This window comes from Mesorhizobium sp. WSM4841 (assembly GCF_055811515.1).
Genome location: NZ_JBVVQC010000005.1, coordinates 56,968 through 113,856, shown reverse-complemented (window position 1 = coordinate 113,856; position 56,889 = coordinate 56,968). Strand labels below are relative to the sequence as shown.

Here is a 56,889-nt window from a genome sequence, read left to right as displayed (position 1 = left end):
GATGCGGCGCTCTAATTGACATCCCTCGTTAGCCAGGTCTTCAGCATAACGGCAGCCTCTGTGCGATTCCGTACCCCAAGCTCACGCAGAACCGCAGCGGCATGAATTTTCGTCGTCGCTTCGGCGATTTCCAGATCGCGCGCAATTTCCTTATTCGAGTACCCTTCCGCCATCAGCTTGAGGACCTCCTTTTGCCTCGAGGTTAGCCTGCCAAGATTGCCACTGGTGGTACGTCGGGGTGGGATATGCTCGGATGGAGTAGGTACGTGAGTTGCTTGCGCGGCACCCGGGCGCGACAGAAGTGCAGGCACGTAGATGCGGCCCGAGAGGATTTCGTTGACGGCCATAACGACCTCCTCGTCTCTTTGCGACTTTACGATATAGCCGTGAAGTCCGATCGAGAGAGCCGTGAGTATCTCCGAGCGTGAATCGTTCCCGGAAACAATCGCAAATCGCGTATCCGGATAAGCCGACAGAATGCCGCTGAGCACTTCCTGATTGAACAATCCCGGCATGTTCAAGTCCAGCATCGCAAGATCAACGGACGCCTGTTCCGCCAACAGACTGAGTACGGCATCGAAACACGACGCCTCAAATATTTCCACACCTGGAATGCCTGCGGTCAGTGCCAATCGCAAGCCACGACGATACAAGCCGTGATCGTCGGCGATAACGATTCGATACATTGAACTACCCCAACCAAACCTAGACGGATGGAACGGTCATAGGCCTTAAAGTCGTGGCCAATCACTCGTCGATTCATCCAGTCAACGCCGCGGTGCCCCAACACCGCATGCGTCAGATTGTTAATATAATCCTAAATAACAGGTAAGGCTCCTCTTTTTTTTGACCCTGTGAACGAGAGCCGCTGACTTCGTCGCATGTGTCAAACGGCTTGCAAAACTGCCCCCCGGTCGGCGTCCAATTTTGACCCCCTTATGGCGATGGCCAGATGCGACTTCCCGGTTCCGGTGTGCCGCCGATCAGCCCGCGCATCGAGCCGAACACGGCGGAACGTAGATCGAGCGAGCGCCCTTGCGTTGGCTTCATGGTCTGCGATCTTTCGTGCGAAATTGCGGCGCGAACTTGTTGGTCCTGTCGATGATCGCTAACCCTCTCGCCTTTGCGGGAAGCGGCTGCTTCCGTTAGCTACCGAAACATCACGATTTGCTTACGTATATGTGCCTTTTGATTAAAATGTAGCAAAATCGTGACGCAGGACCGAGAATTCCGGGATTGGCTTTGCAAGGCTGGGATAGCGAGGCGGGAAAAGCTGATATCGCCAATCATGAGGCAATATTCCCAGTCATGCGACAGATGAGAGGCTTGTGATCACTCCTTCCGTTGCATCATGTCTTCAAGCCTATGGCGACGAGTGTTTTTCGATTGCCCATCGAGAATTTTAATGAATTTGAGATACACTTAATTGGTACGCAATTGTCGGACACCGGGACCGGCAAGTCAGGAAGGGGGTCTGTCGTGAGCGAAGAGATCAGTGTCGCCGAAGCCTACAGCAAAGGCCGCACCATCTTCATGGGGCTGGAGTTGCTCATCGCGCCCGGTGCGCTCGTTCCCCGGCCGGAGACGGAGTTGCTCGGCACGACCGCACTTGATGTTCTGAGTCAAATGAACCTGCCGGCGCCGCGCGTTATCGACATGTGCTGCGGGGCCGGCAATCTGGCCTGCGCCATCGCGCATTACGCCCCCACCGCGCTTGTCTGGGCGAGCGATCTCACCGATGGATGCGTCGAAGTCGCGCGCCGCAACGTCGCCCATCACGTCATGGCGGATCGCGTGTCGGTGCTTCAGGGCGATTTGTTCAGCGCTTTCTCGGGCTTGAAGCTAGATGGCACGATGGACGTGATCATCTGCAACCCGCCTTACATTTCGGAAAAGCGGCTCGAGGGCGACCGCGCGCATCTGACCGAACTCGAGCCGCGGGAAGCGTTTGCGGCCGGTCCCTACGGCCTGAGCATCCATATGCGGGTGATCAAGGACGCGCCACGTTACTTGCGGCGCGGAGGCATCCTGCTCTTTGAGGTAGGGCTCGGCCAGGACCGGCAGGTCATCAGTCTGCTGGGGCGTTCCAAGGCGTACGAAACTATCCGCGCGATCACGAACGAAGCCGGCGAGGGCAGGGTGGTTATGGGACATACCACGCCGCAAGCGTGAGCATGCCGAGACTGCGGCAGGCTCTGTTGCGCTGTCGGCGGCGTAGAACAACGCTAATGCATGTCGCGCAAAAGTGTGCAGCGGTTTTGCGATAACGACATGCATAAAACAACAACCTAAAGCGTGTCGCGTGAGGCCCGGTCAAACGCGACGCGCTTTAGGCAAGATGTCGGCAATCAGTTTTGCTTGCGGAGAATATATTGCGCAATTCCTTGGATGGAATCGAGGTTCTCCGGCAGGAGTTCGCTGTCTTCGACGGTGATGCCGAAGCTCTCCTCGATGAAGCCGATAACCTCGAGTACCCCTGCCGAGTCGACGATGCCTTGGTCGAGAAGGGACGTGTGGCTCTCCAGAGCATCCGCGTCGGCTATGTAGAAATTCGACGCCAGGAAAGCGCGGATCTGATCCTTGCAGGTTTCGGCTCTATCCTTGGTAGACAACATTGAATTCTCCTGAGCGCGGCGGATCTGCTCGACCGCACCATCGCCGCCAGCCGAAATCTTTTCATCGATCATTCTGATGAAGCCGCGATCTTCGCCAAACGGCCGCGCTTGCTTCCGTTGGCTGTCATATCGCGGCGCAGCCGATCGCGCCTGGCGTACCGCCAGCGCCGCCGCTATTGGCTTAATTCGTCGCGTTCGCGGCTCTGGGCGATATCACGCAGCGAGGGGGCAAAAAGATCAGTGGTTTGCGCTTACCCGGCTCTCTGATCAGCTTTTTGGCCTTTTCTTGGTTTATTCGGTGCTTTTGTGGGCCCGCTGGTGTCTGAGTCTTCGGCGGAGACAAAGCAGTATGCAAAGATATGTCCCCGGTTCTCGTCGGTTACGCGAATCCAATCCTTTTCCCACGTTCGGAGAGTAACATGTCGATCTGTCGACATGGCGGCGGCTCTGAAGGGGCTCGGCGCGTTGATGATACGCGCCGCGATCACATCATCGCCCTCCATTTGTTCGACGAGGTATGTCTGCATAAATGCCTCCCCAGGCCCGCTGCAACTTTAATGTCGGTCAAAGCCTTCGGTTGCAGCGTAGCAAAGAGATTTTTGACAAACGTGACGAACCGACGAGCCCGCTGCTCGGCCGTTCCGAGAACGGCGGAGGTGGCCCAAGCTCGGGGTCGGGCATTGACGGAAGGCCGCTTACGGATCGCTTACATCTCGGGATCTTGCCGCCGCGCTTGATGAGAAAAGGAAACCTGCGTCAAGGTGTACGGGCGAGGGCTAGTGCTGGATCGACCAAGCGCCGCGCAGGTCGTTGGCCTGGGCGGTCCTGAGGCCGCAAGCAGTCAGGGCACCTTTGGTCGCCGTTACGAGCGCGGCATTGTCCTTGGCGGTTGTGCCGTCGGCCAGAGTAAAATTGTTCTCGAACCCGACGCGGGCATGGCCGCCCAGCAGCGCACCGGCCGTAACGCAAGCGGTTTCTTCCCGACCGAAGGCGCAGACCATCCAGTGCGCGAAGCGCGGACGGTCATGCGCAAGGAAGGGAAGCAGGTCGGCCGGTCGCGAAACCTGTCCCGGCGTGTAGCGGCCGAGCACATAGAGCACCGGGATGTCGTCGAAAGGCACCAGCCCGCGCTGCTGCATGGCGGCTAGGGCCGACGCCTCTTCGGGCGCGTAGAGGATCATCTGAGGGGCGATCCGCTCGCTCTTCAGCCACCACAGGAACTCCGCGAAAGCGGTCTCATGGGCAGCGTCCGGCACCAGTTCGCGCAGCGCCAGCGAAACCGCCTCAGGGCGGGTAGCGCGAACAATCGCCATCTGCTCGGCCGGCTGGTATCGGCCGACCGCTTCGCTGGTGATCTGGATGATCAGCCGCTCGCCCACCGCATCGCGTATCGCTTTCGTCGTCTCGCGATAAGCGTGCGCGTCGAGCAAATGGCCGCCGTCGCGATCGCGGACATGCGTGTGGATCATAGCGGCGCCCGCCTCGAGGCAGGCGGCGGCGGTCCGGGCCAGTTCCTGGGGGCCGATCGGCAGGGCAGGGTGGTCTTGCTTGCCACGCCGTCCACCATTCGGCGCAACGGCGATCGCAGTTGGTGCGATAAGTCCGGGGCCGGTCACGTCCCTGTCGATGGTCATAGGTGCAGTCCAATCGTTTCAGTATTGCGCACTATGTAACATGTGTTGCATGATGGTTTGCTCCAAATCGCGCCGTCGTCAATCGAGGAAAGCATGACACACATCCTGCATCGTCAGATCCATGCGACCCTGCCCGTCGCGGCTGGCGGCAACGGTATCGAACTCTTCGACCGCGATGGCCGCGCCTATATCGACGCGTCAGGCGGCGCGGCGGTTTCCTGCCTCGGTCACGGCCATCCCGACGTTACGGCCGCGCTCCACGCACAGGCCGACAAGCTCGCCTATGCCCACACCAGCTTCTTCACCAACGAGCCGGCCGAGACATTGGCCGACCAGCTCGTCGCTGGCGCGCCGCAAGGTATTAGCCACGCATATTTTGTGTCCGGCGGCTCCGAAGCGGTGGAGGCGGCGCTCAAGATGGCACGGCAGTTTTTCGTCGAAACTGGCAAGCCCGAGCGGCGAAACGTCATCGCCCGCCGACAGAGCTATCACGGCAACACGCTCGGCGCTCTCGCTGCCGGGGGTAATGAGTGGCGCCGCGCCCAATTCCGCCCGTTGCTGATCGACACGCATCATATCGACCCATGCTATGCCTACCGCTATCAGCAATCCGGTGAGAGCGAGGAGACCTACGGGCTGCGCGCCGCCCAGGCGCTCGAGGATAAAATTCTCGAACTCGGTCCGGACACCGTCATGGCCTTCGTCGCGGAACCTGTCGTCGGCGCGACAGCAGGAGCGGTGCCTGCCGTTCCTGGCTATTTCGGGCGCATCCGGGAAATCTGTGACCGCTACGGTGTGCTCCTCATCCTCGACGAGGTGATGTGCGGCATGGGCCGCACCGGCACGCTGCACGCCTGCGAGCAGGACGGTGTCGCGCCCGACCTGATGACAATCGCCAAAGGCCTCGGCGGAGGCTACCAGCCTATTGGTGCGGTGTTGCTTTCGCGCCGCATCTTCGACGCGTTCGCCCAAGGCTCCGGCTTTTTCCAGCACGGCCACACCTACATATGCCATCCGATGGCCTGCGCAGCAGCGCTTGCCGTCCAGGAGGTGATCGCTCGCGACGATCTGCTCGCCAATGTTCGGGCGATGGGCGCACATCTTTCGCGGCGACTGGGCGAACGGTTCGGCAACCATGCCCATATCGGCGACATTCGCGGGCGTGGCCTTTTCATGGGACTTGAGCTGGTCGAAGACCGTTCGTCGAAAGAGCCGTTCGATCCGGACCGCAAACTAAATGCGCGCGTAAAGCGCGAGGCGATGATGCGCGGACTGCTGGTCTATCCCGCGGGAGGCACGATCGACGGCGTCCGCGGCGATCACGTGCTGCTTGCGCCGCCCTTCATCATAGACGCCGCAGCAATCGATGCGGTTGTTGAACGGCTCGGCGACGCGATAGACGCTGCAGTGGCATAGCGCCAGCGCTCTTCATTCCGGCAGATAGGCACCGAACGCCTGTAACTCCAGTTCCGTCTCCCTGACACGAGCCGCGGCGGCCGGCCCGCTGCGCGCCAGCATCGTTGCAGCCAGCGCTTCAACGATGGCCATAGCCGCGGCTACCGACGGGAAGAAGGACGGGCTGTCGGTAGAGAATCGCAATGTAACGTCGGCATGCCGCGCGATCGGAGCGGCCACGCTGTCGACAATCGCGACAATCGGAACGCCGTGTCGTTGCGCAGCCTCCATCACCGGCCCGAGTTCACGCGAATAGGGCGAAAAGCCGATCGCGACGACCGCTTCCCTCTTTCCAAGCGCTGCGAGTTCCGCCTCAATCGCACCGCCGTCGCCGCCGAGCAGCGTGACGTCGCGCCGAAACATCCGGCAGAGATAGACGAGCGCGTGGGCGGGCGCGCGGCAGCTTCGGAACCCGGCGACGCGTATGCGCTGTGCCTTCTCCAGTATCGCGCAAGCCCTTGCTATTTCTTCGCTGCCGTTGACCGCTTCGGCCGCCGCCAGATTGGCAACCGTCGTCCTTAGCGATTCCGCGAAAATCGCCTCGGACCCGCGCTTGACAAGCGCATCGGCCCTTGCCGCGAAAGGCGCCTTGCCTGAGCGCAGCCGGTCCTCGAACGGCTTGCGCAGCGCCGCCCAATCCCCGAAGCCCAGCCGCCGCGCCAATCGCACGAAGGTCGTCGGTGTCACCTCTGATCGCGCGGCCAGAACCCGCATGGAAACCAGCGCCACCTCGTCGGGATGATCGACCAGGAATCGCGCCGCCTTGCGCAGTTCCGAGCTCAATTCGGGGAGTTCGGTCAATATGCGCGCCAGAAGCGCGTCGAAACCCATCTCCCGCGTAATCATTGTAACAAGCATTTCCCTTGATTGATAAAGCGCAACAATCGTAGCATGCATCGACGTGCCTTGACACTAAAACACCGGACGGCCGCGACGGCACGCAAAGTACCAAGGGAGAACCAGATGAAACATGCCCGGACTGCACGCCACGGAGCGCAGATCGCTGCCTTGTCGGCGGCGCTGCTGTTTTCGGCCAGCGCAATGGCGCAGCAGAATTTCGTTACCATCGGGACCGGTGGCGTCACCGGCGTCTATTATGCCGCCGGCGGTGCTATCTGTCGCCTACTCAACAAAGATCGCAAGACACACGGCATCCGCTGCTCGGTCGAATCGACCGGCGGATCGACATTCAACGTGAACACGATCAAGGAAGGCGAACTCGACTTCGGCATGGCCCAGTCCGACGTCCAGTACAACGCCTACAAGGGGCTGGAATCATTCAAGGATGGTGGCGCCCATACCGACCTGCGCGCGGTTTTCTCGATCCATCCGGAGCCGTTCACGGTCCTGGCGCATCCGAATGCCGGCGTGACGAAATTCGAGGACTTCAAGGGCAAACGTTTCAACGTCGGCAATCCCGGTTCCGGGACACGCGCTTCCATGGAACGTCTGCTCGGTGCGATGGGCTGGACGTTGGCCGACTTTTCGCTCGCATCGGAGTTGAAGGCTGACGAGCACGGCCCGGCGCTCTGCGACGGCAAGATCGACGGGTTCTTCTACGGCGTCGGCCATCCCTCGGCGAACATCCAGGATCCGACGACCACCTGCGCCGCCAAGCTGGTGCCGTTGACTGGAGAAGTCGTGGACAAGCTCGTCGCCGAGAATCCTTACTACGCCAAGGCGATCATCCCAGGCGGCCTTTACGCAAACAATCCCGACGATACCGGGACTTTCGGCGTGCTCGCCACGCTGGTGACTTCGGCCAAGGTTCCCGATGAGAGCGTCTATCAATTGACCAAGGCGGTGTTCGAGAATTTCGACGAGTTCAAGTCGCTGCATCCGGCCTTCGCTAAGCTCGACCCGGCCAAGATGGTGTCGGAAGGGAATTCCGCGCCGCTGCATCCGGGCGCTGAAAAATACTTCAAGGAGAAGGGCTGGCTGAAGTAGGCTTCGTGACCTGACGACTGTCCGGCGGGTTCAGCGGACCCGCCGGGGCCATCCGCAACAGGAGGCGTCATTGAGCGAAGTGAAAGAACAACCGGCCGGCGTCGATCTCGAAGAGCTCGAACAGCTCGTCGCGGAGGCCGATACGGGTGGCCGGCGTCCGAGCGGAACAGTCGCTCGAATCCTGCTCTGGGTTGCAGTTGCCTGGTCGCTTTTCCAGCTCTGGTACGCTTCGCCTTTGCCGTTCGTGTTCGGCTTCGGCATCCTCAATGATACGGAAGCGCGCGCCATCCATCTCGGCTTCGCGCTGTTTTTGACGTTCCTCGCCTATCCGGCGCTGAGATCCTCTCCCCGCGATCGTGTGCCGCTACTCGACTGGGTGCTGGCCGTGGTCGGCGGGTTTGCCGGCGCCTACCTCTTTCTCTTTTACGTCCAGCTTTCCGGACGGCCGGGCCAGCCGACCACGCTCGATCTCGTTACCGGCACCGTTGGCATCCTGTTGCTTCTCGAGGCGACGCGCCGCGCGCTCGGCCTTCCGATGGTGGTCGTGGCATGTGTCTTCATCTTCTACACCTTTGCCGGCCAGTACATGCCGGACGTGATTCAGCATCGCGGCGCATCGCTCAACAAGTTTCTCAACCATCAATGGCTGACCACCGAAGGCGTCTTCGGGATTGCACTTGGTGTGTCGACGAGCTTCGTCTTTCTCTTCGTCCTATTCGGTACGCTTCTGGAAAAGGCAGGCGCCGGCAACTGGATGATGCAAATCTCCATCGCGCTGCTCGGCCATCTGCGCGGCGGCCCGGCGAAAGTCGCGGTGGTCTCATCGGCTCTCAACGGCGTCGTGTCAGGCTCGTCTGTCTCCAACGTGGTTTCAGGCGGCATCTTCACCATCCCGCTGATGAAGCGCACCGGCCTTTCCGGCGTCAAGGCGGGCGCCATCGAGGCTTCAGCCTCGATCAACGGCCAGATCATGCCGCCGGTCATGGGCGCGGCTGCGTTCCTGATGGTCGAATATGTCGGCATTCCCTATTCGGAGATCGTCAAGCACGCGCTGCTGCCGGCGGTCTTCTCCTATATCGCGCTGCTCTACATGGTTCATCTCGAAGCGATAAAGATGGGCCTGAAGACGATCCCGCAGCGTCCGACGCCGGCAAGGGAACGGATGCTGCGGATGGGGCTGGGACTGTCGGGCAGCGTTCTTGCCGTCTGTATCGTTTATTACGGCATCGTTGCTATCCAGGCTCTCTTCGGTGGAACCGCGCCGCCGGTGCTCGCGATCGCCGGCGTCGCTCTCTACGTCGCCTCGGTCTGGTATTCCTCGCGCTATCCGGACCTCGCACTTGACGATCCGAACGCGCCAATCCTGGAACTGCCGCGCGCCTGGGACGTCACGCGGACCGGGCTCGATTTCCTCATCCCGATCGCGGTGCTTCTGTGGTGCCTGATGGTCGAGCAGTTGTCGCCAGGCCTCTCGGCGTTCTGGGCGACCCTGTCGATCCTCGGTATCGTCGCCACCCGCAAGCCGCTGATGGCGGTATTCCGTAACGAAAACCTCGCCGCCTCAATATGGGCTGCCTGGGATGACCTGATCGACGGGCTGGCGCTCGGCGCCCGCAACATGATCGGCATCGGTATCGCCACGGCCACTGCCGGCATCGTCGTCGGCACGATCACGCTGACCGGTCTCGGCCTGATGATGACGGAACTCGTCGAGTTCATCTCCGGCGGCAACGTCATCCTGATGCTGATCCTCATCGCCGCGACCAGCCTTGTGCTCGGCATGGGTATTCCGACCACCGCAAACTACATCCTCGTGGCGACGCTGATGGCGCCGGTCGTGGTCGATCTCGGGGCGCAGGCCGGACTGCCAATCCCGCTGATCGCGGTCCACCTGTTCGTCTTCTACTTCGGCATCATGGCCGACATCACCCCGCCCGTCGGGCTGGCGGCCTTTGCGGCGGCGGCGATTTCCAAGGAAGATCCGATCGCCACCGGCTTCCAGGGCGCGCTTTATTCGCTGCGTACGGCGATCCTGCCCTTCGTCTTCATCTTCAATCCGTCGATCCTGTTGATCGGAGTCGACACCTGGCCGCAGACGATCTGGGTGGCAACGGTGTCGTTGATCGCCATCCTGCTGTTTTCGGCGGCGACCATGAACTGGTTCGTGACGAAAAGCCGTCTCTGGGAAAGTGCGGCCCTGCTTGTCATCTGCTTCACGCTGTTTCGGCCGGACTGGTGGCTCAATCAGGTGTCGCCGCCTTACGAGGAATTGCCGGCGAGCGAGTTCCTGCCGGCGGTGGCGAGCACGCCGGCCGATGGCCGCATCAATTTCGTCGTCGAGGGTGTCGACCTTATGGGCGAAGATGTACGCAAAACGGTCAACGTGCCGCTCGGCGAGCCGGGCGAACCGCTGGAGCGGCTGCGCGGCATCGGCCTTACCATCACGCAAGCGGGCGACGCGCTGATGATCAGCAATGTCGATTTCGGATCCTACGCCAAACGCATTGGGCTGGATGTCGGATATGACGTGGTGGCCGTGCTCAGAAAGGCCGACCAGCCCTCGAGCCTCATTCCGATCGGCCTGGCGCTTGCTGCGGCCACCGGCGTCGCCGGGCTGCAGTTTGCGCGGGCGCGCAAGCAGGCGGACAGGAAGGAAACCGGGCCGGCGCGCTGAGCCTGGGAACGGTTGATAACAGCTGGTGGCAGGCGCTGGGCAAACCCTCAGTCGGCGGTCAGCACGACCTTGAGGCTCTGCGAGCGGTCGGCGGCTAGCCGAAACGCATCGCAGGCCGAGGAGAGGGGGCGTTCGGCGGTCACCAGCTTCAGGACATCTATATCCCCGCCGACGATGAGATCGACCGCCTGGTTGAATTCCGCGCCGAAACGAAACGTGCCGTTCAGATTGATTTCCTTGGCCATCACCGCATTGGCCGCCACCGGGATCTGACCACCCGGAAGATTGCCGACCTGAACGACCGTGCCGCCGCGCCGGACGCTGGTGATCGCCGCCGCGAGGCCCGCTGCGGTGCCTGAAATCTCGAACGCGACATCAATCGCCTTGTCGGCCGCGAGCGCCTTGAGTTCGTCGCCGCCGCCGGACAGGTCGATCGTCCTGTTTGCTCCAAGTTTGCTGGCGAAGGCGAGCGGCGCCTCGGCTATGTCGGCGACGGTGAGCTCGCCACATCCCTTGAGCCTGGCGGCGAGCATGGTCAGGAGCCCGATGGGGCCGGCGCCGAACAGGATGACGTTGCGGCCGGCAATGTCGCCGGCCCGCGCCACTGCGTGCAGGCTGACGGCGAGCGGTTCGGCGAGTGCCGCCGCCTGGTAGGCGACATCAGGCGGAACCTTGACGCATTGCGCGGGCGTGGCATCGAACACGCTGGCAAAACCGCCTTGCATGTGCGGCGTTTTCGACGCCGAGCCCATGAAATAGATGTTCTCGCAGAGATTGGCGCGGCCCTCCGCGCATCGCGCGCATTGTCCGCACCAGCGCGATGGGTTGACCGCCACGCGATCACCGACGGCAAGTCCTGGCGCGTCCGCGTTGATTTCGACGATCTCTCCGGCGACCTCGTGGCCGAGCACGAGCGGCGACGTAACGACAAAATCGCCTGTCCGCGCATGGCGGAAATAATGCAGGTCGGAACCGCAGATGCCGCCTGCGCCGAAACGCACGCGCACCATTCCCGGCGCGAGGGGGCCGAGCGGATGCTCGACGACGCGCAGATCCTCGGGGCCGAACAGCGTCGCGGCGACTGCACTGTCGATCATCGGATCAGGCCCATTTGCGTCGGAAGCCACAGCGTGATGGCGGGGACGAAGGTGATCAGGATCAGCGCGACGATCAATGGCACGAGCCAGGGCAGGATCGCCATGGTCGTACGCTCGACCGACAGCTTGGCGACCCGCGACAGGACGAACAGCACCATGCCGAGCGGCGGATGGAGGAGACCAATCATCAGGTTAAGCGTCATGATCAGACCGAAATGCACCGGGTTGATGCCGTACACGGCGGCCACCGGCAACAGGATGGGCACAAGAATGGTGATCGCCGCAATCGTATCGAGGAAGCAGCCGACCACCAGCATCAGGACGTTCACCAGGATGAGGAAGACCCACATGTTGTCGGTGAGGGCGAAGATGAAGGTCGAGAACAGCTGTGCCGCCTGGCTGACGGTGAGCAGCCAGGCGAATATCGAGGCGGCGGTGACGATGAAGAGTACGGAGGCCGTCGTCTCGATGGTGTCGAAGCTCGCCTTTGCGAGTGTGCGCAGCGTCATCGTGCGGTAGCGCACCAGCCCGAGGAAAAGCGACCAGATCACGGCGGCCATCGCCGCCTCGGTCGGCGTGAACCAGCCCATCGTCATCCCGCCAATCAGGATGATCGGCGTCATCAGTGCCATGACCGCGGAGAAGTCGAAATACCAGTCGACCGCAATCAGCAACAGCAGCGCGATGCCGACCGCGACATTGATAGACAGGCCAAGCTGCACCAGCAGATAACAGGCGAGCGGGAAGGCCGCCACCACCAGCACCTCGCCCGCCGCTTCGGCGAGCCGCCGAAGCTCGAACGGCGTGTCGGAACCCCAGCCGCGCCGATAGGCGAAGATGGCGACCGTCACCATCATCAGCACGGTCATGACCACGCCCGGTAGGATGCCGGCCATGAACAGCGCGCCGATCGAGACATTCGCCATCATGCCGTAAATGACGAAGGGCAGCGACGGCGGGAAAATCGGCCCGAGCGTCGCCGAGGCAGCGGTGACCCCGACCGCGGCGTCGATCGGATAGCCGTGGTCCTTCATCGCCTTGATCTCGATGGTGCCGATGCCGGCGGCGTCGGCGAGCGCGGTGCCCGACATGCCGGAGAAGATCACCGATCCGATGATGTTGACCTGCGCCAGGCCGCCCTTCATCCAGCCGACGAGCGCAAGGGCGAAGGCATAGATGCGGCCAGTGACGCCGGCGATGTTCATGAGGTTGCCGGCGAGGATGAAGAAGGGCACGGCGAGCAGCGGAAAGCTCTCCACCCCGGCAATCATGCGCTGGGCTGCGATGATGTCGGGCGCGACGCCATAGATGACGAGGTAGAGCACCGAGGCTGCTGCCATCGACACGGCGACCGGCACGCCAATCAGCATCAGGACAAGAAAGCCTCCGACCAATAGCAGCATCGCTCAGTCCCCCACCGTTTCGAACGCACCGGGGCGCTCGAGCACCGAATAGCCACGCCTGTAGTTGCCAATGAAGACCTGGATCGAGCGCGCGAACATCAGCGCGAAGCCCGCCAGGACGGCGTAGAAGAACCAGCGGCGCGGCAAGTTGACGGTGACCATGCGCTCGTGCGCGATGATCGAGACGTAGCGCCACATCAGCCAGGTCCCGTAGGCGAAGAAGACGACACGGATGACGTCGACGCTAAGCGCGAGCCAGCGGCCGACGCGCTCCGGCAGGTAATGGTAGAGCACATCGACATGGATGTGGCGCGAGATGCGCACGCACATAGCGGCGCCGAGAAAGACGACGACGACGAGCGCGTTGATGGCGATCTCCTCGGTCCAGGCAAGGCTGTTGTTCAGCGCATAACGGGTGAAGAACTGCAGGAAGACACAGACGACCATCCCCCAGAACACGGCGAGCGTGATCCAGTCCTCGATGCCGTGGTGCGACAGATCAATGTGTACCGGCACCTCCTCGAATGCGTGGGCGATCTCTTCGACGGTGATCTCGGTATGGTGTTCCTCGGCCATTGGCGCGGGCTCCCGAAGCTGATGGGTCGTCAAGGATTGGAAAGGCCGTCCGGCGCAACATGGGGACCGGACGGACGGGCAGGTTAAAGCGGCGAATCCGGTTGCCGCTCTATCCCCTTGTCTGAGCACCTGATTTTCCCGATACTCTACTTGATCGCGCGGATCGCTTCCCAATCGGCCTTGTTGTAGCCGAACTCCTCGAACGTGACCTTCTCAAGCACATTCTTCTCAAAATCGGCACGGTCGATGTCGGTCACGGTGATGCCGCGATCCTTGAACACCTGCACCAATTCCTTTTCGCGCGCGACGATCTTGGCCGTGGCACGGGCGGCCGCCTCCTGCATCACCTCGGTGAAGATCTTCTTGTCCTCGTCGGAAAGCGAGGCCCAGCGCGACTGTGATACGATCGTGTTGAGGTGATCGACGATGTGTCCGGTGAGCACGATGTGCTTCTGCACCTCGTAGAATTTCTTCGCCTCGATGGTGGTCAGCGGGTTCTCCTGAGCCTCGACGGTGCCGTTCTGCAGGGCCAGATACACCTCGGCGAAGGCGATCGGTGCGGTGTTGGCGCCGCACGCGCGCGGCATGGCGAGATAGGCCGGAACGTCGGGGACGCGCATCTTCAGACCTTGCATATCGGCACATTTGGCGATCGGCCGGTTTGAGGTGGTCTGCCGCGTGCCATAATAGGTGGTGGCCGTTATGTGATGGCCTGACTTTTCCTCGTAACCCTTGGTCAACGCCTTGTAGACGTCGCTTTTGGTGTATTTCAGCAGATGGTCGGCGTCGCGGAAGGTATACGGGAAATAGGTGACGCCGATCGGCGGATATTCGCGCGCCGCAAAGCTCGACCCGGAAATGATGATATCGACCGTGCCGAGCGTCAGGCCCTGGTTTATATCCGCTTCCTTACCGAGCTGCGAGGCCGGATAGACGTCGACGGTGTAGCGGCCCTGGGTGCGCTTCTTAATCTCCTCCGCTGCCCACACGGACTCGGTATGGAAGGGCTCCGACGTCTCATACACGTGGGCCCATTTCAGAGCTGTCTGCGCCGAGGCCGAAGCCAAAGGCATAGCGATTGCTGCGATCGCACCGAGTAGAATTCCGTATTTTCTCAGCATTGTGTTCCTCCCTGAGGTTGGATTTGACTGCTCCGACCGGATCTCCTCCCGGTCGGCTGCTACACCTTTTAGTTTGAGCATCGGTTTTTCCCAAAACCGGTTCCCACTTTTGGGTCCGATGCTCTATTCCGCGACCTCCTTGGCTGCGGATTTCTCACCGAAATTGCGTGAGAATCTCAATTGCGACTGACGCAGATGTTCCTGCATGGCGGCTTTAGCCCGTTCAGGGTCGCGCGCCGCGATCGCGTCGCGCACCGCGCGATGCTCCTCCGCGGCGACCCGCCAGGAATCCCTGTTCTCGAAATAGCTCGACAGGCGTTCGAAATATGGGTTCATGCGCTGGTCGAAAAGCTCGCCGATGCAGCGCACCAGGACGGCGTTTCCGAGAATGCCCGCCACCATCGTATGGAACTCGCGGTCGAGTGCGATCGTCATCTTGGTCGGGTGAGGTATGTCCTCCATGCGGCGCAGCACGTCGTCCATATGTTCGATATCGATCGGTCGAATATGGAGGGCGGCTTCGGCGGCGATCGCCCCTTCAATGAACTCGCGTGCCCGCAACAGCTCGAACGGGCCTTCATCCATCTCTGCCGTCAAAACGTCGGCCCGCGGCGGTTCGGTGACGTAGATGCCGGAACCGACGCGAATGCGTATGCGCCCCTCGACCTCGAGCGCGATCAGCGCTTCACGGACGGTCGGGCGGGAGATGCCCAGCTGATCGGCCAGTTCGCGCTCGGTCGGCAGGCGATCGCCGACTGCGAATTCGCCCGCGTCGATCAGCTGCCTGAGCTGGTCGGCGATCTGTCGGTAAAGTCGACGCGGTTCAACGGCCTGGATCGGCATTGTTACCCAGTTCCACCTCACCGGAATCATCTGGCTGATCCCGGATCGGTAAATTGGTCTGACCTATTGATCAAAAGTGCCGGGAAAAAAGCAAAGAGTCAAGGAGCAGCCCTTGGAACTCATTCTCTGTCATTTTCTTGGAAGCAAGGATCGGCGATTTGGCTGGGCGGCAACTCTTGACCTTCCAGCAACTGGAAAGCTTATGCCCATGGTTTCGAGGCGATAGCTGAAGCCGCCGCAGATGATCCGGAGAGGCAATGCCAGACTAGGTCAGTGGAGAGAAAACCGACAGGAGTTCTGCAGTGTTCGTACAGCCCGTCGACTACTTCCTCGCATTCTGGTTCGTTCTTGCTGGCCTGAGCACGGCCTACGTGTCGTGGGATCAGTTCCGCAACAATCCCGAACCCGTGGTGATGAAATGGGGCTTCATCCTGGTCACGCTCTATATGGGACCGCTGGGGCTGCTGATTTACGTGCTGGCCGACAAGGAGCCGCGGCCAGGCGAACACGAGGCGTTCACTAAGCCGCTCTGGAAGCAAGGCGTCGGCTCGACGATCCACTGCGTCGCCGGAGACGCCACCGGCATCATCCTCGCGGCGGCAATCACCGCCGCTCTCGGGCTGCCGATGTGGATCGATCTCATCGTGGAGTATGTTGCCGGGTTCGCCTTCGGCCTGTTCATCTTCCAGTCGCTGTTCATGAAATCGATGATGGGCGGCACCTATTGGGAGAATGTCCGCAAGAGCTTCATGCCGGAATTCATCAGCATGAATTTCATGATGGCGGGCATGGCGCCGGTCATGAGCTTTCTGATGATGGGCAGCGACATGCGGGCCATGGAGCCGACCGAGCTTCTGTTCTGGGGCGTCATGTCGTTCGGCGTGATCGTTGGCTTCATCACCGCATATCCTGCCAACGTATGGATGGTGGCCCGTGGCCTGAAGCACGGGCTGATGACCGAACGCGAACCGGAATTCGACAAGGCGAGGGAAGGCGGGCGCGAGCACGCATATGGCGGCGCGGAAGCCGGAATGGCGGGGCACCACGCTTACGCGCGCCTCGACGAACATGCCAACCCCAGACATGCCAACCCCAGACATGGCAACCCAGGCGGCAATCGCGGGGCCGGCCATCATGGATCCGGCCATAGCTCCTCCCACGGCGATGGCGGAGGCGGGTCGCGTGGTACGCATGGCGGTCACGGCATGGAACCGGATGCAACTGTGCCGCAACTCGCGGCCTTCGGCGGCGTGTCCGTACTTGCGCTGGCGCTCGGCATGATCGCTCCGGCCAACTGGGTGAACCTCACCCTCAGCGCGCGAGACGTAGGCGGCGCCATCATGCCGCCCGGCATGATCATGGACCGCGACACGCCGGCTGCAGCGATGCTGGACATGGCCGCCGTGCATCCTCGCCTGATCACGGCCAGCCATGGCTTGGAAGTTCGCGGCGACCGGGAACTGGAAGCCAGAATGGAGAACGGGGTAAAGGTGTTCGACCTGGAAACCTCGGTCATCCGCTGGGCGATCCTGCCGGACGTGAAAGTCGACGCCTATGCGATCAACGGTCAGGTGCCCGGCCCGCGGCTGCATATCCGGCAAGGCGACCGGGTGTGGATCAACGTCACGAACCGTCTGCCGGAGAGCACGACCCTGCACTGGCACGGGTTGATCCTGCCGAACGAAATGGACGGCCCGGCCGAGATCACGCAGGAGCCGATCCCGCCCGGCGGCAGCTACCGATACGAATTCACGGCGGGCCAATCGGGGACCTACTTCTATCACTCGCATGACCATGTCGATCGCCAGCAGGCGCTCGGACTCTACGGCGCACTCATCATCGATCCCGCCAATCCCCAGGAGGAGATTGCGGCCGACCACGACTATGTTATTCAGCTTCAGGAATGGCTGATGCGGGAGGGCCTGACTTTTCCGTCGATGCCGATGGACGGCGGGCAGCCGAATTATTTCACCATCAACGGCCGCGCCTATCCGTCAACGGACACGATCAGGATGAAGGTCGGCGAAACCCTGAAAGTGCGCTTCATCGGCACCAATAATGGGTTTATCCACCCCATGCACATCCATGGCGGTCCATTCGAAGTTGTCGCCCGCGACGGCGAGACTATCCCTGAGTCGGCACGATTCCTTGCCGATACGGTCAACGTCGGACCCGGGCAACGCTACGATGTCGTCTGGCAGGCACGCCGGCCCGGAAAATGGCTGATCCACTGCCATATCGGGCATCATACGACCAACAACAATGTCGAAGAGAAGGGCGGTGGCGGACTGATGGTCGTGATCGATGTGCAACCCTGAAACCTTTCCGCAAAGCGAAAACATAGATGGATGTGTTTGCCGTATACGGCGGCCTGTTTCTTGCTGCCTTCGCCGCAGCCACCATCCTTCCGGCGCAGTCGGAGGCCGCCCTTGCAGGGCTCCTCGCCACACATTCCTTCTCGCCCGCAATGCTGGTTGTTGTCGCCAGCGTAGGCAACGTCCTGGGCTCGGCGGTGAACTGGGGTCTTGGTCGAGGGCTCGAACGCTTCCGGGACAGGCCCTGGTTTCCGCTGCGTCCCGAGACGCTCAACCGCGCCATGAGCTGGTATCGCCGTTATGGAAGATGGTCGCTCCTGTTAAGCTGGATGCCGATCGTCGGTGACCCGCTGACCGTGGTCGCCGGGGCTTTGCGCGAGCCGCTATGGAGCTTTGTCGCAATCGTCGCCGTCGCGAAGATTTCGCGTTATCTGGTCGTCGCCGGAGCAGTGCTGGGCCTGATGTAAAACCGAAATCGTGGACATCGCAGCAGGGAGTTGCGTTCACTTTTGGTTGCACTGCAACAAAGCGGCCGCGGCGACCTTGACAAATCAGCCGAACAATTGTCGGAAGGGTTGATGAGGACTCTTGGTCGATTCACGATCCTAGGAAACATACCGCTCCGAGCACTGCTGGCGGTCGTGTTCCTGGTCATGTCGGCTCTTCAGCCTGGTCTGTTCGCCACAGCCAATGCCACGGGCTTTCACGCCGGGGCGGATCTCCAGGCCGAGACACCCGCACACGATATGGGCGATCACGGCGCCACGGCGGACGACGCGGGTACGTCTGAGCATCATCACGGCGCCAAGCAATCCGCCGACAAGAGCTGTGAAGTCCATTGCGCGCCGGCAAATGCGGTGCCGGTCGATTGCCCTGACTTGGAGCATGTTGTCTCCCGCTGCTTTGCGCCCGTCGTTGCCGTCACGTTGCCGCTCGGCGAATACACAGCGCTCATAAGGCCCCCCAAACATCTGAACTGACGCGCCCTCTCGGGGCGTTCGCGCGCAGCGTCGGGAATCCGTTCCCGCGCGGCCAAACGCATACGTCATGGCTTCAGGTCTACAATGAAAATCGCAAGCTCCGCGATGCTCGCATCGCTGTTAGTTACCGGATGTGCGGCAACCACGCCGCCGGACATCCTTCCCGCCTTCAATCCGGCCGATCCCGCAATGGGCGTCCGTGATGTGCACTACCACCCGGTCGTCGTCGACTATCGCAACCGGGAGCCGGTGGATCCGCAGAATTGGCGGCGCCTCAATCAAGAACGCTCTCCCGCGAACCCGGGAGCCGGATCATGAAGCGCCGGCCCCTGACCATAGCTGCGGTGGTAACCATTCCGCTGATCGCTGCCGGATGCACGACTAGCGCAGCCCTTGATGGCATCTCAGCCCCGATGGCCGGCTTCACGACAGTCGCAGCGCGTGCCGAATCCGTGACCGGCAAGAAAACCGTATGGGTGCAATCCAGCGAGGAAGCGCGGACGGTTTCAGAGCGCGTGAAGCGCCTCGTCCAGAAGAAGACGATCGGCCCGGACACCGCGGTGCAGGTCGCCTTGCTCAACAACAAGGGCCTCCAGGCCGCCTATGCGGAGATCGGCCTGTCGGCGGCCGACATGTGGCAGGAAACGATGCTCGTCAATCCGACGATCTCGGTCGGCATGATCGGCGTCGATCCGGTGCGGACGATTGAAGGCGCGGTGATCAGCAACATCCTTGCGCTGGCGACCCACAAGCGGCGTGTCGCGGTCGCGGATGCGCGATTCCGTCAGGCTCAACTCCGCGCCGCCGAGGAAACGCTACGACTGGCCGCCGATACGCGGCGGGCCTGGGTCAACGCTGTATCGGCCTGGGAAAGCGTTTCCTATCTGAACAAGGCGCAAGCCACCGCCGACGCTGCCTCCGAACTCGCTCAGAAACTTGGCGAGACAGGCGCCTTCACAAAAACCGGCCAAGCCCGCGAACACGTCTTCTATGCCGAGATCACCGGTCAGGCGGCGGAGGCGCGGCTCGCTGCCCGGACTGCCAAGGAAGAGCTCACCCGGCTGATGGGTCTATGGGGACCGGACGTCGATTACTCAGTCCCCAACATGCTTCCAGCCTTACCGAAAGGCGCCAAGGCCAAACGCGCGATCGAGGCGGAGGCGCTAAGAAATCGCATCGACCTTGAGATCGCGAAACTCGAGCTGGAGGCGCTGGCGAAATCCTACGGTCTGACCGAGGCGACGCGCTACGTCACCGACCTGGAACTTCTTACTGGGGTGGAAGTGGAACGCGAGGAGGCGGAAGAAGGCGGAACCGAGACGAGCACCTCCCCCATCCTCGAGCTGGAGTTCGTCATCCCTATCTTCGATACGGGCAAGGCGCGCATGCGCAAGGCTGAGCTCGCCTACATGCAGGCTGCCAATCGGCTGGCGGAAAAAGCGGTGAACGTCCGCTCCGAGGCGCGGTCGGCCTATGACGGATATCGTTCGACCTATGACATTGCCCGGCACTATCGCAACAGTGTCGTGCCTCTTCGAACTAAAATCGAGGAAGAGTCCGTCCTCACCTATAGCGGCATGATCACCAACACGTTCGAGCTTCTGGCAGACACCCGCGCGAAAATCAGTTCGATCATGCTTTCCCTCAACGCCAAGCGCAATTTCTGGCTCGCCGACGTCAATCTCGGAACCGCCGTCTACGGTGGAGGCGCATCGGGCGCCGGTGGCGGCGACGCCCCGGCCGTAGCCGAGGCCGGCGCCGAAGGCCACTGAACCCAAGGAGAACAATAGATGCTTTCAAGACGTCAGTTACTAGGCGCGGGAGCCCTGCTCGCCGGCGTTACGGCATGGACCAAGACTTCGGCGATGGGCTTGCCGGAGGCTCCGATCATGGAATCCCCGGACATGCAGCCGCCGATCTTTCCGACGAGCGGGCCGGACTACCAGCCGGTGGTGACGCTCAACGGCTGGACGCTGCCGCACCGCATGAATAACGGGGTGAAGGAGTTCCACCTCGTCGCCGAACCCGTCGAGCGGGAGCTGGCGCCCGGAATGACCGCCTATCTGTGGGGCTACAACGGTCAATCCCCCGGTCCGACGATCGAGGCGGTCGAGGGCGACCGGGTCCGCATCTTCGTGACCAACAAGCTCCCCGAGCACACCACCATCCATTGGCACGGCATGATCCTGCCAAACGGCATGGATGGCGTGACAGGACTGACCCAGCCTGGAATCCCGTCTGGCAAAACCTTCGTCTACGAGTTCGACCTCGTGAAGAGCGGGACCTTCATGTACCACCCGCACGCCGACGAAATGGTCCAGATGGCCATGGGCATGATGGGCTTCTTCGTCATTCATCCCAAAGACCCGAAATTCATGCGCGTGGACCGCGATTTCGTGTTCCTGCTGAACGCCTTCGACATCGAACCGGGGTCGTACGTCCCGCGCATCATGGAGATGACGGATTTCAATCTCTGGGGCTGGAACAGCCGCGTCTTTCCGGGGATCAGTCATCTTCCAGTGGCGAAAAACGACCGGGTCAGGGTCCGCGTGGGCAACCTGACCATGACCAATCATCCGATCCACATGCATGGCTACGACTTCGAGGTGACCTGCACCGATGGCGGCTGGGTCCGGCCGGAGGCGCGGTGGCCGGAGGTGTCGATCGACATCCCCGTCGGCGCCATGCGGGCATATGAGTTCGAAGCCAAATACGAGGGCGACTGGGCGATCCATTGCCACAAGTCGCACCACACAATGAACGCCATGGGCCACGACGTGCCCACGTTCATCGGCGTCGACAACTCGAAAGTCACCGACAAGATCCGCCGGGTCCAGCCGGAATACATGGCCATGGGTGACCGCGGCATGGCCGATATGGGCGAGATGGAGATGCCGCTTCCCGACAACACCATCCCGATGATGACGGGATGGGGACAGTTCGGCGCGATCGAGATGGGCGGCATGTTCTCGGTCGTGAAGGTCCGCGAGGGCCTGTCCGCGAACGATTACGCCGATCCCGGCTGGTACCAGCATCCGGAAGGAACCGTTGCTTATGAGTGGACGGGTGACGTTCCCGCCGCCGCAAAGTCAGGTGACGCAAAAACGATGGCTCCGGCAGCGCACGGCAGCCACGGAAAACAGGGATGAAATGCCCACCGTCTCAAACCCCAACAAACAGAGAAAGACCAGCATGAAACGAATGATGATCGCGGCCATGATGATGGCAGTCGTTCCCGGCGCGGCTTTAGCCGGGGGAAATCACAGTGGCGGCCACGGTGAGGCCGCGTCAATGGAAATCGGAACGCCCGGCAAGAAAGCACAAGCAAAACGGACGGTTAACATAACCATGACGGAAAAGGACGACGGGGCAATGGTTTTTGAACCAGCCCTGTTGAAAGTCAAGAAGGGCGAGACGATCCGCCTAAAGTTCGTGAATAAGGGCGAAGGAGATCATGAGTTCGTCATGGATCAGTACGCCGCGGTCATGGAACACAAGGCGGTAATGGAGAAGTTCCCAGAGATGGAACATGCCGATCCGAACTCAATCCGACTTGCCCCGGGCGCGTCTGGCGAGATCATCTGGACGTTCGCCAACGCTGGCGATTTCGCGTTCGCTTGCCTTATTCCCGGACACTACGAGTCAGGCATGAAGGGCGACATCAAGGTCGTCGCTCCCTGATTTCTCGTCAACTCTGAGCAAACAGAAGGATATCTGAAATGAAATCGTTTGTGAAAATCACCGCCGCCGCGACCATCGCGCTCGCATTTGCTACCGCGACCCTGGCTGCCGAATATACCAAGGGCGAGGTCACCAAGGTCGACACGAAACAGAAGAAGATCACGATCAAGCACGAAGAACTCACGAACCTCGGCATGCCGGCGATGACAATGGTTTTCGTGGTCGCCGATGATGCGATGCTCGACAAAGTCAAGGAAGGTCAAGCGATAGAGTTCGTCGCGGACCGTGTGAAAGGGCGCATTACGGTCACGGAAATCAAGTAGGCGAGGTGCGGTAGCGGGCCGTCGGAAACGTCGGCCCGCGCCGCCCGTGGCTGCTAAGATCCATTTTGGCCGTCGGGTGACGCACTGTCGGAGCCGAGGACAAGTGCTTTTCGCCTTTCGGAAAGCATTCGGAACGTGCTGGGCCGTATCATCAGTTCGCAGCTTGGCCGCGAGATGAAGCGCTTCAGACGGGACATGCTCCGATAAATCCCGCGAAATCAAACTGCGGCACGATCGTCTGTTGGGACGGTCGATGATCCCTGCTGCCCATTTGGAGGCCAATGTTTGTGGCCCCGAAGCCAAGGACGCGGTCCGCGCCGATGGGTTCACCTATTGAGAAGTCGAGCTGAATACCGATGACATCTAGCAATCGCGCTCGAACCGAGATCGGCGGCCTTATTTCGGAGGTCGAACAGCGCAACGAACTACGCACCGCGCTCTGGCGTTTCGTGGCCTTGTTCGTGTTCGCGCTCTCTGTCGCGCTCGAACCGGACATCGTTAATCACGAGATTCACGTTACCCTGCTGAGCGCCTACGCCGCGATTACCTTTGTAGCTGTGGGCCTGGTGATAACGAGGTTGTTCCGCCCGTGGCTGAATTGGGTCTATGTCGCGGTAGACGCGTCCCTTGTCATCTATCTGACCGCCGAGCATCTTCTTGACCCCACCTCCTCTTTGGTCGATGCACTGGCAACGCCAAGCCTCGTGATCGCGTTCGTGCTTCTTTCACACGCAAGCATGCGCATGCGCGCAGGGCCGGTTGCCGCCTTTGCAATCCTTGTCATTCTCGGTTCCTTGGCCGTCGCCTTGTTGCCGGTTTGGGAGGACGGTTTTGAGGCCATTTTCCGCGTCTCTTGGGAGGAAGTTCAGGCGGCGGTAGTTCGCCTTGCGGCTTTCACCGTCGTCGCGGCGATCCAGATCGTTTTGGTACTCGACATCCAGCGGCTGGTGCAAGAAGCGGTCGCAAGTTCGAGCGAGCGGGCGAACTTGGCCCGCTTCTTTGCTCCCGAGACGGCCGAGCGCCTGGCGACGGGGGGTGCACATCTCGGCCTTCGCCGTCAGGAGGCGGCAATACTGTTCGTCGATATCCGAGGCTTCACCGGACTCGCCGAGACGATGCCGCTTGAGGAGATTGCCATCCTCCTCACCGAATATAGGCGGCGGGTGACGCAAGCCGTATCGGGATGTGACGGGATCGTGGATAAATTCATCGGCGATGGCGTCATGGCTGTGTTCGGGTTTCCTATGCCACTCCCGACCGCCGCGCTCCGGGCCTTCGAATGCGCGGTCGAGTTGTCCAACTTTCTCGAGCTATGGAGCGAGAAAAGGATGCGCGACGGCGGGGATCCCCTAACTTTCGGGATTGGCGTTCACTTCGGCCACGTGATCGGAGGCGTCATACCCGGAGAACTGCATAGTGAGTACACAGTAATTGGCGATTCAGTGAATCTGGCCGCACGGCTTCAGGCCATGTGTAAGCTGACGGATGCCCGCATCGTCATCTCGGACGAACTCGCCTGCAAACTGCCGCGGCATTTGAGGACGCCTGAGTGGCAAACGCTGAGGGCTGCAACCGTCCCGGGCCGATCTGAAACCGTCGACGTCCATCTGCTGCCGATGCAGGCGTCAAAGATACAAAGTTACCAACCACAGGATCCCGACCGGAACGCTTCACGGCCGAACGATGCGCCGCGAAGTGTGCGGCCTGTTACGGCGACGGTCAGGTCAGAACCTAATCGGCAGCATCAAGGGCATAAGCCGCTATGATTGGTTGGAGATCGGATGATCCGGTGACCTCACGTCACGGATATCATGACGAGGGGGCCGCGCAGAATGTTATCCAGAGATTCTCTTTCCAATCGTCAGGTGCGGAACGGCTTAGAGGCATCTCTATAGGATATCTTCGCGCGCCCACGCTCACATACGCCGGATAATTGCAGCGAACGCGTGCACGATGCTTGCCGGTATCTTCGTACCTGATGGCGCCGTTCGCGTCTGTTTCGACTAAGCCAATAGCGACGTCGAAGTCATAGTCCCCATCTCGCGAGACGCTATTGTTCAGGATGCTAAGCTGGACCGAGGTGGCATCTGGAAAATTGGCAGTGTAAAAGATCAGTTGCTCCGCCGCCATCGAGGGCGTAGCCACCAACACGCCGGCAAAAAATGGAATGGCGCGCATCTCCTCCTCCCGAGGATCCAAAACCAGACTATCATCTCTCGCGTCGATATTCGAATCGAATCTCCGTTTCGGAGTGGGCGGAGGCATCCAGAAAGGCCGGATATTCCTCGACGTGCGCAGCGCTTGAGGCGGTCGTATGAAGTCTTTGCCGCGGCGATTAGGCATCGTGAAGAACGAAATCGCTTCTTCTTTGCATCGGCTCGAAGTGATCAAAGCATGAGTGGAAGCGTTGGCGGCGATGGCTTTTGCGCGATTTCACAAGAAGGTCATAAACACCCGAGACACTATCGCGCGGTGGCTGCCTATGCCAAAGTGTAAACGATGACGAATTCGTTCGGTTTCGGAAGGGTGCTCTTGTTGCTGGCCGTGTTTGGGCTGGCCTTTGCACCTTTGGGAGCTTCGTCTTCGAGCGCTGCTGTTGCCGGGTCGACTTTATCCATCATGCAGGGCGACATGCCCTGCTGCCCGGACGGCAAGCCAATGGTGCCGGACTGCGGCAAGGATTGCCCGCTCGCGGTCCTGTGCGTGTCGGGCCTCGGCAGCGTTCCGGTTCCCGAAACGCCGACGTTCCTCGTCCAAGCCCCGAGCGGAGAGGAGTTCCTCGACGGCAGGGAAGCGGTCCTTTCGTCGCTTATCGGGAAACCCCCGCCCAGACCACCCAAAGCCTGACTGTCACACGCGCTTCCAGCGCCGGAATCCGTGCGGCCGAATGCTGCGCGGGCGGAGTCGCATGGTGTCTGCCATGCCAATGCCGTGCGCAACAGCTCAATGACATTCGGAATCTTGAAAACATGAAATCGAATTTTTCCCCACGCACTGCGACGCTTGCGTTCGCATCCGTCATCGCGGCTTCCCAAGCGGCCAAGGCCGCGCCCGAGGACTACGAATTCCAACTCGTCGAGAACGAGATCAAGGAAGGGAACGGTGCAGTCGTCGCCGTCAGGCTCCTCGACAAGAGGACAGGCGCTCCGGTGAACAACGCTGTCGTATTCGCCACCAGAATGGACATGGCTCCGGATGGAATGGAGGCGATGGCGGCGCCCGTCGAGGTGCTGCCATCCGAGGAGTCCGGCATTTATCGCTTCAAGACCAACCTCATCATGGCGGGAGGCTGGCGCTTCTCGATCGCTGCGAAGGTCCAGGGCGAGAGCGAAACGGTCGAGCGCCGCCTGGAATTCAAGGCCGTCCAATGAATAAGCTCGGCTCATTCCTGACCCTCGCCGTATTGGCGGCCGGGGCGGGCGCCGGCGGATACTCGGCCGGACAACAAGATCTGTCCGTCTCGGACGTCGTGCAAATGATTGAGACGACCATCGGGCGCCCGCTCGACGCGGGACCGAAGCCGGCGACTGCCGATCCGACTCCCTCTGGTCCCGTCATCTACTACCGCCATCCCGACGGAGATCCCGCCTATTCGTCGACGCCAAACCGCACCGAAGATGGCCGGGATTTCGTCGCGGTCCTGGCGAGCGAAGACGTTAGCTTCGAGGTTCGACCCAAGATGAAAGCAGGCGGCGAAGCGGTGGCGCCGAGCGAGCGGAAGATCCTTTACTACCGAAATCCTATGGGACTGCCAGACACCTCGCAGACACCCAAGAAAGACTCCATGGGGATGGACTACATCCCTGTCTTCGACGGCGAGGCGGATGACGGGTCGACCGTCAAGGTGTCGGCAGGGAAGCTGCAACGCACAGGCGTGAAGACAGCGCTTGCCACCAAAGGCGCGATTGTGCGCCCGGTCCGTGTTCCCGGCACAGTCACGCTGGACGAACGCCGCGTCAGCGTCGTGTCGATCCGCACCGAGGCGTTCCTCGAGGAGGTGGCGGCCATCACCACAGGAGATGTAGTCGAGCAGGGTCAGCCGCTCGTGCGCTTTTATGCCAAAGAAATCGCCGCAGCCGGGGCGCTCTACGCTGCTGACCTGAAAAGCGGTGGCGGACGCAAAGCCGCCACCGGAAGTTTCCAACGCCTCGAAAATCTCGCCGTCCCGGTCGAGGCGATCGAGGAAATCGAGAAGACGAAGAAAGTGCCGATATCGGTCACGCTGACGGCCCCCCGAAGCGGCGTCGTCCTCGAACGGATGGCCGTCGACGGGATGATGGCCAACGCAGGAGAAACGCTGTTCCGGATCGCCGATGTCTCCGTCGTTTGGGTAGTGGCGGACGTGCCGGAATACGAGTTGAGCTCGGTTCGGGTCGGGGACAAGGCAGCTGTGCGCATTCGCAGCCTGCCGGGCAAGGCGTTCGAGGGCACGGTTAGCCTGATCTATCCCGAAATCCAGGGCCAGACGCGCACCGCGCGGCTGCGCATCGAGCTGCCCAATCCCGATCGGCTGCTAATGGCGAACATGTATGCCGAGGTCGAGGTCGCCACCGGCGCGACCGAGCCGGTCGTGACGGTCCCTGACGGTGCCGTCATCGACACGGGCGCGCGCCAGATCGTGATCGTCGACAAGGGTGAAGGCCGCTTTGAGCCGCGCGACGTGAAGATCGGCCTGCGCGGCGAACGCATGACCGAAATCATGGAGGGCATCGTCGAGGGCGAACGCATCGTCGTCTCGGCGAACTTCCTGATCGATGCCGAAAGCAATTTGAAAGCAGCCCTCAGCGCTCTGACGCCTGCGGAGGCGCAGCCGTGATCGCGAATCTCATCGCCTGGTCGGCGCGCAATCTTGTTCTTGTCTTCTTTGCCACGGCGCTCGCAGCTGCCGCAGGGATTTATGCGGTCCGGACCTTGCCGCTCGACGCCATACCGGATCTCTCCGACGTCCAGGTAATCATCTTCACCGATCATCCGGGCCAAGCCCCGCAGGTGGTCGAAGATCAAGTCACCTATCCGCTGACAACCTCAATGCTCACCGTTCCAAGATCCAAGGTGGTCAGGGGCTTCTCCTTCTTCGGTGTGTCCTTCGTCTACGTGATCTTCGAAGACGGCACCGATCCCTATTGGGCGCGGAGCCGAGTGCTCGAATATCTGAACGCGGCCGCCAGCCGTCTGCCCGATGGCGTCTCCCCGGCGCTCGGACCGGACGCGACGGGCGTCGGCTGGGTTTACCAATACGCCGTCGTTGCCAAGGAATTGTCGCTCGCGGAACTCCGCTCCCTACAGGACTGGGTCGTGCGCTTCGCAGTCTCGAAGGCGGAAGGCGTGTCCGAGGTCGCGAGCGTCGGCGGCTTCGTCAAGCAATACTCGATCGTGGTCGATCCGGCGCGAATGCGGGCCCAGGGTGTGACGCTTTCGGAGATCGGCGAAGCGGTCCGCACCAGCAATATGGACACGGGCGGCCGCACGGTCGAGATCTCCGAGTTCGAGTTCATGGTGCGTGGACGTGGCTACCTGAAGAGTGTGTCCGACCTCGAAAGCATCGTGTTGAAGTCAGTCAGCGGCGTGCCGCTCAGGCTCGGCGACGTCGCCAAGGTCGAGATCGTGCCTGACGAGCGCCGTGGCATCGCCGAACAGAACGGCGAGGGCGAGGTCGCGAGCGGCATCGTGCTGCAGCGGGTGGGCGCGAACGCGCTGACGGTCATCGAAAACGCGAAGGAGAGTCTCGCCGAGATCGAAAGGAGCCTGCCCGAGGGCACCGAGATTGTTCCCGTCTACGATCGTTCAAAGCTCATCGAGGCTGCGATCGAGACTCTGAAGTCGACGCTGGTGGAGGAGAGCATCGTGGTCGCCCTCGTCACCATCGTGTTCCTGCTTCACGTGAGGAGCGCACTGGTCGCCATCATCATGCTGCCCGTCGGCATCCTGATGGCTTTTGCCGCTATGAAGCTGCTTGGCCTCGGCTCCAACATCATGAGTCTGGGCGGCATCGCGATCGCCATTGGTGCGATGATCGATGCAGCGATCGTCATGATCGAGAACGCCCACAAGCACCTGGAACGGGCGCCTCCGGGCAAACCCCGCATCGAGGTTTTGATCAAGGCTGCAGCTGAGGTCGGGCCAGCGCTGTTCTTCAGCCTGCTCATCATCACCGTCTCGTTCCTGCCGATCTTCACGCTGGAAAGCCAGGAAGGCCGCCTGTTCGGTCCGCTCGCCTTCACCAAGACCTTCGCCATGGCGGCGGCGGCGCTGCTCTCGGTGACGCTAGTGCCCGCCCTGATGGTGATGCTCGTGCGCGGCCGCATCGTGCCAGAGCACAGAAATCCGCTCAACAGGCTGCTTATCGGGCTCTACCGGCCGATCATCGCCGGCGTACTGAGGGCAAAGACGTTCACGATCCTGCTCGCGATTGCCGCCCTTGCTGTGACCGTCTGGCCGGCGCGCCAGCTCGGCAGCGAGTTCATGCCGAGTCTCGACGAAGGAACGTTAATGTACATGCCGACGACACTGCCGGGCCTGTCCGTCACGAAAGCCGCCGAACTGATGCAGATGCAGGATCGGATCATCAAGTCATTCCCTGAGGTAGAGTCTGTCTTCGGCAAGGCGGGCCGGGCACAGACCGCGACCGACCCCGCGCCGACCGAGATGTTCGAAACGATAATCAACCTGAAACCGAAATCAGAATGGCGGCCCGGAGTCACATCGGAAGGTCTGAAAACCGAGATGGACGCCGCGCTGCAGTTTCCAGGTGTTTCAAATGCCTGGACCATGCCGATCCGCGCCCGCATCGACATGCTGTCGACGGGCATACGCACGCCCGTTGGGGTCAAGGTCTACGGCACCGAACTCGCTCAAATGGAAAATGTCGCGCGCCAGATCGAGGCGGTACTGAGGGCCGTGCCCGGCACGTCCAGCGCCTACGCCGAGCGGGTGATCGGAGGTTACTATCTCGATATCGTTCCCGACCGGACCGCCCTCGGCCGCTATGGGCTGTCGGTCGGCGACGTGCAGGATGTGATCTCCATGGCGCTCGGCGCAAAGGTCATCACGTCCACGGTCGAGGGCCGCGAACGCTATGGTGTCGCTATCCGCTATCCGCGCGCGCTGAGAAGCGATCCCGGCGCAATCGCCCGCGACGTGCAGATCGCGCTGCCTGGCGGCGGCTTCGTGCCCCTCGGGGAAGTCGCCAAGGTCGAACTCACGCGCGGCGCGACCTCGATCCGCACCGAGAACGGACAACTTGCAGTCTACATCTTCGTCGACATCGCCGGCCGTGATCTCGGCGGCTATGTCGGCGAGGCGCAACAGGCCGTCGCCGCAGAAGTAAAACTGCCGCCAGGTTATTTGGTCGCCTGGAGCGGGCAGTTCGAATATCTCGAACGTGCCCATGCACGGCTGAAGATCGTCGTGCCACTAACGCTCGCGCTGATCTTCCTGCTGCTCTACCTCAACTTCCGGGCGCTGACCGAGACGCTGATCGTCATGCTGTCGCTGCCATTCGCAATCGTCGGCGGCATTTGGATGATGTGGTGGCTGGGCTTCAACATGTCGGTCGCGGTCGCGGTGGGCTTCATAGCGCTGGCCGGCGTGGCCGCCGAAACCGGGGTCATCATGCTGATCTATCTGGACAACGCATGGAGCGAGGCGAAGGCCAGATGTGTGGCCGGGAAGCGGAGTTTGACCAAGATGGACCTGAACGAGGCGATCATGTTCGGCGCCGTCGAGCGCGTGCGGCCGAAAATGATGACCGTCGTCGCCATCATGGCGGGCCTCCTGCCAATCCTGTGGAGCACGGGAACCGGATCGGAAGTCATGCAACGGATAGCCGTCCCCATGATCGGCGGCATGATTTCTTCGACGATCCTGACGCTCGTCGTGATTCCCGCCGTCTACGGCATCGTCAAGGGCTGGCGGTTGCCGATCCGGAGTGCGGTCGAGGAGCCAAGAGCAGACTTTCGGGTGAAATTGGCCGCGGAATAAGGGCGAAAAATGATGGATCGGATGATGTCGGGCGGAATGTAGGGAATGGGCCTGGCAGGCTTCATCCTCCTCGTCCTTGTCGCGCTGGCAATCGCCGCCTTGGTCAAGTTCGTGTTCTTCAGATGACATTCGCAGTAGCGAGGGCGCGCGGTCTGAACCGGGCGCCCTCTGATGAGATCTACGCCGCCATTTTCCGGCGGCTCTCTGCACAGCGACGGCAGGCCTCTACGCATTCCTGCATGTCACCGAGACGCTCGCAGTCATCCGCGCATTCGTTGCAGATCTCCGCGCATTCGCCGCAGGTATGCTTGTGGTGCTCGGAACCGATGAGCATGAAATGCGCCGATGTCCGGCAGATCTCGGCGCACGCCATCATCAACGTGAAGTGTTGTTTTTCGGTGTGTTGACCGCCCAGTTCCAGGCAGTGGCCCATCGCGGTCGAAAGGCACACGGAATAGCAGCGCAGGCATTCGTCGATGCAGCTTTTCATTTCGGGGCTAAGGTGATGCATGGGGGTGTCCTTTCTTCGATCCTAGGAGCGCGCTACGGCGCCTCCTAACGATCACTTCGCGTTCGTCTCAAGCCACTGCTTGAACTCGCCGATTTCCTTGGTCTGGGCGGCGATGATCGTCTGAGCCATCTTCTTGGCATTCGTCGTTGTCGCCGTATTTCAGCTCGACTTCGGCCATGTCGATCGCGCCCTGGTGATGCGCAATCATCCCGCAAGCGAAGGCGACATCAGGGTCTTTGGCCATCATGCCTTGCATCATGGCAGGATGCATCTTCATCATTGCCGCCATGTTGGCCTTGTGCGCTTCATCCATGCCCGACATGTCCATGTTGGCCATTCCCGGCATGGTGTGCCCGGCTGATGCGCCTTGATCTCTACACGCGATCGTTTGAGGTAAACCCGAACCCCTTCTCCACACATCAATCGAGCCAAGCTTTACAGGTGGCAGCTCCGTTTCGACAAGGCGATCGACGACCTTGAGCAAGCCTCTTATCTGGACAAGAGCCAAGGCGACGAGTTCTCCGTGACCATCGCAAATGAACTCAAGCTCTGCAGAAACATCGCCCGGCGCAGGTTCGACGGAACCAGAGAGAAGATGATTGCCGATCTGCGACGTCGCGGAGAAGACGCCTACGACGAGGTGGCGGAACGCTTGATCGACGTTATCTTCAAAGGGAACAAGCCCTTCGAGATGTTCCATGTCATGAACGAACTCGACTCGATCAAGAAGTTCGAGAGGATTGAAGACTTTCCGGAAGCCGAGCTTTTCGCCTCCATGATACCTCAGTCGAACATCGACCAAGCAATGCAGCACGAAGAGGCGATGCACGGATTCAGTGAAACCGACCTGTTTTTCAAGTCGATGATCTGTGTCTATGACTATCCGGACATGACGAAGCTGCGTTGCCGAATCCTCTACAACATCTGCTATGATGAGCCGCCTCAAACCAAGTGAGGTGATCTTTCACCCGTATCGACCTCTTTCAAGAGTCCGTCCCGTTACTCGCGACTGGCGGGCGATGCGGCGGATGAGGAAGGAGCATCATCAGGTAATATGCCGATATGGAATGTCCGCTTCGAGGCACGCACTACTGACCTACTGCCGTCTTGTACGGGTCGTCTCCGGCCAGTGGCTGAAGGTCAGCTAATAGGCGCGCTGCGAATGACCGGTAGTGGCGCGACCTGCTCGTTCTGGCAGATGAGCCGAACAGCAGCGTCGCCGCGTGACGTTCGCGACATTCGCATCGCGGCCGCTTCAAACGGCTTGATGTCGCCTTATTTGGTGTTGGAGCAAGCTATCGTGTTAAGATCGCTGGTCGGCACCGTGCTATCTTTAGGGGCAACGCGGCTGCAAATGCCGGTTCGTACGCATGAGTATACTGCCAAGCTGACCGCAGAAGACAATGCAAAGATTTTCTTGCCGCAGATTTTCGCAAAAGCAAGGAGACGTTCATGAGCGCAAGTGGCCGATATCTCCGGAGCCTGATTGCATGCATGCTTGCCTGTGTCTTCTGGGTGGATACCGCTTCAGCGCAGTCGAATAACGCCGGCTGTACGTTCCGACTGGTAGCAGGTACGTCCCGACAAATTCTGAGATGCCGGGAAGGCCTTACCATCATTGCGGAAGATGGCGCTCGTTTTGCACTGGTGGACCGTGATCGAAATGGTAGTGCCGATGCGGTCACATTACGGCGCAAGGCGCTGTTGCTCGATGCTCCAGCCGGCAGGGTCCGGGGTGGCTTCGCTGTCGTCACCCCGCAGGCGATCGCCGCGGTGCGAGGCACAAAATGGGCAGTCGACGTTGCCCGTGGCAAGACGTCTGTTTTCGTCGTCAAAGGTCGCGTCGCCGTGCAAAGGCCGGCGTCCAATGCTGGCGTAGTCCTCGGGCCGGGCGAAGGCGTCGATGTGGAAGCCGGAACAGGCACACTGACGGTCAAGCGCTGGCCCACCGCACGTGTTTCGGCTTTGATGGCCCGTTTCGGTCAGTAAGCTAAATGAGCGGGCGAGCGCTTCAGACGCTGATTGCGCTCGTTCTGGCGGGTCTTTGGGGGGCCGGCCTTGGCTTTGCGCACTGGCGCGGCAACATGTGGTCCCTCGATCGCGTCGAAGCAACGATGACGGATCTTCGAACGCTTGTTCGGGGAACGGCAAAGCCGCCGGAGCTGATTACCATTGTCGCAATAGACGACGAAACAGTCCGAAACGACGGCCGCTATCCCCTCAGCCGCGCCACGCTTGCCCGGATTGTCGATACGATAGCTCACTTTGGGCCGAAAGCCATTGCGGTCGACCTGCTGCTGGTCGATCCCGGGAAAAAAGATGATGATGAGGCGCTCGCGCGTTCGCTTCGTGGGACTTCAAGCGTAATCGCTGCTGCAGCGGTCTACTCGGGAGGTAAACAATCGATTGCAGTCGAGGGCGATGGCCCTCTCGCCCGAGTGCCGAATGCCAAGCGGTTTCTGTGGCCCCTGGAAGCGTTCTCGGATATCGCCGCTGTCGGCGTCGTGAACGTGGTTACCGACTGGACGGGAACGCCTCGGTTCGTCCCGTTGCTGTTTCGGGCCGGAGATCGGACGGAAGCGTCTTTCTCCCTGCGCGTTGCCGCCATGGCGGTGGGAGAGGATCCGGGAATTGCGCCCGACTATCTATCTCTGGGTGGACAGCGGATTCGGACGGACATTGGTCACATACTTCCTCTGACATTCTATGGCCCCCGCGGCACGATCCGCACGATCAGCGCCACGACGGTTCTGGGGGGCCAAGTCGATGGCGGCATTATTCGGGATCGAATTGTTGTGATCGGTGCCACTGCAACCGGCACCGGCGATGTTTTCCCGACACCGTTTGATCCCGTGCTCCCAGGCGTCGAGGTCATGTCGACGGCCATTGCCCATCTGATGACCGGCGACGGCATAGTGCGAGATCAGTACGTTCGCCTTGCAGATGCCGGCTTTGCAGTGGTGCTGCCAGTGGTTCTTGTGGGGCTGTTGGCATGGCGTCGCAACGCCATCGGCCTTGCGGCGATCGTCGGCGTGGTTGTGATCTGGTTCGTGCTCAATATGACCGCATTCTCACACCATATCTGGCTGAGCGCGGCGTTGCCGATGGCCGCCGCCATTCCGCCAGCTATTTTGTTCGGGGCCGCGCAGCTTTGGTTGGGCAGGAACCAGGCCCAGTATTTCGCCACGCAGAGCGAATTGCTTCAACGAGTTCAGGCCCCGGGCCTTGCGGGGTGGCTCGCGAAGCATGGCGACTTTCTCCTGGAACCTGTCCGGAGGGACGCCGCCATCATATTCATTGACCTGTCCGGTTTCACCGGACTGAGCGAAACATTGGGGCCGAACGCCACACGCGAACTTTTGAACACGTTCCATGCGTTGGTGGACGAAGAGGTGACAAGCTGTGGTGGCGTTGTCACGAATTTCATGGGTGACGGAGCCATGATCTTGTTCGGTCTACCGGAAGCAGCGACAGATGATGCCTTCAATGCTGCCCGCTGCTGCGCAGCGCTCTCCAGCCGTACCAACAACTGGCTCGTCTCGTTGCCCGCATCAACTGCATCGAGGCTCGGCTTCAAGATCGGAGCGCATTACGGAACAATCGTTGCGTCGAGACTCGGTGGCAAAGGCCGTCAGCACATCGCGACTACTGGTGATACGGTTAACGTCGCCAGTCGCTTGATGGAGATCGCGGCCGAGCAAAATGCCGAAGTCGCAGTGAGCGACAAAATGGTGCAAGTCGCCGGCCGCGACTGCGAGTTGTTCAAATCTGGTGCTCTAAGAGGACCTGTGCAAGCACAGGTCCGCGGGCGTTCAGGCTCGCTCGCAATCTGGCTGTGGCAGAGTTCGCAGACGCTGTAGGATACTAGGCCCCGTGAACAACGATGGTACCGGAATGTCTGAATGGCGCCCATTTGGCCGCGACACTTCAAATCCTGCCTGAGGCCTCGGCCAACCCGAACGGGAGATTTTGAAAAATCCGCATTGATGGAAGGCGGCTTCGGGTCATCAGCGCTGTGCCGCGAATGTCGGCTATCGGGCAGCAAAATGGGCTGGCGAAGGTCGCCTTTGGGTTAGAACTTCCGGTTCAGGCTGTGCGGCGGAAAGACAGAGAGAGGTCGAACCTTGCCGATCAGGTATCGGCGAAACGCTACCGTGAATCTGTGTCCCAATAATGGACAGGGGCCCAGTTGCACCGTCGCCATCGAGGGCGTAGCCACCAACACGCCGGCAAATAATGCAAGGGCGCGCATTTCCTGCTCCCGGGGAGGCGAGACCATTGCCTCTCGCGTCGACATTCGATTCACTGTTCCAGGCAGTGGGCCGAGGCATTCAGATGCGTATTGCGTTGCATGTCTCTTCCTTTCGTTATCTCGAGTCGGGACCATCAATGGCAAATCCTCCGCGCCGACCGACAAATCCAATGGCTGCCGCCGAAGCCGCCTTCAAGCCTGCCAAGAAGCCGGCCGCACCGGTTCGCGAAACCGCAGCTGCTCCAAATGTCAGAGAGCTTGTTTCAATCAGGATTGATCGAGCTGTCCTGGATTACTTCCAGGGCGACGGACCGGGCTGGCAGGACCCTATTAACGACGCTTTGCGAGCCATCGTCGAGAAGCGGATCGCCGCCGAGGACGACCGTTCAGACGCCATCACCTAAAGCGCGTCGCGTTTGACCGGCCTCATGCGACGCGCTTTAGGTTGTTGTTTTATGCATGTCGTAAATCGCAAAACCGCTGCACACCCTCGGGTCAGGCCCGGGTCAGGCCCGGGGGCATGCTTTTGCGCGACATGCATTAACGCAAATGCGAGCGCCTGGCGCGATCGCGAGATGGGTTTCGGTCAAGCCGGCAAGGATCGCAGTCCGGTCAGAGGGCTCGTCTCAGGCACAGGCGCCGGGGCAAGCTGCTTGGCCATGTCGATAAGCGGCAGCCTGATGATCGCGCGAAGGCCGTTGCTCCGGTTTTCCAGCACGATGTCGCCGCCGTGGTGGCGGGCGATGGCGCGGGCAATTGACAGGCCGAGCCCGACGCCGCCGGTCTCCCGGTTGCGCGACTGCTCCAGGCGAAAGAAGGGCGCGAACACCTGTTCCATTTCGCCTGGCGGAATGCCGGGCCCGGCGTCCTCGACCACAATGTCCAGGCTGTCGGCACTCCTGACCAGGCTCACCTTGGCCTGCTCGCCATAGCGGACGGCATTTTCGACGAGGTTGCGGATCGCCCGGCGTAGCGAGTCCGGCCGGCAGCGGTACAGCACCTTGGGCCCGTCGCTGACAGTGACGTTTTGGCCCAGCTCCTCGAGGTCGTCGCAGAGGCTGCCGACCAGCGCCGAAAGGTCGACGGTTCGCGTCTCCTCCACCGCGGCGTCCTCGCGCGCAAAAGCGAGCGCTGCTTCCGTCATCGTCTGGATTTCCTCGATGGTCTTCAGCATCTTTTCCTGGAGATCGTGATCCTGGACGAACTCGGCGCGCAGCCGCAGCGAAGTCAGCGGCGTGCGCAGGTCGTGGCTGATCGCCGCCAGCATACGCGTGCGGTCCTCGACGAAGCGCTGCAGGCGCTCCTGCATGCGGTTGAACGCCTCGGCGGTCTGGCGGATGTCGTCCGGCCCGGATTCCGGCAGCCGCGGCACGGCCTCGCCGCGGCCGAACAGTTCAGCGGCATTGGCGAGCCGTCGCAGCGGACGCGCGATTGCCTGCGCCCCGAAAATCGCTATGGCGGACAGGATGAGCGCGGTGAGCGACAGCGATATCGCCGATTGCGTTGTCCAGAAGGCACTCGGAATCACCTTGGCGTAGGCCGCGTTCAGCCAGGTGCTGTCGTCGAGGCGGACGGAAAGCCCCATGCCGTTTGGGGCGCCGTCCATATAAAGGAACTTGGCAGGTCGGGTGAACGGGCTGCCACTGCCGGACAGGTCCAGCATGCGCGGCGGCACCGAAGGGTCGGCGGCAGCGACTGCGTTCGAAGCCTGCCCGTTCATGTAGGCGGCATATTTGGCGGCAATCCCGGGCAGCGGCTTGGCGAGCTGCGTCAGCGCCTCCTGTTGCCAGGCGAGGGGATTGCTCGGCCCGTCGTGCGAGGTCCAGAAGCGCGTATAGGCCGTGCCGCTGACGTTGAGGATGTCGGGTCGAAGCGAGGGCGGCGTCGTGTCCAGCAAAATGGCAAGGGAGGACGTGCGGCTGACGAACTCGCCCTTGGCCGCCGCGTGCAGGGCTTGTCCGCGTTCGTCCCACGAGATCAGGAAGGTGATCGCCTGCGACAGGGCGAGCGCAAGCAGCACCAGCATGAGGAAGCGGGCCGCCAGGCTGCGTCTCCACAACAGCATCATGCCTGGGCCACCTCGGCGGTGAAGCAGTAGCCGCCGCCCCAGTGCGTCTTGATCAGCATCGGATTCTTCGGGTCCGCCTCGATCTTCTTGCGCAGCCGGCTCACCTGGTTGTCGACGGCCCGGTCGAAACCGTCGGCCGAGCGCCCGGCGGTGAGGTCGAGCAACTGATCCCGGCTGAGCACGATCCCGACATGCTCGATAAAGGCGGTGAGAAGGCGGAATTCGGCCGTGCTGAGCGCGACCGCCACGCCGTCGAGCCCGACCAGCTCGCGGCGGCCGACATTCAGGGTCCAGCGGTCGAAGCGCAGCGCGTTCGACTTGAGCCGACCGCGCTGCGGCGGCAGGCTGTGGACGCGCCTGAGCACAGCCTTGATCCGCGCCAGCAGTTCCCTCGGATTGAACGGTTTGGTCAGGTAGTCGTCGGCCCCGATCTCGAGGCCGACGATCCGGTCGACCTCCTCGGCCATGGCGGTAAGGAAGATGATCGGAACGTCGACCGTTCCGCGCACGTGCCGGCAGGCGGCAATGCCGTCCTCGCCAGGCATCATGACGTCGAGGACGATAAGATCGGGCAGGCTGCGGTCGAGCAGCCGCTTGAGCGCGGCCGTGCTGTCGGCGACGCTGACGCGATAACCTTGCTGGGTGAGGTATTTCCCGACCAGGTCGCGGATGTCCCTGTGGTCGTCGACGACCGCGATGTGCTGCGCCGCTTCCATACAATGCTCCAAAGCCGCCGCTGAATAGTCGGCCAGTATCGACGATATCTAGTTTGCGTCTACACGGATGATCACCTTCTGCGCCACGGCGGCAATCTCGCGCGGCATCAACAAAGCGTGAGAAGTGTAACGAAATGTATCAGAGCGCAGCGCCTGCGACAGCTTGCGATGAACTGCCGGTCGTCGGGACAAGGTTCTGCGACAGCTTCCGCCTAACTTGGCCTCGTCGCTAGCCCGGACTTCCAGTCTTTGCCGCCAGGCCATGCCGTGCGGCATCCGGACGGAGGTCCTCGCCAGCCTTTGATCGAAAGGATTGCACAATGGCCAGATTGATCATCAACGGCACGCCACGTGACATCGAGGTCGATCCGGATACGCCGCTGCTGTGGGTGATCCGCGAGCAGATCGGGCTTACCGGGACGAAATACGGTTGCGGCGTTGCCGCCTGCGGCGCCTGCACCGTCCATATAGACGGCGTCGCCACGCGCTCCTGCGTGCTGCCGGTGAGCGCGGTCGAGCCGGACCAGCAAATCACCACTATCGAGGGGCTTTCGCCGGACAGCTCGCATCCGGTCCAGCAGGCCTGGCTGGCGCTCGACGTGCCGCAATGCGGCTACTGCCAGGCCGGCATGATCATGGCTGCGGCGGGTCTGCTCATGCAGAACCCCAACCCCGTGGACGAGGACATCAACGCCGAGATCACCAACATCTGCCGCTGCGGCACCTACAACCGGGTGCGCGCCGCGATCAAGCTGGCCGCCAAAGCCGGCGAAGCCACGCAACGCGGTTGAGGAGAACAGTCATGAACGCCACAATTTCCCTCTCCCGCCGCAGCTTCATCATCGGCGTGGCCGCCACGGCCGGCGGCTTGTCCCTCGGATTCAACGTGCCGTTCATCAAGCCGGCACGCGCCGAGGGCAGCAAGGCGGCGCCGGAGATCAATGCCTGGGTGGTGATCAGGCCCGACGATACGGTGGTCATCCGCATCGCCCGCTCCGAGATGGGGCAGGGGACGCTGACCGGCCTGGCGCAACTCGTCGCCGAGGAGCTGAACTGCGACTGGTCCAAGGTCACGACCGAATATCCGTCGCCGGCCCAGAACCTGGCGCGCGACCGCGTGTGGGGTAATTTCTCGACCGGCGGCAGCCGCGGCATCCGCGAGTCACACGAGTATGTGCGCATTGGTGGCGCCGTTGCGCGCGAGATGCTGATCGCCGCCGCGGCCGCCGAATGGGGCGTGCCGGCCAGCGAATGCACGGCAAGGATGGGCATGGTCACGCATGCAGCATCAGATCGCGCCACCTTTTATGGCCAGTTGGCTGCCGCCGCCGCGCGAATGACGCCGCCCACCAATGTCACGCTCAAGGACCCGAAGGATTGGACCATAGCCGGCAAGCCGCTGCCGCGGCTCGACACGGCCGACAAGCTCAACGGCAGCCAGGTCTACGGCGCCGATCTCAAACTGCCGAACATGCTCAACGCGGCGATCCGGGCCTGCCCGTATTTCGGCGGCAAGGTGGAGAGCTTTGACGCGGCGGCGGTGGCGGGCATGCCGGGCGTGCGCACTGTCGTTCAGGTCGACGAGACCGCCGTTGCGATTGTCGCCGACACATGGTGGCGGGCGAAGACCGCTCTCGATGCCTTGCCGATCGTCTGGGACGAAGGTCCCAACAGGCAGGTCACCAGCGCCTCGATCGCGGCGATGCTCGAAGAGGGGCTCGGCGCAAATGACGCCTTCGTCGGCGCCAGGCAAGGTGACGCCGGTGCTGCCCTGTCCGCCACCGACCAGACGGTCACCGCGACCTATGCTTTCCCCTACCAGAACCACGCGACCATGGAGCCGATGAACGCGACGGCACTCTACACGCCGGAGCGCTGCGAGGTATGGGTGCCGACCCAGAATGGCGAGGCGAGCCTTGCTGCAGCGGCCGAGGCCGCCGGCCTGCCGGTGCAGCAATGCGAGGTGCACAAGATCCATCTCGGCGGCGGCTTCGGCCGGCGCGGCAACTTCCAGGACTATGTGCGCCAGGCGGTCAGCATTGCCAGGCAGGTGCCGGGAACGCCGGTAAAGCTGATGTGGTCGCGTGAAGAGGATATGCTGCACGGCGCCTATCACCCGACCACCCGATGCCGGCTGACGGGCGCGCTCGACGCGGACGGCAACCTGACCGCTCTGCACATGCGCATATCCGGCCAGTCGATCCTTGCTGCGGTGCGGCCGCAGGGCATGCAGAACGGCATGGACCCGGTGGTCTTCCAGGGGCTCGTCCTCGCCGGCACGGAAGGCACACTGGGCTATACGGTGGACAATCTCCTTGTCGATCATGCCATGCGCAACCCGCCGATCCCGCCAGGTTTTTGGCGCGGCGTCAACCTCAACCAGAACGCGCTCTACGTCGAGTGTTTCATGGACGAACTCGCCCATGCGGCCGGCGTCGACCCGCTTGCCTTCCGCCGCAGGCTGATGGCCAAACATCCGAAACATCTCGCCGTGCTGGAGGCGGTCGCCGAACGGATCGGCTGGGACAACCCGCCCGCGGCCGGCGTTCACCGCGGCCTGGCGCAGATCATGGGCTTCGGCAGTTATGTGGCGGCGGCAGCGGAGGTTTCGGTCACCGATGGGCAGCTCAGGATCCATCGCATCGTGGCGGCCACCGATCCGGGTCATGTCGTCAACCCCGCACAAGTCGAGCGGCAGGTCGAGGGCTCTTTCGTCTACGGCCTTTCCGCCTGCATCTACGGCGAATGCACCGTCAATGGCGGCCGCATGGAGCAGGAGAACTTCGACAGCTACGAGGTCGTGCGCATGGCCGACATGCCGGAGGTGGAGACGATCATAATGCCATCCGGCGGCTTCTGGGGCGGCGTCGGCGAGCCGACTATCGCGGTCGCTGCGCCGGCTGTCCTCAATGCGATCTTCGCCGCCACCGGAAAGCGCATTCGCACGCTGCCGCTGAAGAACCATGACCTCGCATGACATGGAGACGCTCGAAGAACAGGCGCGGCGGACGATCGTGCGTGCCCGTTCTGCTTACGGGGCTCGTGGCCAGCGCGTCGGCGTGGGCCGACGCGGCGCCTGGTGCGACGGCGTGCACCTGGCTGTCACGGGCCGGCGGCGCTCGGCAACAACCTGGCCGTAATCGCCGAGCACCAAGTGCCCGTCTTGATCGATGGGTTTTCCAAACAATGCGACCAGGAGCGCGAGACGCCCCAGCTCGTGCGTTCTGTGCTTGTGGGTCTTCGATCGATCTGCGCCTGCTTCAGGTCTTCTTCCAACTTTGCAGAAGCGGGCCTCTGCTCCCATAGACGGGATCCTTGCGTGGACGACTTACCTTCTTGGTCGTCGCGAGCGCGCGATCATGCTCCTGGGCAGTCGTGCATTCGTCATAGGTCCCAAATGGAGGGTAGGCGCCGACAACTAGAAAATCGTCGGATGCCGAAAGGCATTGGTGCCCGGTGCCGGCCGGAAGAACCGCGACGTCGCCGGCCTTCAGGGACAGGGTTCGGCCCTTTTTGCCTCCAAACCGGACTTTGGCCGTACCGGCCGCAACCCCGAGCACCTCATGTATTCGCGAATGGTAGTGAACGTAGTCGTAGATGCCATTCCGCCAGCTGTCCCCCCATCCATTGACCTCGAAAAGCTCCTCCAAGACGGCTGTGGGATCAAATTCTTCGGGCAGCCTCACGGCGCCGCGATAGGCGACAAGCGGCCAAAACGGATGATTGGGTACCAGGCCATCATCCTTGAACCAAAACTCATTTGCTTTTCGCCGCCTTACAAGATCGGTTACTTCTTGCCTGCCCGGTGCTGCGAAACCGGTAACCTGCTCGACGGCTTTCTTGGTACTCTGCAGAACGCTCATGATGTAGCCTTGCATTGCTGGTTGTCGGAAGACGAGCCTTCATGCCGATTCAACCGGCTGCATGCCGGTCGGTTCCGCTGCCTGTTGCAGGCCGTCCCTATCTCTGCCTTCGAGGCCACTCGACTGGATGAAGCGGCCGGCGATGCTGCAGAATGCAGATGCGGCTACCCGCCATGCGCCCGGCCAGGGTTGCCTCTCGGTAACGATTCCGCCTGCGATTTCGGCAAGAGGAACACCGCCCATGGCGCCACCGCGGTCACAACCAGCCAGACCAGTGCGAGCTGGATAAAGCTTTCGTCCGGTACCACCACAAGCTTGATCGTCCCCTGGATCACGGCATGCAGAAACGCACCCGGCCAGATCGAATTCCCCGCCCGCTCGAAGATCGCGGCCAACGGGAAGATCCGCGACAACGCCACCCCTAGTGACACTGCCGCGAGGATCGGCTCCATCGTCCAGAACATCGCGAGATGGACGAGAACGAACGGCACCGCCGCGATTGCAGCCGCCCTCCAGAAGGTCCGCCCCTCACGCAGGTGCCGGAAGAGGAACCCCCGAAACACTGTCTCTTCGGCGATCCCGCCCTGTGCAAAGATGCCGAACGCGAGCCACCACCAGCCATCGCGCAGCGAGAGCGGTAGCCCCGCGATCGCGCAATAGATTGGGATCAGTGTGATCAAGACGACGCTGCCGATCACTGTGAACCAAGTTGCTCCGCTTCGCGGCGCACCGAGGCCTAGCGCCAGCGCCGCCTCTCGCGGCACCTTCCGCGCTACCATGTACTCAACAATGAAGGCCGCAACGATCGTTAGCGTCCCGACAATGAGCCCCCATTCGCCCCGAAAACTCCGGAGCGACCACGCTGACCTGTCGAGGACGAGATAGAGGGCCAGCAATCCGGCAAAGATGAGAACCAGCCTCACCGCCGCTCCTCCTTATAACCGCAGCCTCTGAGAAAGAGGTCGGCGGCAACTTGCACTCAGGGCGTTGCTCTCACGCCGGCTCATCGGCTCGCCAAGCAGCGCTCGGATGCGCGGCAGCGAGGCCACCATCTGTACGAACAGCATAGCCGCCAGTTTCGGCTGGGGCAGGTTAGGCAGAAGCCCCTCCTCGCGCCACGCCTCGAGCGGTTCGCGGATCACCCCCGACGCGCGGTCGTGGAGCTCGATGAAAAGCCGCGAAAGTTCCGGAAACCTGAAGGCCTCGGCAAAAATCAGCCGATTGAGGCCGGCCGTCTCACGCGCCTCGGACAGCGATGCGAGCTCCTTTGCAACCCGGCGCAGAAAGTCACGTGGCGTCTCCGGGCGCTTGCCCGCGCCGACTTGCAAATCCGTAGCGATGGCAGGGCTCGCAAACGAGGCGCGCGTGACTCGTGGACGTTCTCGCCTCATGATGAAAAACCAAGGCCTTATCGGCTCTTTGAGACGGGTCATCTTTCGGTGCTGATTCATGACAAACCATTCATGGCAATCTCATGAGCTTCGATGACCTCGACCTGAATTTGCTGCGCGTATTCGACGTAATGATGCGCGAAAGAAGCGTTACGCGTACGGCATGCGAATTGGGAAGAACGCAATCTGCGATCAGTCATTCCTTATCCAGGCTGCGGCACCTTTTCGGCGACAAGCTGTTCACGCGCGATGGAGGAGTTATGAGGCCAACCCCGCGGGCGGTTGAGCTTCTGCCAGACATCTCAGCCGGATTAGCAACGATTCGAGCCTCGATTGATCGCCATCAAACTTTCGATCCCGCAACCACTCGGCGGAACTTTCGTGTCGGACTCACTGACTACCATGCGATGATAATCATACCACGTCTTCTCAGGGAGTTTTCCAGGCAGGCGCCCGGTGCCACGTTGAACATTATTCCAGCGAACGGGCTCGATATTCCGTCCTCGGTTCATCTTCGACAGATCGACTGTGCATTGACTGGAGCAGTGATCAAGGATGACCCAAGCCTGTTGAAGATCGAACTGGGCCAGGATCGTCTCTTCTGCGCAGTTTGGAGCGGCAGCCAAATCGCAAGTTCGGCGATGTCAATGGAGACATATCTGTCAGCGTCTCACTTGCAGGTTTCCGCCGATGGTGTTTCCAGCGGGCTTGCCGATGCCGCCCTCAAGGAGCTTGGTTTGCGGCGGAACGTGGTCGCGACGATATCGAATTATCTGGCACTTCCGTGGGTTTTGCGAGGCACCGAACTTGTTGCTCATTGTGGTGACGGAATCCTCCAAATCCTTGATAAAGCGAGTGAAGTGACGCTCCTTTCGCCGCCCCTGCCGATCCCAAATGTGAGCGCGTGGTTGCTCCTTCATCCGCAGATGGCCACAGACCCAGGGACGATCTGGCTCAAAGAAGTTCTCTCAAATATCTACTCTGAGTCGCAGATAAAGAAGAGAGAAATTGTTTCTGAGAGAGAACAGAGGAAATAAACAGGAGACACACGTCGCGTTGCTCCAATGAAGTGCGCTGGTATGAGAAGATGTGTCTTCAGACAGGGATTAACGGCTGAAACCCTTACGAGCGTAGCCATGTGTATGAGTGGGGCTCATATTCATCATGACGAGAATGAATTTGACCAATAATGACGCTTGCGCAACCTTGGTGCTCCACAAGAGAATAAGGGGAACCAAGATGCAGGCAATTCTCAAAGGACTGGTCGGAGCAGCTATAGGGCTCGTCGCATCCAACGCGTCCGCCGCGACGGTCGAAAATGTCAAGAAGAACGGAGTTCTGACCTGCGGAACCAACTCAGCGACAGCCGGATTCAGCCTTCCGGACAATGAGGGCAAATGGACCGGATTCGTGGTCGACTATTGCCGCGCTGTTGCCGCAGCGGTTCTGGGGGATGCGCAGAAGGTAAGGTTCATTCCGCTTACGCCGAAGGACCGCTTCACCGCCCTACAGTCGGGCGAGATCGATATACTCGCACATAACGCAACCTGGACGTCATCCCGCGACACATCTCTCGGAATACTTTTTGCGGGCACGTATTTCTACGATGGCCAGGGCTTCATGGTCCGCAAAGCAGAGAACATCGGTTCGGCCAAGGATCTGGATGGCGCGTCCATCTGCGTCACTCAGGGCACGACGACCGAGTTGAATCTCGCCGATTACTTCCGGTCGCATTCGATGTCATACTCGACCGTCGGGTTTGCTGATGAAGAAGCCGTCGTAAAGGCCTACGACGAAGGTCGCTGCGACGTCCTCTCCGCTGACACGTCCACCTTGAATGCGTCGCGCCAGCGTATGGCGAAGGCTGACGACAGCGTCGTGCTTCCCGAACTTATCTCCAAGGAGCCGCTTGGGCCTGCCGTGCGGCAGGGCGATGATCACTGGCTCAATGTGGCCAAATGGACGCTCCTTGTCATGGTAGCCGCCGAAGAGTTGGGAATAACCTCTGAGAATGTCGATGAAATGAAGTCGTCGGACAACCCGAACATTCGTCGGCTGCTCGGAGCAGAGGGCAGCCTCGGAAAGGATCTCGGGCTTGGCGATACCTGGTCCGTGGACGTTATCAAGCAGGTCGGCAACTATGGCGAAGTGTTCGATCGCAATATCGGGAAGGCCTCGCCGCTCAAGATGGAGCGCGGCCTGAACGCTCTTTGGAGTGAGGGCGGTCTCCAGTACGCCCCGCCGATCCGCTAGGCTGGGTCGGTCACGAGCCGCCGGCGATTGCGCCGGCGTCTTTCTTCACCAACACAGGAACAGGGTCATGTCCGATGTGCTGCTCGCCGCGCCCTCGCGCAGGAGCCTGTCCCTGCACGACGCCAAGGTCCGCGGCATCATCTATCAGCTTTTGCTGGCGGCCAGCCTGCTGGCTTTGGCCGTGGGCGTTGCCGTCCAGACTGCGTCGAACATGAGGGCACGCGGGATTCCGCTGTCTTTCGGCTTCTGGAACGAGGCCGCCGGCTTCGACATCAATCAGACGCTGATCCCCTACGACACGCTCTCCACCTACGGCCAAGCGTTCTGGGTGGGTGTGGTCAACACGCTCTATGTGAGTTTGCTTGGAATCGTGTTGGCCACAGTCTTGGGCTTTGTCGTCGGCATTGCCCGCCTGTCACCGAACTGGATCGTTTCAAAGGTCGCGGCTTCGTACGTCGAGATCATACGCAACATCCCGTTATTGCTGCAGCTTTTGTTCTGGTACAATGCAGTCCTGAAAGCGCTGCCTGCGCCGAGGGCGTCGATCGAACTCCCCGGCGGCGTCTATCTGAACAATCGCGGTCTCATCATTCCGGAAGTCCAGCTCTACGCAGGAGCAGGTACCGTGGGACTTGCATTCCTGGCGGCTACCATCTTCTGCGTCGCTTATTGGTCCTACGCCAGGCGCGCACAGAACCGCACCGGAAAACAGCTGCCCGTGCTGTGGGTCAGCCTCGCTGCCCTGAATGGACTGCCTCTGACCGTGTTCCTTTTGGTCGGCTCGCCGGTGTCGTTCGTGGTGCCGGAGTTGAAAGGGTTCAATTTCCGGGGTGGGCACCAGCTTTATCCGGAGTTCGCCGCCCTTCTGATCGGTCTCTCCGTCTACACCGCTTCCTTTATCGCGGAAATTGTCCGCAGCGGCATCCAGGCTGTTCCGAAAGGCCAGACCGAAGCCGCCCATGCGCTCGGGCTTGCGCCGGGCAAAACGCTTCGCCTGGTCATTGTTCCGCAGGCACTGCGCATCATCATACCGCCCCTGACTAGCCACTACCTGAACCTCACGAAGAATTCCTCACTCGCCGTGTTTATCGGCTACCCCGACCTCGTTCAGATTTTTGCGGGAACGGTGCTCAACCAAACCGGCGCCGCCGTCCAGGTGATGGCGATCACGCTGTCGGTCTATCTCGCGATTTCCCTCGTCACGTCGATTTCCATGAACGCGTTCAATCAACGTTTCGCGATCGTCGAGAGGTGATGCATGAGCGACCAGTCCCTGCATCCGCCGCTCGTTAACAGCTCGCTTCTGCCCCCGATGGCACCGCCTTGTGGAATCCGGCCGAGCCCGGCGACCTGGATCAGAAAGAACCTGTTCCCGACACCGTTCTCCGGCGCGCTGACGATCTGCTTCACGGTTCTCGCGGCATGGCTTTTGCAGCAGTTCGTGAGCTTTGCAGTCTTGGACGCAGTCTGGGCCGGCGGACAGGAAGAATGCCGCGCCAACCCTGACGGCGCCTGTTGGCCGTTCATCGTCGAGAAATTCGACTATCTCCGTTACGGGGCGTATCCCGTGTCCGAGCGCTGGCGGGTGGACCTGACGCTGGCAATCGGCGCCGTGCTGATCGTCTGGCTGATGTGGAAACAAGCGCCGCGGCGCAACCTGGCTGGGTTGCTGTTCTTTATTGTCTATCCGTTCGTCGCCTTCGTGCTGTTGAGGGGCGTCGCGTCGCTCGATCTGCCGGTCATCGATACCGTCTTGTGGGGAGGTCTGCTCATCACGCTGCTCATGTCGATCGTGGGCATTGTCTTCTCGCTGCCGCTCGGCGTGCTTCTCGCGCTTGGCCGGCGATCGCAGCTTCCCCTCGTCAGAGCAGTATGTGTCACCTTCATCGAGGTCGTGAGGGGTGTGCCGTTCATCACGGTGCTGTTCATGGCGAATTTCATGATGCCGCTCTTCGTGCCCGACTATCTGACGCCCGATCGGTTGCTGCGTCCGCTGATTGCGATAGCGCTGTTCTCGTCCGCCTACATGGCCGAGGTGGTGCGCGCAGGCCTTCAGGCGATCCCCAAGGGGCAATATGAGGCGGCAAAGGCGCTCGGCGTCAGCTATTTCACCATGATGCGTCTGATCATCCTGCCGCAGGCGCTCACGATCGTTATCCCAGGCATAGTCTCTACCTTTATCGGGCTGTTCAAGGACACGACGCTGGTAGCGATCGTCGGCATTGCGGACTTCCTGAGGGCCGTCGAAACGGCGCGAGTCGACCCGAACTGGGCTGGGCCGACGATCTCCTCGACCGGCTATCTCTTCGCCGGGCTGGTCTACTGGATCTTCTGCTTTGGAATGTCCCGCTACTCGCAGTCGATGGAGCGCGCGTTGGCGCGCGGCCACGAGAGCTAGGAAGCGGAATATGCGACAGACCGTGCTCGACAGTTTCCTGCGCAAAATCCTCAGATAGCGCTCCGAAAGTTCGAGCAGCGGCGAGCGGCAAAAACCACACCCGGAAATCAAGCAATGGCTGTGCAGATGCATCGCAATCTACGGTTGCGGAAAGAAATGTTGGAATGATCGACTTCGACAGGATCTATGATCGCCACCAATTTGGGTCAGTCAAATGGGCCAATCAGTGGGACGAATTCTCGCCTCGGGTCGAGGGCGAAGATCTGCTTTCGCTATGGACCGCGGACATGGATTTTCGCGCGCCTGAAACCGTCATCGCGCGCCTGCGAGAAGCCGCGGACCATGGTATCTATGGCTATACCCGCCGCGACCCCCGTCACTACGAGATTGTGCAATCATGGTTCGCGCGTCGGCACGACTGGTCGCCGGCACTGGAATCCCTGCTGCCGGCGCCAGCGATCATGCCGTCGGTGGCCGCGATGCTTCGGACCTTCACGAAGCCCGGGGACGGGGTGATTGTGCAGTCTCCCATCTACTCGCCTTATTTCGAAGTAATTCAGGGCAACGGAAGGAAGCTGCTGGTCAACAGGCTAAGGTTGCAGAATAACCGATACGAGCTCGACCTGGAGAACTTCGCGAAACTGGCAGCCGGGGCCAAGGCCTTCCTGTTGTGTAATCCGCACAATCCAGCTGGAAAGGCGTGGACGCACGGGGAATTGACGGCGCTGAACGATGTCTGCGAGCGCTACGGCATCCTCGTCATATCTGACGACATCCATTGCGATATCAGATTATCGGATCGCCCGCACATTGTCTTCTCGTCCCTCTCGGAGGATGCCGCGGAAAAGTCATTCATCTGCACGGCTCCAACGAAGACCTTCAATCTGGCCGGCGTGCCCTCCGCAACCGTGTCGGTGGCCAACAAGCAGCGGCGCGAGGCGCTTCTGGCCAGCATGCAGGCATCGTTCATGGTCAACGCCAACTTCTTTGGACGGCTGGCGCTAGAGATCGCCTACAGCACCGGCGCGCCGTGGCTGGATCAGCTGACGCGCTACATCGGCGGTAATGTCGATTTCGTCCTCAAGTTCGCCGAGGATCGCCTGCCGGGCATCACACCGATGCGGCCGGACGCTTCCTTCCTGGTGTGGCTGGATGCGCGCGGGCTCGATCGGAAGGTGGGAGGCGTTCAGCGGTTTTTCGTCGACCGAGCCGGAGTCAATTTGTACGATGGGCGCGTCTATGGACCCGGTGGCGAAGGCTACATTCGCCTCAATGTCGGTTGCCCTCGTCCGCTGTTGCGCAGAGGGCTCGAACGTATGTCCAGGGCGCTGGAGTCGTTGTGAGAGCCTTGAACCTGCACATCTGCTGCTTGACGGCGATAGCGTGCTTGCATTCAGCTCCAGGCGTGGCTGGCCAATCCGTAAACCCAAGGTCCGTTGCTTTCCCGGTTCAGGAACCGGCGGCCTTTGGACATTGTCGTCACGGTCTCGGCAATGCCGAGGCCGCTCTGCTGAAGGAACTCGGCAAACACGCCATCCCTCTCGCGCGTATCGACGCGCGCGAATCGACCTGCCAGCTTCTTCAGATGGACGGCGGTGAGATGGATCGCGTCCTGGTCGCTTCGAGCCACAATGGGGCCAATCACATGGCCGCGCCCGAACTCGCGACACATGGAATAGCCAACGACCTCGCCACCGCGGCTCAGAGTGGCTATCGAGGCATCCTCTGCGAGCAACGCAAGTAGCCCCGCACGATTTGTCCCAAACGCACGCGCGTCCAGCTCGGTGATCTCGCGAAGTCTGTCGCTGGGCAGCTCACTGAGTTCACCATCCAGAACTGGCATCGGCGGGAGTTTTTGTGGGGCCTCGCCCTGGCGCATGTAGACGATCGCCTCGCTCGTGAAGCCGAGTGAAATATACAGAGGATAGGCGGGATGGGTTGCATTCAGGGCCAGATTGCGATCCCCGCACTGCTCAAGTACCTGTTCCATGAGCCATCGGCCACCTCCCTGCGCCTGTGCGCGGGGCGTCGTGATCACCAGACCAATGGTGGCAAAATCGTCCCCGTGGGGAAACCACATCGCGCTTCCGAAGACGCGCCCAATTCCGTCAACGGCGACGATGCCGTGGCCGGCGCGGCGCAGTAGGTTCCAGTCCTTGGGGCGATGCGGCCAGCGGACAGAAATCGATAGTGCATGCAGCAGATCAACGTCGACATCATTGATGTCCCGCGCGACCAGTTCAAAGGATTTCAGGCGCACTGATCTCTGCATGTTAGTCGATCCGCTCCTTCAACGAATGCCCAAGGCATGCGTCTTGATCCTGGCGCCTTTAGCCATGTTTGCGACAGGCCTCATTTGCCGCAGCTTTACAGGGGAAAGCCAGCAGGTTTCGCTGATTCGAGGCGTTTTTTCGCAATCTTCAGCCAAAGCACGACGCGATTCGGCAGGGAACACTGCTGCCTACGGATAGGCTGATCGCACCCGGTGACAATGTGCAAGCAGAGCGGACCGCCATGAACGTGGAAGAAATCCTCGCGACCCTGATTGCATTTCCCTCTGTTATGGGCACGCCAAACGGCGCGATCGTCGATTGGATCCGCGACTACTGTCAGGCAGCCGGAGCCGAGGTGACGGTTCTGCCCGGTCCCGAGGGCGACCGGTCCAACCTGTTCGTCACGATCGGCCCGCGCGAGGGTCGGGGCTACATCATCTCCGGACATATGGATGTTGTGCCGGCCGGCGAGCCGGAATGGAGCTCGGATCCGTTCGTCCTGCGTCGCGAGGGCAGCAGGCTTTACGGCCGCGGCGCCACCGACATGAAGGGCTTTCTCGCCTGCGCATTGGCCGCGCTGCCGGGGCTTGCGGCGATGAAACTGCGGCAGCCAGTTCATCTCGCATTCTCCTACGATGAAGAGGCGGGGTGCCGTGGTGTGCCGCATCTTCTGGTTGCGTTGCCGATGCTATGCGAGAGGCCGCTTGGCGCGATTGTCGGCGAGCCGAGCCGGATGCAACCTGTGCGTGCGCACAAGGGGAAGGCGGCGGCGCGGCTCGAAGTGATCGGGCGATCCGGCCATTCGTCACGCCCCGATCTCGGACTCAATGCCGTGCACGCCATGGCCGGCGTCATCACGCACGCCGTGGCCTATGGCCAATCCCTCGCCGACGGACCGCTCGATCAAGATTTCGAGCCCCCATATTCTTCCTTGCAGGTGGGCGTCATCGCCGGTGGACAGGCGGTCAACATCATCGCTGGCCACTGCACTGCCGATATCGAGGTACGTGCCGTGCCGGGCGTTTCTCCAGCCTCCCTGCTTGAGCCGGTCAAGGCCGAGCTTTTTGCCCTGCGCGACAGCGGCTTCGAGGTAATTTGGCACGAGTTGAGTTCCTATCCCGCCCTTGCGCCCGCGAAGGGTAGTGAGCTAGCGGCGGTTCTGACCGAGCTGACGGGGCAGGAGCCGCTCACAGCGGTTAGTTACGGCACGGAGGCCGGGCTTTATCAGCAGGCCGGTATCGATGCGATCATTTGCGGCCCCGGCGAAATTTCCCGCGCGCATCGTCCCAATGAATACATCGAGATCGGTGAACTTGCTGCCTGCCAGAGCATGATCGAGGATCTCGGCGCGCGCCTTGCAGCATGAACTAGAGGGCGGGTTCCATGGCATTTCTTTTCAATTCCGATGCGGCGCGTGCTGCGGTGTTCCGCGAGATCTTCGCGCGCGAACTCCCGGATCTGGAATTCTTCCATTCCGGCGAGGAGATGGAGCCGGAGAATGTGCGCTATCTCATCACCTGGACAGTGCCGGACGAGATCTCGCGCTACCGCAATCTGGAAGTGCTATTTTCCATCGGAGCGGGCGTCGACCAGTTCAATCAGGACGTGGTGCCAAGCCATGTGAAGCTTGTGCGCATGGTCGAGGATGGCATCATACGCATGATGCAGGAATACGTCGCGCTTGGCGTGTTGGCGCTCCACCGGGAGATGCCCGCCTATCTCGAGCAGCAGAAAAGGTGCCTCTGGCAACCGATTGCCGCTCGGCAGGCGGCCGAACGCCGGGTCGGTTTTCTTGGTCTTGGCATGCTGGCGCAGGCGGCAATCGAGCGCCTGAAGCCGTTCCAGTTTCCGCTAGCCGGATGGAGCCGCCGCGAAAAGCGGATAGAGGGCGTTGCCTGTTTTCACGGCGCCGATCAGTTGCCCCACTTTCTAAAGCAGACGGACATTCTCGTCTGTCTGCTACCGCTGACACAGGAAACGAGCGGCATTCTCAATGGCGGGCTCTTCTCCTTGCTACCAGCCGGGGCGCAGCTGCTGCATGTCGGCAGGGGTCCGCAACTCGACCAGGCCGCGCTGATCGACGCGCTCGACACCGGTCACTTAACTGCGGCGATGCTTGATGTCACTGATCCAGAACCGCTCCCGGAAGACCATCCGCTGTGGTCGCATTCGAAGGTGATGATAACGCCGCACATTGCCTCGGTGACACAATCGCATACGGCGGCGCAATCCGCCGTGGACAACATCCGGCGCCACCGCGCCGGCAACGAACTGATCGGCCTCGTCGATCGAACGCTCGGCTACTAACCAGGAAACCTCACATGTCACTGCTGACCACGATTGACACAAATCCCGCCTTCACGCCGAAGGAGGCATTGCCGCTGCCGGAGCGGCTCATTTCTGGCACTCCATCCTTCAAGACCTGGGCGCAGGATGCCTCGAAAGGTGAGAAGGTTCTGACCGGCGTCTGGGAGGCGACCCCCGGCGAGACGCATTCGATCAAGGGCACTACCTACGAGTTCTGCCACATCATTTCGGGTGTGATCGAAATCGAGGAGAAGGCGGGCGAGACGAAGACCTACCGCGCCGGCGACAGTTTCGTGATGAAGCCCGGTTTCGTCGGCGTCTGGCGTACGATCGAGACCGTGCGCAAGATCTACGTCTGCGTTTATGACTGAGTTCAATGCCCAAGGTCCGGCCGAATAGCGCGCGCGGCGGTTCCAGAACAATCGACTTTCCAAGTTCCGCCTGACGCGATTCAACGCCGTCGGGCGGCTCATCCTCGACGGAAAATGCGGCGCGCGGTCCATTATTGTTCCGATGAAACGCTAGTGCCGGATGAGGACCTCCATCAAATGACGACCTATAAAATAGCGCTCATCCCCGGCGACGGCATCGGCAAAGACGTGACTGGGGCGGCATGGCAGGTGCTGCAGGCGGCGGCAAAACGGGGCGGTTTCGCCCTTGATGGCACAAGCTTCCCATGGTCGTGCGCCTATTACCTGGAAACCGGCGCAATGATGCCGCCAGACGGCATCGAGATACTGCGGAAATTCGATGCGATCTATCTCGGTGCTGTGGGGTGGCCCGCCGAAGTGCCCGACTCAGTATCGCTTCACGGACTGCTCCTGCCGATCCGGAAAGGGTTCACGCAGTACGCCAACATACGACCGCACAGGCTGTTGCCGGGCGTTCAGGGGCCCCTCCGATCCGATGGTTTCGACATCCTGTGCGTACGCGAGAATACGGAAGGCGAATATTCCGGTGCCGGCGGGCGCGTTCATTCCGGCACAGCCAATGAGGTCGCGATTGAGACAGCAATCTTCACGCGTGCGGGTGTCGAACGGATCATGCGTTTCGGTTTCGAACAGGCGCGGGCGCGCCGCAAGAAGCTCGCATCTGTGACCAAATCCAACGCGCAGAAACATTCCATGGTTTTCTGGGATGAGGTGACGCGCGAGATAGCGAAGGACTATCCCGATGTGGAGGTCTCGCACTACCACATCGACGCCATGGCTGCCCGCATGGTGCTGGCGCCTGACAGCCTCGACGTAATCGTCGCCTCGAACCTGTTTGGCGACATCCTCACCGATATCGGAGCGGCCATCCAGGGCGGGCTGGGTTATGCCGCCTCTGCCAATATCAATCCCGATCGCAGCGCACCTTCCATGTTCGAGCCTGTCCATGGTTCGGCACCCGATATCGCGCATCTCGGCGTCGCCAATCCGATCGCCGCGGTCTGGTCCGGTGCGATGATGCTGGAGCATCTGGGCGAGCGGCATGCTGCGGCCGAAGTGATGTCGGCGATCGAGTCCGTAACCGCGCAGGGCATAGGCACGATCGCAGGCAAGGACCGGACTGAAACAATCACGCGAGCCGTGCTTGCGGCATTGAGCTGAAAGGGCAGAGGAAAAAGACCATGAATGCGATCACGAAGATTGGCACCTTTAACGATACCGACCTGTTCCGCCAGCAGGCGTTGATTGGCGGTGTGTGGCGGGACGCGGACACAAAGGCCGTCGCCGAGGTCACCAACCCTGCCAGCCTGAATGTTCTCGGCACCGTTCCCGACATGGGGGGCGACGAGACCAGGGCCGCGATCGGCGCTGCGGCCGAGGCGTTCAGGAGTTGGAAGAAGAAGACTCATGCCGAGCGCGGGGGACTGCTGGAACGCTGGCACGACCTCATTCGCCGGCATGAACAGGATTTGGCGCTTCTGCTGACTTTGGAACAGGGTAAGCCGCTTGCCGAGGCGCTCGCGGAGATCCGCTACGGCGCGTCGTTCGTGAAATGGTTTGCGGAGGAGGCGCGCCGGATCGGTGGCTCGACCATTCCGTCACCCACTGCCGATCGCCGCATTCTGGTTCTCAAGGAAGCAGTCGGCGTCTGCGCCGTCATCACCCCGTGGAATTTTCCGAATGCGATGATCACGCGCAAGGTGGCGCCCGCACTTGCCGCCGGCTGCACGGTGGTGATCAAGCCGTCGGAGTTCACACCCTTTTCGGCGCTCGCGCTCGGCGTCCTGGCGGAGCGGGCGGGCATCCCGGCAGGCGTTATCAACATCGTAACCGGCATGCCGGCGGAGATCGGCAAAGAGCTGATGGCCAACGAAACGGTGCGCAAGATCTCCTTCACAGGTTCAACCCGCGTCGGCGCGCTTCTGATGAAGGGCGCCGCCGACGGCATCAAAAGGCTCAGCCTCGAGCTCGGCGGGAACGCGCCTTTCATCGTCTTCGATGACGCAGATCTCGATCTCGCCCTCGAAGGGGCGGTAAACTCCAAATTTCGCAATGGCGGCCAAACTTGCGTCTGTGCCAACCGCATTCTCGTGCAGGCCGGCATCTATGAGGCGTTTGCTGCCAAGCTCGCCAGCCGAGTTGCAGAGATGAAGGTTGGCGCCGGTACAGAGGAGGGCGTCGTCATCGGGCCGATGATCAATGGGGCCGCCATCGAGAAGATCGAGCGGCATGTCGCCGATGCTTTGGAGAAAGGCGCCCGGATAATTGCCCGGAGCGAAGCAGTGCCGGAAGGCAAGCAATACGCCCGGCCTATTCTGCTCGGCGACGCCACGACCGAAATGCTGCTGGCGTCGGAAGAGACGTTCGGGCCCGTTGCGCCGTTGTTCCGTTTTGAAACCGAGGAGGAAGCCATCGCGATCGCCAATGGAACACCCTTCGGCCTTGCCGCCTATTTCTACACGGAAAACCTCAAACGATCGTGGCGTGTGGCCGAGGCGCTGGAGTTCGGTATGGTCGGGCTCAACACCGGCCTGATCTCGACAGAGGTCGCTCCGTTCGGCGGTGTGAAGCAGTCGGGGCTGGGGCGCGAAGGATCGCAGCTGGGGATTGAGGAATATCTGGAGGTCAAGACGCTTCACGTCGGCGGGTTGAATTAGAGGCCTTTTCGAATCTCAAGAGCGAGACAAGCAATGAGAAAGGGGCGGCCGAACCGCCCCTTTCTCATTCGATACTTCGGATGCCGCGATGGCCGGAGGCCCGCCAGCCTCAAGCAACTTCCCGAACGGGCTCCAGTCCGACGGCGGCGGCCAGTCCTCCGATATCCTTGATCTCGGTGTATTCGTAGAAGGGGTTCGCGGGCTCGTGGCCGCGATTCACCCAGACCTTGCTCTTGATACCGAGATCATAGGCGGTCATGAGATCGTAGCGGAATGAGGACGACACATGAGTAATGTCCTCAGGGCCGCAGCCGAGCTTGTCGAGCATGTATTCAAAGCCCTTCATCAGCGGCTTATAGGCGCCAACCTCTTCGGCGGTGATGACGGTGTGAAAGGGCGCGCCGAGCTTTTCCACATTCGACATGATCAGGCTGTTCATGGAGTTGGACAGGATCACCAGTGGGATTTCCTTGGCCGCTCTGGACAGGCCAGCCGGGACGTCGGGGTGCGGACCCCAGGTTGGCACTTCGTCATAGATGCGTTGGGCATCTTCGGGTTTGAACTGGATACCGATGCGCTTGCAGCTGCGTTCGATGGAATTCTGCACCACCTCGAGGAAGGGTTTCCATGGCCCCAGCACCTCGTCAAGGCGATAGCCTCTAAAAGCCTCCACGAAGCTGGCCATTGCCTCTGGGGAGAGGCGCTCGCCGTAGACGCGCCGCGCCGCACCGGCCATATCGAAATTGGTGAGCGTGCCGTAGCAGTCGAAGGTGATATATTTCGGTCTGAACGTCGACATGGCGACCATCCTCCTAGTTTTCTCGGCACAGCGTGCCTGTACCACGATCACCATAGTCGGAGATCTGGAAGACTAACGGCCGCATTCGCTGCGACCTGAAGCAGATCGTTTCGTATTGCATCGCCGGTTTGGCAGAGAGTTGCGCCACGTGTCCTTTCGAGCTTTGGGAGCAGCGCGGCCTGTCGGCCATGCTTCGGCAGAAGATGCGGCGCGAGCGGCGAAGGATAGTGAAAACGCGTCGCGCATGGCTGCCGGTCGGGAGGAACTGCTGTCTTTGGTGGTCTACCGTTAGCACCTGAAGACGAAGGCCGGAAATTCATCATGAC

Annotated in this window: 55 protein-coding genes (1 of these 55 only partly in view); 35 read left to right on the top strand and 20 right to left on the bottom strand. The window is 61.2% G+C overall.

Features of this window, described 5'->3' with window-relative positions:
• Positions 1–11: 11 nt before the first annotated feature.
• Entirely contained in the window at positions 12–686 is a 675-nt protein-coding gene (locus AC0L14_RS07925) for a LuxR C-terminal-related transcriptional regulator (protein WP_473488364.1), read from the bottom strand.
• Positions 687–1,479: 793 nt separating this feature from the next.
• On the opposite strand from AC0L14_RS07925, the gene AC0L14_RS07920 reads away from it, so the two are divergent.
• Positions 1,480–2,172, top strand: coding sequence for a N5-glutamine methyltransferase family protein (locus AC0L14_RS07920; RefSeq protein ID WP_473488363.1), 693 nt, complete (start codon positions 1,480–1,482; stop codon positions 2,170–2,172).
• 176 nt (positions 2,173–2,348) lie between these two features.
• Here the strand turns inward: AC0L14_RS07920 and AC0L14_RS07915 are convergent, their stop codons facing one another.
• The 3 genes from AC0L14_RS07915 to AC0L14_RS07905 form a co-directional block, all read right to left on the bottom strand.
• Positions 2,349–2,687, bottom strand: coding sequence for an acyl carrier protein (locus tag AC0L14_RS07915; protein WP_473526761.1), 339 nt, complete (start codon positions 2,685–2,687; stop codon positions 2,349–2,351).
• A 179-nt stretch (positions 2,688–2,866) separates the two neighbouring features.
• Positions 2,867–3,142: a hypothetical protein gene (locus AC0L14_RS07910; protein ID WP_192360611.1), complete on the bottom strand. Its 276-nt coding sequence runs from the start codon at positions 3,140–3,142 to the stop codon at positions 2,867–2,869.
• Positions 3,143–3,391: 249 nt separating this feature from the next.
• Positions 3,392–4,249 (bottom strand): beta-keto acid cleavage family enzyme, encoded by an 858-nt coding sequence (locus AC0L14_RS07905; protein WP_473526760.1) that lies wholly within the window; start codon positions 4,247–4,249, stop codon positions 3,392–3,394.
• A gap of 93 nt (positions 4,250–4,342) precedes the next feature.
• Between AC0L14_RS07905 and AC0L14_RS07900 the strand changes: the two genes are divergently transcribed.
• Positions 4,343–5,665, top strand: coding sequence for an aspartate aminotransferase family protein (locus AC0L14_RS07900; RefSeq protein WP_473526759.1), 1,323 nt, complete (start codon positions 4,343–4,345; stop codon positions 5,663–5,665).
• A gap of 12 nt (positions 5,666–5,677) precedes the next feature.
• Here AC0L14_RS07900 and AC0L14_RS07895 read toward each other — a convergent pair whose 3' ends face one another.
• Complete coding sequence (locus AC0L14_RS07895) at positions 5,678–6,550, bottom strand: MurR/RpiR family transcriptional regulator (protein ID WP_473749120.1); 873 nt, start codon at positions 6,548–6,550, stop codon at positions 5,678–5,680.
• Between the two features lie 117 nt (positions 6,551–6,667).
• Here AC0L14_RS07895 and AC0L14_RS07890 point away from each other — a divergent pair, with 117 nt between their 5' ends.
• Positions 6,668–7,651, top strand: a complete 984-nt coding sequence (locus AC0L14_RS07890) for a TAXI family TRAP transporter solute-binding subunit (RefSeq protein ID WP_473488358.1) — start codon at positions 6,668–6,670, stop codon at positions 7,649–7,651.
• Between the two features lie 181 nt (positions 7,652–7,832).
• Complete coding sequence (locus AC0L14_RS07885; protein ID WP_473749212.1) at positions 7,833–10,325, top strand: TRAP transporter permease; 2,493 nt, start codon at positions 7,833–7,835, stop codon at positions 10,323–10,325.
• Positions 10,326–10,372: 47 nt separating this feature from the next.
• On the opposite strand, the gene AC0L14_RS07880 is transcribed toward AC0L14_RS07885, so the two are convergent.
• The 5 genes from AC0L14_RS07880 to AC0L14_RS07860 all read right to left on the bottom strand — a co-directional run bounded on the left by AC0L14_RS07880 (position 10,373) and on the right by AC0L14_RS07860 (position 15,365).
• A complete protein-coding gene (locus tag AC0L14_RS07880) occupies positions 10,373–11,422 on the bottom strand; it encodes an L-idonate 5-dehydrogenase (RefSeq protein WP_473749119.1) in 1,050 nt (349 codons plus the stop codon).
• The gene (locus tag AC0L14_RS07875; protein WP_473488356.1) at positions 11,419–12,825 is read right to left on the bottom strand and encodes a TRAP transporter large permease; all 1,407 of its coding nucleotides are present in this window, start codon (positions 12,823–12,825) and stop codon (positions 11,419–11,421) included. Before AC0L14_RS07875 ends, AC0L14_RS07880 begins: the two co-directional genes overlap by 4 nt.
• A gap of 3 nt (positions 12,826–12,828) precedes the next feature.
• On the bottom strand, positions 12,829–13,401 hold the full coding sequence (locus AC0L14_RS07870; protein WP_473749117.1) for a TRAP transporter small permease: 573 nt from the start codon (positions 13,399–13,401) through the stop codon (positions 12,829–12,831).
• A gap of 146 nt (positions 13,402–13,547) precedes the next feature.
• Entirely contained in the window at positions 13,548–14,522 is a 975-nt protein-coding gene (locus AC0L14_RS07865; RefSeq protein WP_473749115.1) for a sialic acid TRAP transporter substrate-binding protein SiaP, read from the bottom strand.
• 123 nt (positions 14,523–14,645) lie between these two features.
• A complete protein-coding gene (locus AC0L14_RS07860) occupies positions 14,646–15,365 on the bottom strand; it encodes a FadR/GntR family transcriptional regulator (protein ID WP_473488381.1) in 720 nt (239 codons plus the stop codon).
• A 302-nt stretch (positions 15,366–15,667) separates the two neighbouring features.
• Here AC0L14_RS07860 and AC0L14_RS07855 point away from each other — a divergent pair, with 302 nt between their 5' ends.
• From AC0L14_RS07855 to AC0L14_RS07815, 9 genes are all read left to right on the top strand, one after another.
• Complete coding sequence (locus tag AC0L14_RS07855; RefSeq protein WP_473749114.1) at positions 15,668–17,683, top strand: multicopper oxidase domain-containing protein; 2,016 nt, start codon at positions 15,668–15,670, stop codon at positions 17,681–17,683.
• Positions 17,684–17,709: 26 nt separating this feature from the next.
• Entirely contained in the window at positions 17,710–18,147 is a 438-nt protein-coding gene (locus AC0L14_RS07850) for a YqaA family protein (RefSeq protein ID WP_473749112.1), read from the top strand.
• A 30-nt stretch (positions 18,148–18,177) separates the two neighbouring features.
• Positions 18,178–18,660, top strand: a complete 483-nt coding sequence (locus AC0L14_RS07845) for a hypothetical protein (RefSeq protein ID WP_473488351.1) — start codon at positions 18,178–18,180, stop codon at positions 18,658–18,660.
• A gap of 84 nt (positions 18,661–18,744) precedes the next feature.
• Positions 18,745–18,978: a hypothetical protein gene (locus AC0L14_RS07840; RefSeq protein ID WP_473488350.1), complete on the top strand. Its 234-nt coding sequence runs from the start codon at positions 18,745–18,747 to the stop codon at positions 18,976–18,978.
• On the top strand, positions 18,975–20,432 hold the full coding sequence (locus AC0L14_RS07835) for a TolC family protein (RefSeq protein ID WP_473488349.1): 1,458 nt from the start codon (positions 18,975–18,977) through the stop codon (positions 20,430–20,432). The genes AC0L14_RS07840 and AC0L14_RS07835 overlap by 4 nt, the downstream gene beginning before the upstream one ends.
• Positions 20,433–20,450: 18 nt before the next feature.
• Positions 20,451–21,809 carry a multicopper oxidase family protein gene (locus AC0L14_RS07830; protein WP_473488348.1) on the top strand — a complete coding sequence of 453 codons (1,359 nt, stop codon included), beginning with the start codon at positions 20,451–20,453 and terminating at the stop codon, positions 21,807–21,809.
• Between the two features lie 43 nt (positions 21,810–21,852).
• Positions 21,853–22,341: a cupredoxin domain-containing protein gene (locus AC0L14_RS07825; RefSeq protein WP_473488347.1), complete on the top strand. Its 489-nt coding sequence runs from the start codon at positions 21,853–21,855 to the stop codon at positions 22,339–22,341.
• Positions 22,342–22,379: 38 nt separating this feature from the next.
• Positions 22,380–22,664 (top strand): copper-binding protein, encoded by a 285-nt coding sequence (locus AC0L14_RS07820; protein WP_473488346.1) that lies wholly within the window; start codon positions 22,380–22,382, stop codon positions 22,662–22,664.
• Between the two features lie 356 nt (positions 22,665–23,020).
• The gene (locus tag AC0L14_RS07815) at positions 23,021–24,430 is read left to right on the top strand and encodes an adenylate/guanylate cyclase domain-containing protein (RefSeq protein ID WP_473749110.1); all 1,410 of its coding nucleotides are present in this window, start codon (positions 23,021–23,023) and stop codon (positions 24,428–24,430) included.
• A gap of 43 nt (positions 24,431–24,473) precedes the next feature.
• Here the strand turns inward: AC0L14_RS07815 and AC0L14_RS07810 are convergent, their stop codons facing one another.
• Entirely contained in the window at positions 24,474–24,842 is a 369-nt protein-coding gene (locus AC0L14_RS07810; RefSeq protein WP_473526752.1) for a hypothetical protein, read from the bottom strand.
• A 354-nt stretch (positions 24,843–25,196) separates the two neighbouring features.
• Here AC0L14_RS07810 and AC0L14_RS07805 point away from each other — a divergent pair, with 354 nt between their 5' ends.
• The 4 genes from AC0L14_RS07805 to AC0L14_RS07790 all read left to right on the top strand — a co-directional run bounded on the left by AC0L14_RS07805 (position 25,197) and on the right by AC0L14_RS07790 (position 30,644).
• Complete coding sequence (locus AC0L14_RS07805) at positions 25,197–25,511, top strand: hypothetical protein (RefSeq protein ID WP_258117008.1); 315 nt, start codon at positions 25,197–25,199, stop codon at positions 25,509–25,511.
• A 122-nt stretch (positions 25,512–25,633) separates the two neighbouring features.
• Complete coding sequence (locus AC0L14_RS07800) at positions 25,634–26,035, top strand: FixH family protein (protein ID WP_473749108.1); 402 nt, start codon at positions 25,634–25,636, stop codon at positions 26,033–26,035.
• Positions 26,032–27,480 (top strand): efflux RND transporter periplasmic adaptor subunit, encoded by a 1,449-nt coding sequence (locus AC0L14_RS07795; protein ID WP_473488341.1) that lies wholly within the window; start codon positions 26,032–26,034, stop codon positions 27,478–27,480. The genes AC0L14_RS07800 and AC0L14_RS07795 overlap by 4 nt, the downstream gene beginning before the upstream one ends.
• Positions 27,477–30,644 carry an efflux RND transporter permease subunit gene (locus AC0L14_RS07790; protein WP_473749106.1) on the top strand — a complete coding sequence of 1,056 codons (3,168 nt, stop codon included), beginning with the start codon at positions 27,477–27,479 and terminating at the stop codon, positions 30,642–30,644. The genes AC0L14_RS07795 and AC0L14_RS07790 overlap by 4 nt, the downstream gene beginning before the upstream one ends.
• A 178-nt stretch (positions 30,645–30,822) precedes the next feature.
• Here AC0L14_RS07790 and AC0L14_RS07785 read toward each other — a convergent pair whose 3' ends face one another.
• Together AC0L14_RS07785 and AC0L14_RS07780 are read right to left on the bottom strand one after the other, a co-directional pair.
• Positions 30,823–31,155 (bottom strand): four-helix bundle copper-binding protein, encoded by a 333-nt coding sequence (locus tag AC0L14_RS07785; protein WP_473749105.1) that lies wholly within the window; start codon positions 31,153–31,155, stop codon positions 30,823–30,825.
• Between the two features lie 67 nt (positions 31,156–31,222).
• Entirely contained in the window at positions 31,223–31,639 is a 417-nt protein-coding gene (locus AC0L14_RS07780) for a DUF305 domain-containing protein (RefSeq protein ID WP_473749104.1), read from the bottom strand.
• A 39-nt stretch (positions 31,640–31,678) separates the two neighbouring features.
• Here AC0L14_RS07780 and AC0L14_RS07775 point away from each other — a divergent pair, with 39 nt between their 5' ends.
• From AC0L14_RS07775 to AC0L14_RS07755, 5 genes are all read left to right on the top strand, one after another.
• Positions 31,679–32,110, top strand: coding sequence for a hypothetical protein (locus AC0L14_RS07775; protein WP_473749103.1), 432 nt, complete (start codon positions 31,679–31,681; stop codon positions 32,108–32,110).
• Positions 32,111–32,317: 207 nt separating this feature from the next.
• The gene (locus tag AC0L14_RS07770; protein ID WP_473526747.1) at positions 32,318–32,611 is read left to right on the top strand and encodes a hypothetical protein; all 294 of its coding nucleotides are present in this window, start codon (positions 32,318–32,320) and stop codon (positions 32,609–32,611) included.
• Entirely contained in the window at positions 32,608–33,144 is a 537-nt protein-coding gene (locus AC0L14_RS07765) for a FecR domain-containing protein (RefSeq protein WP_473526746.1), read from the top strand. The genes AC0L14_RS07770 and AC0L14_RS07765 overlap by 4 nt, the downstream gene beginning before the upstream one ends.
• Positions 33,145–33,149: 5 nt before the next feature.
• Positions 33,150–35,015, top strand: a complete 1,866-nt coding sequence (locus AC0L14_RS07760; protein WP_473526745.1) for a CHASE2 domain-containing protein — start codon at positions 33,150–33,152, stop codon at positions 35,013–35,015.
• A 529-nt stretch (positions 35,016–35,544) separates the two neighbouring features.
• The gene (locus tag AC0L14_RS07755; protein WP_473488380.1) at positions 35,545–35,811 is read left to right on the top strand and encodes a BrnA antitoxin family protein; all 267 of its coding nucleotides are present in this window, start codon (positions 35,545–35,547) and stop codon (positions 35,809–35,811) included.
• A gap of 182 nt (positions 35,812–35,993) precedes the next feature.
• On the opposite strand, the gene AC0L14_RS07750 is transcribed toward AC0L14_RS07755, so the two are convergent.
• Together AC0L14_RS07750 and AC0L14_RS07745 are read right to left on the bottom strand one after the other, a co-directional pair.
• Positions 35,994–37,475, bottom strand: a complete 1,482-nt coding sequence (locus AC0L14_RS07750) for an ATP-binding protein (protein WP_473526744.1) — start codon at positions 37,473–37,475, stop codon at positions 35,994–35,996.
• The gene (locus AC0L14_RS07745; protein ID WP_473526743.1) at positions 37,472–38,191 is read right to left on the bottom strand and encodes a response regulator; all 720 of its coding nucleotides are present in this window, start codon (positions 38,189–38,191) and stop codon (positions 37,472–37,474) included. Before AC0L14_RS07745 ends, AC0L14_RS07750 begins: the two co-directional genes overlap by 4 nt.
• Positions 38,192–38,511: 320 nt before the next feature.
• Here AC0L14_RS07745 and AC0L14_RS07740 point away from each other — a divergent pair, with 320 nt between their 5' ends.
• Positions 38,512–38,982, top strand: a complete 471-nt coding sequence (locus AC0L14_RS07740) for a (2Fe-2S)-binding protein (RefSeq protein WP_473526742.1) — start codon at positions 38,512–38,514, stop codon at positions 38,980–38,982.
• 11 nt (positions 38,983–38,993) lie between these two features.
• Positions 38,994–41,168 carry a xanthine dehydrogenase family protein molybdopterin-binding subunit gene (locus AC0L14_RS07735; RefSeq protein WP_473749101.1) on the top strand — a complete coding sequence of 725 codons (2,175 nt, stop codon included), beginning with the start codon at positions 38,994–38,996 and terminating at the stop codon, positions 41,166–41,168.
• Between the two features lie 283 nt (positions 41,169–41,451).
• Here AC0L14_RS07735 and AC0L14_RS07730 read toward each other — a convergent pair whose 3' ends face one another.
• The 3 genes from AC0L14_RS07730 to AC0L14_RS07720 all read right to left on the bottom strand — a co-directional run bounded on the left by AC0L14_RS07730 (position 41,452) and on the right by AC0L14_RS07720 (position 43,487).
• Positions 41,452–42,054: a cupin domain-containing protein gene (locus AC0L14_RS07730; RefSeq protein ID WP_473488332.1), complete on the bottom strand. Its 603-nt coding sequence runs from the start codon at positions 42,052–42,054 to the stop codon at positions 41,452–41,454.
• A 164-nt stretch (positions 42,055–42,218) separates the two neighbouring features.
• On the bottom strand, positions 42,219–42,977 hold the full coding sequence (locus AC0L14_RS07725; RefSeq protein WP_473749100.1) for a lysostaphin resistance A-like protein: 759 nt from the start codon (positions 42,975–42,977) through the stop codon (positions 42,219–42,221).
• A gap of 12 nt (positions 42,978–42,989) precedes the next feature.
• Positions 42,990–43,487 carry a TetR/AcrR family transcriptional regulator C-terminal domain-containing protein gene (locus tag AC0L14_RS07720; RefSeq protein ID WP_473749099.1) on the bottom strand — a complete coding sequence of 166 codons (498 nt, stop codon included), beginning with the start codon at positions 43,485–43,487 and terminating at the stop codon, positions 42,990–42,992.
• 41 nt (positions 43,488–43,528) lie between these two features.
• Between AC0L14_RS07720 and AC0L14_RS07715 the strand changes: the two genes are divergently transcribed.
• The 5 genes from AC0L14_RS07715 to AC0L14_RS07695 all read left to right on the top strand — a co-directional run bounded on the left by AC0L14_RS07715 (position 43,529) and on the right by AC0L14_RS07695 (position 49,439).
• A complete protein-coding gene (locus AC0L14_RS07715) occupies positions 43,529–44,482 on the top strand; it encodes a LysR family transcriptional regulator (protein WP_473488331.1) in 954 nt (317 codons plus the stop codon).
• Between the two features lie 202 nt (positions 44,483–44,684).
• Positions 44,685–45,698, top strand: coding sequence for an amino acid ABC transporter substrate-binding protein (locus AC0L14_RS07710; RefSeq protein ID WP_473637570.1), 1,014 nt, complete (start codon positions 44,685–44,687; stop codon positions 45,696–45,698).
• 67 nt (positions 45,699–45,765) lie between these two features.
• Entirely contained in the window at positions 45,766–46,953 is a 1,188-nt protein-coding gene (locus tag AC0L14_RS07705; RefSeq protein WP_473488329.1) for an amino acid ABC transporter permease, read from the top strand.
• A gap of 3 nt (positions 46,954–46,956) precedes the next feature.
• A complete protein-coding gene (locus AC0L14_RS07700) occupies positions 46,957–48,096 on the top strand; it encodes an amino acid ABC transporter permease (protein WP_473749098.1) in 1,140 nt (379 codons plus the stop codon).
• A 164-nt stretch (positions 48,097–48,260) separates the two neighbouring features.
• Positions 48,261–49,439, top strand: a complete 1,179-nt coding sequence (locus tag AC0L14_RS07695) for a MalY/PatB family protein (protein WP_473526739.1) — start codon at positions 48,261–48,263, stop codon at positions 49,437–49,439.
• A 50-nt stretch (positions 49,440–49,489) separates the two neighbouring features.
• On the opposite strand, the gene AC0L14_RS07690 is transcribed toward AC0L14_RS07695, so the two are convergent.
• On the bottom strand, positions 49,490–50,368 hold the full coding sequence (locus AC0L14_RS07690) for a GNAT family N-acetyltransferase (RefSeq protein WP_473749097.1): 879 nt from the start codon (positions 50,366–50,368) through the stop codon (positions 49,490–49,492).
• A 242-nt stretch (positions 50,369–50,610) separates the two neighbouring features.
• Here AC0L14_RS07690 and argE point away from each other — a divergent pair, with 242 nt between their 5' ends.
• The 5 genes from argE to AC0L14_RS07665 all read left to right on the top strand — a co-directional run bounded on the left by argE (position 50,611) and on the right by AC0L14_RS07665 (position 55,764).
• Positions 50,611–51,735: an acetylornithine deacetylase gene (argE, locus tag AC0L14_RS07685; protein ID WP_473749096.1), complete on the top strand. Its 1,125-nt coding sequence runs from the start codon at positions 50,611–50,613 to the stop codon at positions 51,733–51,735.
• Between the two features lie 17 nt (positions 51,736–51,752).
• The gene (locus AC0L14_RS07680; protein ID WP_473526736.1) at positions 51,753–52,676 is read left to right on the top strand and encodes a 2-hydroxyacid dehydrogenase; all 924 of its coding nucleotides are present in this window, start codon (positions 51,753–51,755) and stop codon (positions 52,674–52,676) included.
• 14 nt (positions 52,677–52,690) lie between these two features.
• Entirely contained in the window at positions 52,691–53,047 is a 357-nt protein-coding gene (locus AC0L14_RS07675; protein ID WP_292178204.1) for a cupin domain-containing protein, read from the top strand.
• Between the two features lie 177 nt (positions 53,048–53,224).
• Positions 53,225–54,268 (top strand): tartrate dehydrogenase, encoded by a 1,044-nt coding sequence (locus AC0L14_RS07670; protein ID WP_473488322.1) that lies wholly within the window; start codon positions 53,225–53,227, stop codon positions 54,266–54,268.
• A gap of 20 nt (positions 54,269–54,288) precedes the next feature.
• Positions 54,289–55,764, top strand: coding sequence for an NAD-dependent succinate-semialdehyde dehydrogenase (locus AC0L14_RS07665; RefSeq protein ID WP_473488321.1), 1,476 nt, complete (start codon positions 54,289–54,291; stop codon positions 55,762–55,764).
• A 109-nt stretch (positions 55,765–55,873) separates the two neighbouring features.
• Here the strand turns inward: AC0L14_RS07665 and AC0L14_RS07660 are convergent, their stop codons facing one another.
• The gene (locus tag AC0L14_RS07660) at positions 55,874–56,563 is read right to left on the bottom strand and encodes a haloacid dehalogenase type II (RefSeq protein ID WP_473749095.1); all 690 of its coding nucleotides are present in this window, start codon (positions 56,561–56,563) and stop codon (positions 55,874–55,876) included.
• Between the two features lie 321 nt (positions 56,564–56,884).
• Between AC0L14_RS07660 and AC0L14_RS07655 the strand changes: the two genes are divergently transcribed.
• Positions 56,885–56,889, top strand: the start of a protein-coding gene (locus AC0L14_RS07655) for a GNAT family N-acetyltransferase (RefSeq protein ID WP_473749094.1). 838 nt of this gene lie beyond the right edge of the window; 5 of the gene's 843 nt are visible here — the first part of the coding sequence; the start codon lies at positions 56,885–56,887; its stop codon lies beyond the right edge, outside the window.

Coding starts and splice junctions, on each gene's coding strand:
- AC0L14_RS07925 (WP_473488364.1), bottom strand. CDS start 686: ATGTATCGAATCGTTATCGCCGACGATCACGGCTTGTATCGTCGTGGC.
- AC0L14_RS07915 (WP_473526761.1), bottom strand. CDS start 2,687: ATGATCGATGAAAAGATTTCGGCTGGCGGCGATGGTGCGGTCGAGCAG.
- AC0L14_RS07910 (WP_192360611.1), bottom strand. CDS start 3,142: ATGCAGACATACCTCGTCGAACAAATGGAGGGCGATGATGTGATCGCG.
- AC0L14_RS07905 (WP_473526760.1), bottom strand. CDS start 4,249: ATGACCATCGACAGGGACGTGACCGGCCCCGGACTTATCGCACCAACT.
- AC0L14_RS07900 (WP_473526759.1), top strand. CDS start 4,343: ATGACACACATCCTGCATCGTCAGATCCATGCGACCCTGCCCGTCGCG.
- AC0L14_RS07895 (WP_473749120.1), bottom strand. CDS start 6,550: ATGATTACGCGGGAGATGGGTTTCGACGCGCTTCTGGCGCGCATATTG.
- AC0L14_RS07890 (WP_473488358.1), top strand. CDS start 6,668: ATGAAACATGCCCGGACTGCACGCCACGGAGCGCAGATCGCTGCCTTG.
- AC0L14_RS07880 (WP_473749119.1), bottom strand. CDS start 11,422: ATGATCGACAGTGCAGTCGCCGCGACGCTGTTCGGCCCCGAGGATCTG.
- AC0L14_RS07875 (WP_473488356.1), bottom strand. CDS start 12,825: ATGCTGCTATTGGTCGGAGGCTTTCTTGTCCTGATGCTGATTGGCGTG.
- AC0L14_RS07870 (WP_473749117.1), bottom strand. CDS start 13,401: ATGGCCGAGGAACACCATACCGAGATCACCGTCGAAGAGATCGCCCAC.
- AC0L14_RS07865 (WP_473749115.1), bottom strand. CDS start 14,522: ATGCTGAGAAAATACGGAATTCTACTCGGTGCGATCGCAGCAATCGCT.
- AC0L14_RS07860 (WP_473488381.1), bottom strand. CDS start 15,365: ATGCCGATCCAGGCCGTTGAACCGCGTCGACTTTACCGACAGATCGCC.
- AC0L14_RS07850 (WP_473749112.1), top strand. CDS start 17,710: ATGGATGTGTTTGCCGTATACGGCGGCCTGTTTCTTGCTGCCTTCGCC.
- AC0L14_RS07840 (WP_473488350.1), top strand. CDS start 18,745: ATGAAAATCGCAAGCTCCGCGATGCTCGCATCGCTGTTAGTTACCGGA.
- AC0L14_RS07835 (WP_473488349.1), top strand. CDS start 18,975: ATGAAGCGCCGGCCCCTGACCATAGCTGCGGTGGTAACCATTCCGCTG.
- AC0L14_RS07830 (WP_473488348.1), top strand. CDS start 20,451: ATGCTTTCAAGACGTCAGTTACTAGGCGCGGGAGCCCTGCTCGCCGGC.
- AC0L14_RS07825 (WP_473488347.1), top strand. CDS start 21,853: ATGAAACGAATGATGATCGCGGCCATGATGATGGCAGTCGTTCCCGGC.
- AC0L14_RS07820 (WP_473488346.1), top strand. CDS start 22,380: ATGAAATCGTTTGTGAAAATCACCGCCGCCGCGACCATCGCGCTCGCA.
- AC0L14_RS07815 (WP_473749110.1), top strand. CDS start 23,021: ATGACATCTAGCAATCGCGCTCGAACCGAGATCGGCGGCCTTATTTCG.
- AC0L14_RS07810 (WP_473526752.1), bottom strand. CDS start 24,842: ATGCGCGCCATTCCATTTTTTGCCGGCGTGTTGGTGGCTACGCCCTCG.
- AC0L14_RS07800 (WP_473749108.1), top strand. CDS start 25,634: ATGAAATCGAATTTTTCCCCACGCACTGCGACGCTTGCGTTCGCATCC.
- AC0L14_RS07795 (WP_473488341.1), top strand. CDS start 26,032: ATGAATAAGCTCGGCTCATTCCTGACCCTCGCCGTATTGGCGGCCGGG.
- AC0L14_RS07785 (WP_473749105.1), bottom strand. CDS start 31,155: ATGCATCACCTTAGCCCCGAAATGAAAAGCTGCATCGACGAATGCCTG.
- AC0L14_RS07770 (WP_473526747.1), top strand. CDS start 32,318: ATGACCGGTAGTGGCGCGACCTGCTCGTTCTGGCAGATGAGCCGAACA.
- AC0L14_RS07765 (WP_473526746.1), top strand. CDS start 32,608: ATGAGCGCAAGTGGCCGATATCTCCGGAGCCTGATTGCATGCATGCTT.
- AC0L14_RS07760 (WP_473526745.1), top strand. CDS start 33,150: ATGAGCGGGCGAGCGCTTCAGACGCTGATTGCGCTCGTTCTGGCGGGT.
- AC0L14_RS07755 (WP_473488380.1), top strand. CDS start 35,545: ATGGCAAATCCTCCGCGCCGACCGACAAATCCAATGGCTGCCGCCGAA.
- AC0L14_RS07750 (WP_473526744.1), bottom strand. CDS start 37,475: ATGATGCTGTTGTGGAGACGCAGCCTGGCGGCCCGCTTCCTCATGCTG.
- AC0L14_RS07745 (WP_473526743.1), bottom strand. CDS start 38,191: ATGGAAGCGGCGCAGCACATCGCGGTCGTCGACGACCACAGGGACATC.
- AC0L14_RS07740 (WP_473526742.1), top strand. CDS start 38,512: ATGGCCAGATTGATCATCAACGGCACGCCACGTGACATCGAGGTCGAT.
- AC0L14_RS07735 (WP_473749101.1), top strand. CDS start 38,994: ATGAACGCCACAATTTCCCTCTCCCGCCGCAGCTTCATCATCGGCGTG.
- AC0L14_RS07730 (WP_473488332.1), bottom strand. CDS start 42,054: ATGAGCGTTCTGCAGAGTACCAAGAAAGCCGTCGAGCAGGTTACCGGT.
- AC0L14_RS07720 (WP_473749099.1), bottom strand. CDS start 43,487: ATGACCCGTCTCAAAGAGCCGATAAGGCCTTGGTTTTTCATCATGAGG.
- AC0L14_RS07715 (WP_473488331.1), top strand. CDS start 43,529: ATGAGCTTCGATGACCTCGACCTGAATTTGCTGCGCGTATTCGACGTA.
- AC0L14_RS07710 (WP_473637570.1), top strand. CDS start 44,685: ATGCAGGCAATTCTCAAAGGACTGGTCGGAGCAGCTATAGGGCTCGTC.
- AC0L14_RS07705 (WP_473488329.1), top strand. CDS start 45,766: ATGTCCGATGTGCTGCTCGCCGCGCCCTCGCGCAGGAGCCTGTCCCTG.
- AC0L14_RS07700 (WP_473749098.1), top strand. CDS start 46,957: ATGAGCGACCAGTCCCTGCATCCGCCGCTCGTTAACAGCTCGCTTCTG.
- AC0L14_RS07695 (WP_473526739.1), top strand. CDS start 48,261: ATGATCGACTTCGACAGGATCTATGATCGCCACCAATTTGGGTCAGTC.
- AC0L14_RS07690 (WP_473749097.1), bottom strand. CDS start 50,368: ATGCAGAGATCAGTGCGCCTGAAATCCTTTGAACTGGTCGCGCGGGAC.
- argE (WP_473749096.1), top strand. CDS start 50,611: ATGAACGTGGAAGAAATCCTCGCGACCCTGATTGCATTTCCCTCTGTT.
- AC0L14_RS07680 (WP_473526736.1), top strand. CDS start 51,753: ATGGCATTTCTTTTCAATTCCGATGCGGCGCGTGCTGCGGTGTTCCGC.
- AC0L14_RS07675 (WP_292178204.1), top strand. CDS start 52,691: ATGTCACTGCTGACCACGATTGACACAAATCCCGCCTTCACGCCGAAG.
- AC0L14_RS07670 (WP_473488322.1), top strand. CDS start 53,225: ATGACGACCTATAAAATAGCGCTCATCCCCGGCGACGGCATCGGCAAA.
- AC0L14_RS07665 (WP_473488321.1), top strand. CDS start 54,289: ATGAATGCGATCACGAAGATTGGCACCTTTAACGATACCGACCTGTTC.
- AC0L14_RS07660 (WP_473749095.1), bottom strand. CDS start 56,563: ATGTCGACGTTCAGACCGAAATATATCACCTTCGACTGCTACGGCACG.